The sequence below is a fragment of the Fulvivirga ulvae genome (assembly GCF_021389975.1).
Taxonomy (GTDB): domain Bacteria; phylum Bacteroidota; class Bacteroidia; order Cytophagales; family Cyclobacteriaceae; genus Fulvivirga; species Fulvivirga ulvae.
This window is the reverse complement of the sequence record NZ_CP089981.1, coordinates 230685-288355: the sequence shown is the minus strand read 5'-3', so window position 1 is coordinate 288355 and position 57671 is coordinate 230685. Positions and strand designations below refer to the sequence as shown.

Here is a 57671-nt window from a genome sequence, read left to right as displayed (position 1 = left end):
TAAAAATGTTGATTTCAGCCTTATTGATAACTTTGTTAAAGTAACAGATAAGGATGGAGCCATTATGACACGAAGACTTGCAAGAGAGGAAGGCCTTTTTGTCGGGTGGTCATGCGGGTCTGCCGTGCATGGGGCACTGGAATATGCCAGAGAAAACCTGAAAGAGGATGATATGATGGTGATCATTCTGCCTGATCATGGTACGAGGTATCTGGCTAAAGTTTATAACGATAACTGGATGAAAGATCATGGCTTCCTTGAATCGAGAGATTTTGCCACAGCCAAGGACATCATTACCAGGAAAAATGGCTCGGATAAGCTTTATACCGTAAGCAAATCAGACAAAATAGGGCAGGTAATCAAAATGTTAAACAAAGAAGGGATCGATCAGGTACCTGTCGTGGAAAATAATCACTTTGTAGGAAGTATTTCCACAGCCAAACTGTTGGAGAAGCTTATCGAAGACCCTGAGATCAGAGAAAAAGAGGTAGGGGAAGTGATGGATAACCCTATGCCTTTTGTGGCTATGGACAATACTCTGGATGTGCTCTCATCAATGATAAACAAAGATAATAAGGCTGTTCTGGTTAGAGATCAGGCACATGAAGTACACATTATTACACAACATGATCTGCTGATGGCCATGAGTAACTAACTTTTGGCATAGTACTTGTCTTAGATTTGACAAGGTTGATAACATGTTAATGTAAGTAAGTTTTGGGATAAGGCTCCGCTGAGAAGCGGAGCCTTTCTTTTTTGTTTCTGAATATGCTTTTTGAGGATACTTCCCGAAAATTCCACCTGCACCGTAGAGACCATTTTATATGCTGACTGTCAGCGGACAGACGGGAGAGGGAGAGAGTGGAATTGGTCTGTAGGTTCCGAAGTTGAGCTTTACGAAACCTTAGAGGCTTAGTAAAGCAAGGTATTAAAATTCTGTTTGATTTTGGAATGTTGATAACCTCCGCTCCTGATCACAAATATCATTATCCTCTTCGGCAGTCTTCCTTACGATAGGATCTGCCTAAGTAGATTATGCTTAATGTTCAGCCCGTCGAGAAATTGAGCCGGATATTTCGCAGGCTGCTTATGACGCATGCAATTTAGGTCTCATTCGTATTTTGAGTTTTCAGAATAGATATTTTGATTACAAGAAAGTGAGGGTGAGCAGGTCTGAGGCTATTATTAACCTATTTAAGTAGCAAAAATAATAAAAAGGCTGCTCTCAGTTCCCGGTGCAAAAATTGAGAAGGTATATTTCGACACTGAGAACCGGCTACAGCCTTTTATCTATGGATTACTCTGATCTATGACCACGTCAGCGCCTGACGGCACCGGCCAATAACGAGATAACAAACAATACCAGGAATATGAAAAATAAAATTTTAGCTATCCCTGCTGCTCCTGCTGCTATTCCTCCAAATCCAAAGAGAGCAGCAATCAAAGCAATTATTAAGAATATTACTGTCCATCTAAGCATAATTGAAATTTTGGTTGGTTATGTGGTATATATGGAAAATATTAAGCCAATTCATTGCTTTTTTATTTAAGTATCTGATTGTCAAAACTTTAATAAATTTCTTTTGTTGATTAAAGAAGTCTTGTTGGTTGCCGGTTGAGGATAAGTAAGAATAAATTGGGTAATCAAATACTCAAAAAATTACATTCTCATAAATAGACCGGTTGTTTTAATATTTTTGTATTTTGACTTTAATCATGGTAAAGACTATAAAACACTGCTTATTAGTAAGCTTTCTGTTATCACTTTGCTCTCTTGTTTATTCTCAGAGGGTGAAAATCGATAGTCTTTCCCAGGTGTTGAGTAGTGTTGCAACGGATACTGCCAGGATCGATGTTCTGAATGAGTTGGCATTTGCTTACCTTCATGTTAACCCTGTTGCCTCACGTGACGATGTAGATATTGCATACGAAACAGCTCAAAGACTTACCTATGAAGAAGGGCAGGCGAAATCTCTCAATGTATACGGAGGCCTCGAATGGGCTCTGGGAAATTATAATAAGTCGCTTGAGTATTATCTTCAGGCCCTTCAGATTTATCAGGCTTTAAACGAGGAGTTACTCGCAGCTCAGGTCACTAATAACATAGGTGAGATATATAAAAAGCTTGGAGAAGTTGATAGATCCCTTACTTACTTGCTAAGAGCTATTAAATTGCTGGAAAAATACGGACACCCTGCGTTGGGCTATGTTAACCTGGGCGAGGCGTATCTGATGCTTGACGATTCTGATTCGGCATTATATTATTTTCAAAGGGCCTTGGAAAGCAATAAGGTCGAAAAAAATGTACAATATGAGGCATATGCTTATCACGGTTTGGCTGAGGCTGAATTTGCGCGCAATCATTACGATGCTTCCCTAAACTATGCGAATAAAGCACTCGGGCTTAGAGTTAGTAACAGGGATCATCGTGGGGCCAGCTATACCTATCTGCTTTTGGGTAGAATTTATAATAAACTTAACCAATATGACAGCTCGCTGTACTTTCACAACAGGGCTCTGGCTGAAGCTGGCTCAATTGGAGCGCTGGACATCGAAATGAATGTACTTGAAAGTAAGGCCAGGGCTTTTGCTGCCGGCAATCGGTTCGATAGTGCATATTTAAGCCATATCAAGCATACAAGGATTAAGGATGAGTTATTTACAGAAGAGAAGTCTAATCAGATAGCCCGGATGCAGACCGCCTTTGAAACGGAGTTGTTAAAAAAAGAAAAGGAAGCTGCCGAAATCATGCTTAAACAGCGTAATACAGTTATCATAGCTGTAGTTATGATGTTTATACTGGCCATTGCTGTTGCCTCGGCTTTTTATAAACAACGGAAAATCCAGCAAAACGTAAATCGCCTGCTGGAGTCTAAAAATGAGCAGATTCAGGCTCAGTCCGAGGAAATACAAACCCAGTCGGAGGAGGTCAGGAAGCTCAATCAAAACCTTGAAAAATTAAACCAGGATCTTGAAAATAAGATCAGAGCAAGAACCCAGATACTAAAGGACCAGAACAAACTCCTGGCGGCCTACGCTCATAGCAACGCACACGAGCTAAGGGCGCCCGTAGCCAGTGTTATGGGCCTCGTTAACCTGCTTGAGAAGTCAAACCTCAAAGAAGGTGAACGGGAAATTGTAGATCACCTGATGAAATCAACAGAAGAACTTGATGCAGTGATCAGGGAAATCCGTGAGCGGCTGGAAAGCAATAATGATAGCCTTCTGGACGACTAAGCCTCTCGCTGTTTTCAGATCAAAACCAGTCGTTTTTTAGGTATAGGCTCCATTAGTTCCGGAGGAGGTCCGAAGTGGCGGTTAACAAAGCCATCAAGTTCGTCCAATGTCTTTTCTGACAGCAGGTTGGCAATTTCATCCAGAGCCTGGCCACTGATGAGATAAGGCATCTGTACCATTTGCAAATGTTTGCCATTGCAGTGGGCGTAGATCTGAAATTCGCTGAGTTCAGTTTTGGCAGACCCCTTCACCATACATTCACTTATCCATGCACCGGGATCATCAGGGTTTGCCTGCATCGTATCCATCCGCTGGCCAACGTCTACATTTTCTGCGAAATACTTTTCAATACTTTTCATCGATTCTTTTGAGATACGCTTGCGCATTTTTTCAGCACAGGCAGAGCATATAGCATATTCAAATATTACATCAAACGCCTTGTAGCCAGGGTATTTCTTTATGGCTTTTTCTATGAAATACTCGGTGCCTTCATCCAAAAGAAATTTATCACATTCTATGCACCTTTCAAAAAGCCCCTGCTTCGAAAAGGAGTGAAAATCTTTTGGTATTTCAATTTTAGGTGGGGTGGTGTTTTCCTCTTTCACGATGCTTTTACTTTCAACTAACTATGTAAAATTAAAGTATTTAAAAGTTTATCAACAAACATTGGTAACCTTATTTAGCAGATGCTGTCTTTAATTCTGAAAATATACCGGATTATCTCATAACACGGTTTAAATCTGACCACTAAAAATTAAAAACATGAATTTAAGTCTGAAGTTAGTAACTGCTATAATGTCTGGGATAATAACACTCGGCATGTCCGGATGTTATGTTGATTTTAACGATGATGGCTTTTGCGAAAGGGGACGCGGAAGTATAAGAACGACCACCCGGGATTTACCCTCATTCACTGGTATTAGCAATTCGATGAACGCTGATATTTATATCAGGAAGGGCAATAATTTTGAAGTTTCCGTACAGTCAAACCATAATATTGTTAATGATATTTTAACAGATGTAAGTGGTGAGCAACTTTATATAGAAACAAGAAAGTGCCTTAAGGATCATAATACCACCATTACAGTTACCACTCCCAGTTTACGATCCATTGCCAACTTTGGCTCGGGTAGCATACACAGTGCTGATATTTGGGTGACCAACAACATGAAGTTGTCAATTTCAGGTTCCGGTGAGGTTGAAATGCCTGTTGATTGCGACGATCTGGACGTTACATTAACCGGATCAGGAAGGTTTGAGCTTTCCGGGTATACAGAGCACCTCCGGTCGGTGATTTCAGGATCGGGAAATGTCAATGCTTTTGCGCTCCATACAAGCACCTGCAATGTGACAATCTCAGGGTCAGGGGATAGTTTTCTCCATGTAGACGAAACCCTCACGGGCACCATCTCAGGAAGTGGCAATGTATATTATCGCGGGTTTCCTGCTATCGATGTGGCAGTTTCAGGAAGTGGCCGGGTCATAAATCGAAATTAACCTTTCTAAGCCAGTTTATCAGTGCCGTCTTTTCTTCGGCTGTTAAGCTGGCTTTCCAATGTGCCAGTGTATAACTGGGCAGTGGCATTTCACCTTCTTCTACTTCTTCTATCATATCCTCCAGTTTATGCTTCTTGCGTTTCAGTGGCTGTTCACCCCAGGTTGAATAGTTAAGGTGCTCACGACCTCTCTCAATATGGCCTGCCACCCACCAGGAAACCGGTGCTATTTCCGAATACCAAGGATAAACCGTTTGGTTGGAATGACAGTCATAGCATGCCTTTACAAGAATATGAGCCACAGCTTCCGGGGGTTCCTCAATCGCAATAAAGTCGTTGGCTTTTTTGTATTCGGGTACAGACCTATCTATCCTGAAAAATTGGATAATAATAAAAATTGCCAAAAGAATCAGGAAAAAATACTTCATGTCTCAATTTTTTTTCTTAGGTCTGATTTGGCGAAATGCCTCGGAATATGATTTAAAAATAGCAATAATTTGCACATACTTTACTGATAGTGCTTTAGATTTATTTTTTGTGAATATAATAACCTCAATCGTTGGTTTTTTATAGCTCTGATTAGATTTTATAGAGTTGGCTCTACAAAATCTACAAGAAATTTTAGGCCGGAAACGTAAATATCTGCCGTATTGCTGTATTCGTGCTGGCAATTATTCGGCCGTCAAAAAAATGTTAACCAGAATTGATTCTCTTTGTTAAGACATTGTAATGTTTTAATTTTCCCTGAGTATTTAAATTTATTAAAGTATTTCAATGAGTATCCAATTAAAGGAGATTAAAAAATTAATGGTGGCCAATCGAGGAGAGATTGCCATCAGAATTTTAAGAGCAACTACAGAACTTAAGATCAGGACAGTTACAGTTTATACCTACGAAGACAGGTATTCCCTGCACAGGTACAAGGCTGATGAGGCCTACCAGATAGGAGCCGATAACGATCCTTTAAAACCTTATTTGGACATTGAAGAACTTATTGCTGTTGCCAAGCGCAACGGAGTAGATGCCATACATCCCGGTTATGGATTCCTTTCGGAGAATGTACGATTTGCCAGCAGGTGCAGAGAGGAGGGTATAATATTCATAGGGCCGGAGCCGGAAGTGATGAACCAGCTCGGGGATAAGGTAGAAGCTAAGAAAATTGCCATCAAGGCCAAAGTACCTGTTATTGAAGATAGCCAGGAGGATCTGACTTCTACTGAGCTTGCTTTAAAAGAAGCCAACAGGATAGGCTTCCCCGTTATGGTAAAGGCCGCAGCCGGAGGTGGAGGCAGAGGTATGCGTGTCGTTAGAAGTGCTGACGAGCTAAGTAAAGCATTTGAAGAGGCAAAAAAAGAGGCCGAAAAAGCATTTGGTGATGATACCATATTCCTTGAAAAATATATAGATAATCCCAAACATATAGAAGTGCAGATCATGGGTGATAACTATGGAAACATAGTTCATCTTTATGAGAGGGATTGCTCCGTACAACGAAGATTCCAGAAAGTGGTTGAGATTGCACCGAGTGTTACGCTTAGCCAGGAAACGAGGACCAAGTTATATGACTATGCTCTTTCCATAGCCCACCATGTTAACTATAATAACGTGGGTACGGTTGAATTTCTGGTTGACGCCCAGGAAAATATTTATTTTATAGAAGTAAACCCGAGGATCCAGGTAGAGCATACCATTACTGAAGAGATAACCGGTATTGACATAGTACGTTCGCAAATATTGATTGCAAAGGGCTATGATCTGGCTGACCCTCGTATTTTTATAAAGAGCCAGGAAGATGTGAAATGTAACGGTTTTGCTATTCAATGTCGGGTTACAACAGAAGACCCGACCAACAATTTCAAGCCTGACTATGGCACTATAATCGCCTATAGAAGTGCTAATGGTTTCGGTATCAGGCTTGATGCCGGTAACTGTTATGCCGGTGTTACCATATCTCCGTTTTTCGATTCGTTACTGGTAAAAGTATCTTCGTGGGGCCGTACCCTTAAAGGAGCTTCCGAGCGTCTGGAGCGGGCTTTGAGTGAGTTTAGGGTCAGGGGTGTTAAAACTAACATCGGTTTTCTTCAAAATGTAATTTCAAATTCAACCTTTTACTCAGGCGAGGCTACTGTTAACTTTATTGCCGATCATCCTGAGCTTTTTGATGTTCCCAGAAGGTTAAACAGAGGTACCAAATTGCTTAACTATCTTGGCAACCTGGCGGTTAATGGCAATCCTGATGTTAAGAGTATGGATACATCAAAGGTGTTCCGTGAACCAAAAATACCTCAGTTTGATCGTCTTGGAGGTTATCCTGAAGGCACAAAAGATAAGCTGACGGCGCTGGGAAGGGAAGGTTTTGCCGAATGGCTTCGCAATGAAAAGAAAATCCACTTTACGGATACTACCTTTCGGGATGCACATCAGTCCCTGTTGGCCACAAGGGTGAGGACCCTGGACATGCTGCGCGTAGCAGAAGGGTTTGCCAAGAATCATCCTGACATTTTCTCTATGGAAGTGTGGGGAGGGGCTACCTTTGACGTTTGTATGAGGTTTCTTCATGAAAACCCATGGGACAGGCTAAAACTTTTACGAAAAGCGATGCCTAATATCCTTTTGCAAATGTTGCTGAGAGGTTCAAACGGGGTAGGATACAAGGCATATCCTGATAATCTCATCGAGAAATTTATAGAAAAATCTGCCGAAACGGGTATAGATATATTCAGAATATTTGATTCGTTGAACTGGGTGGAGGCCATGAAGGTGAGTATAAGAACAGTTCGTGAGCGTACTAACTCGTTGGCAGAAGCTTGCATCTGCTATACAGGAGACCTTTATAACGAAAATACCAAGTATAACTTACAGTACTATCTCGACCTTGCCAGGCAACTGGAAGATGAAGGTGCCCACATTTTGGCTATCAAAGATATGGCAGGCCTGCTGAAGCCGAGAAGTGCACGATTGCTGATTACAGAACTTAAGAAAGCCACAGACCTTCCTATACACCTGCATACCCATGATACCTCAAGTATTCAGTGTGCTACATACTTCGAGGCTATCAATGCCGGGGTTGATGTGGTTGATGTGGCTATCAGCTCTATGTCAGGACTTACCTCGCAGCCTAACTTTAACTCTATTGTGGCCGGACTGGAAGGGCACGAGCGCGAACCTGGGTTTGACCTGAAGTCACTGAATAAGTACGCAAACTATTGGGAGGATGTAAGAGAATTTTATTATCCGTTTGAATCCGAGCTTAAAGCCGGTACGGCAGAAGTTTACGAGCATGAGATCCCCGGAGGTCAGTATTCCAACCTTAGACCACAGGCCAGAGGCTTGGGGTTGGAGGATAAGTTTTCAAAAATAAAGGAAAATTATGCTGCGGTAAATGATCTTTTTGGCGATCTTGTAAAGGTTACACCATCCTCAAAAGTAGTGGGGGATATGGCCATGTTTATGACATCCAATAACCTTACTCCCGAGGATATTATGACTAAAGGGCATACGCTATCGTTTCCTGAGTCGGTGGTAAGCTTGTTTAAGGGTGAGTTGGGGCAGCCTCCGGGCGGGTTCCCGAAAGAGTTGTCGGATATTATTTTAAGAGGGGAAAAGCCCTTTACCGACAGGCCTAATGCTCACCTGGAACCGGTAGATTTTGATAAGGAGTTTAAAGAATTTCAAAAGGAATTTGACCCTTACTGTGATGAACTGGACTTCCTATCGTATAAGCTATACCCCAAAGTATTTAAAGGCTTATACGATCATTGGCAGAGCTATGGAGAGGTATGGAGATTACCTACGTTGTCATTCTTCTACGGACTTAAGAATGATGAAGAGATTTTTGTGGAAATAGGCAAAGGTAAGGCTATCATCATCAAAAAGCTTTATAAATCTGTTCCTGATGAGAATGGTATTTGCAAAGTTTATTTTGAAATGAACGGTCAGACCCGAGTATTGGAAGTTAAGGATAAAGGCTTTAAGTCCGACAAGGTGGCCTACGCTAAAGCTTCAGGTGAAAAGCAGATTGGTGCGCCATTAATGGGCAAAATAGCTGAGGTGAAAGTTAAGGAAGGTGAAGAGGTAAAGGAAAATGCCCCGCTTTTTGTTATCGAGGCCATGAAAATGGAGACTTCAATAAGCGCACCGTTTGAAGGTAAGATTAAGAAAATCCATATCCCTGCCGGTGAAATGGTCGAGCAGGATGATATGATAATAGAGATGGAGTAACGGAATTTTTTGTTTCTGTTACTCATAAACAATATTAGTAACATGGAAACAATAATACATAAAGCCGAAACCAGGGGAAAAGCCAATCACGGTTGGCTGGATACCCGCCACACCTTCAGTTTTGGAAGTTACAACGACCCTGCCAGAACAAGATTTGGGGCACTTCGTGTGTTAAATGATGATGTAGTATCGGCAGGCGCTGGTTTTGGGATACATCCTCACAATAACATGGAGATTGTTTCCATACTTCTTTCAGGAAGCCTGGAGCACCGCGACAGCATGGGTAATACTACACGGGTAATCCGTGCCAATGAAGTACAGCTTATGTCAGCGGGCAACGGAGTACTTCACTCCGAATACAACCATAGTCAGGAGGAAACCGTTGATTTTCTGCAAATATGGGTATTGCCTAAAGTGAAAGATGTAAAGCCCCGATATCAGCAGAAGCTTTTTGATCCGGCCGAACGTGTTAATAGAATCCAGACAATTATCAGCCCTGATAAGGGGAGTACACTCCAGATAAATCAGGATGCTTACTTTTCCCTTGGAAATTTAGAAACCGGTTATGAAGCAAAGTATAAATTGCATTCCAATAAAAATGGCGTATATATATTTGTAATTGAAGGTGAAGTGGATGTGGCAGGAGAACCGCTACAGCGCAGGGATGGCATAGGCATTTGGGAAATAAATGAGGTGTCCATAAGGGCAATGGACAATGCGGAGCTACTTCTGATTGAGGTGCCTATGGTGATTGAAGCCCACTTGTGAGGGCTATCGGTTTTCTGATTCTCTTTCCACAATGGCTTTCATTTCATTGAAAACCTTCTCCTTTAAAAAAGGGAGTTCTGATAAGGAATATTCGCTGGTATCTACTTCTTCCCCAAAGATCACCTTTATTTTTCCAGGTTTAATATTCAAAGTATTCGGAGGCATAAGCCTGCCCGCGTTGGTGATTACAATGGGCATGATCGGAGCACCCGCTTCAACGGCTATTCTAAAAGCGCCATCATAAAAAGGTTGTAAAGGCTGGTCTGTCCTGTTTTGTGTTCCCTCCGGAAATATTAGAATGGATATGCCCTCTCCCAAAACCTGTTTTAATTTCTTTACACTTTTCTTCCGGCTTTCTGTATTGGATCTGTCCACTATAACGGCAGCTACACGTACGATGAGTCCAAAAACTGGTATTTTAAGCAGTTCTCTTTTAGCCAGAGGGCGAAACTGCGTAGGTACTCCCAGGCAAAGGCCGGGTACATCCAAAAAGGAAGTGTGATTTGAGGTATAAATGTAAGACTTCTTTCGGTCAACATTTTTTGAGTTCACTACTTCATATTTAATAAAGTTGAGTTTACTGAAAATCCATGACCATGCCCTCAAACCAAAATAAGTTATGTTTCCATACTTTTCACCTAAAAGAATAGGAAAAATAATAATTGGCAGGAGTATGAGCATAAAAGAGGTGAAAACCAGTAATACCCAACCTACGTATATTTTTGATGCTATTTGCTTAAGTACCTTCATAAGGGGCGCCAAATTACAAAAAGCTTTTTAATTATAATTAATGAATATCTTTTTCTATCTTTTAATATAATTTTTCTGAAATGAGAAACGTCTACATTGTAGTTTTATGTATAACCTTCATGACCGGTACCTCTGAAGGTTTCGCGCAAATAGGTAAGCTTTTAAAAGACAAGGCCAGGAACTTAACCTCGGGAGATGGATTTGATAAATTAAAGGATGTGGCCTCGCAGAAGCTGGATGAAGCCCGGAGTAATTTTGATTCTACCAGTTTTAGCTATGCTATTTCACTCAATGATAATTCAGGTCTGTACGATGTGAAGGAAAAAGGAGAGGTCTTTTTAAAAGCCTATACGAATCTGGGCAAAAATGAAACTGAAAAAGATGAGCACGAAAAAGCACGTGATTTATTAGACAAAGGGGAGGGGCTCTATGCCAGTGGCTATTATGCTATGGCAGAAAAAGTTTTGCTGGCTTCCAAAGTCAAATATGAAGCCAATGAGCTTAAAAGTGATATCAATTATCCCAAGGTACTCTCTACCCTGGGACTCTTATATAGTACAATGGGGCGCTATACAACAGCCGAAGAGTATATTTTAGAAGCCCTGGAATTAAGAAAAGGAAGTAAAAGTGGCCACGGAGCATCGTTAAACAACCTGGCCGTCCTTTATAAGGAAACAGGAAAATATAACGAATCGGAAAAACTCATTAAAGATGCCTCAGAGGAGTTGAAAATAGCTCACGGCAGGGAAAGCATGCCATATGCCATTACGCTGAATAACGAAGCCATGCTCTACCAGGCCATCGGCAGGTACGATCAGGCTGATGTAATACTCCAGCAAGCAATAGATATATCAGCGAATTTGCAAAATGAAAAATCGGGTAACCATCAAAAATTCCTAACAAATCAGGCCCTGCTTTATCAGGAAATGGGTAAGTATGAAGATGCTGAGAGTTCTTTCAAGGCGCTTATTAAGTTAAAAGAAAGGCGGTTTGGTAAAAAGCACCCCGATTACGCACATATGTTGAATAACCTTGCAGCCCTCTATATGCAGATGGGCAAATATGATGAGGTGGAGCCCCTGCTGAAGGAAGCTATTGAAATATACGAAAGAAAATTTGGTAAGGAGCACAGGCTTTATGCCGGTGCGATCAGTGACCTGGGAAATTTTTATCGTTTCAAGAAAGACTACGAAGCTTCAAAACCCTTACTGACCGAAACTCTATTCATACGTGAGAAAATACTGGGGGATAAACATCCGCAATATGTACAGTCGAAGGAAAATCTTGCTATTCTTTATTGGAAAATGGGTGACCGGGGAGAAGCGGAGAAGTTGTACGTTGCTTCGCTGGATCAGTCACTGACTTTTATCAACCAGTACTTTCCGCCCATGAGTGAGGCGGAGAAGACAAAGTACTGGGATAAACTCCGTCCCAGGTTTGAGAGGTTCTATTCTTTTGTAGCTGAGGCCCCTGATGACGAGGGTGTATTGCTTCTGCGTGCATACAATTATAACGTAGCTACAAAAGGTTTGCTGCTTAAATCAACCAATAAAATAAAGCAGAAAATACTCAGTGGCAGTGATGAGGAACTAAAGAAGTTGTACCTGGATTGGCTGGATCAGAAGGAAACACTGGCCAGGTTATATTCTTATTCGCGGGAAGAACTGCAAGAGCAGAATATCAACAGGGATTCGATTGAGAAAGTGGTAAATAACAATGAAAAGCTGCTGTCGCAGAAGTCAGAAGTGTTTTCAGGAGAGTATGCTGCAAACTCCGTGGAGTTTAAGGATGTACAGCAAAAATTGAAACCGGGAGAAGCAGCGCTTGAGTTTATCAGGTTCAGGGGGTTTGATAACACCTTTACTGATGAAGTCAAGTACCTTGTTTTTGCAGTTACCAAAGAAGATGCAGTACCCCAAAAAGTGCTGTTGGAAAATGGAGGCCAGCTTGAAGGGCGCTACTTTAAATATTATAATAATGCCATTCACCAAAAGCTGGTAGATGAATATTCCTATAACCAGTATTGGACTCCGGTTGAGCCTTTGGTGAAAGGAGTTAAGCAAGTTTACCTGTCGCCTGATGGTATTTACAATCAGTTAAGTCTCAATACGCTGCGAAAACCTTCCGGAGACTATTTAATGAACGACCACGATTTTCACCTCATTGGCAGCACCAGGATGCTTGTTGAGCGTAAACCAAATAACTCTACGGCCAGATCGGCCTGCCTTGTAGGAAATCCGCAGTATGGAGGTGATATAACACCATTGCCGGGAACCAAAGCAGAGGTAGCCAGTATCAGTAAAATGCTGGCGGGCAAAAGCTATAAAGTAACAACCTTAAGTGATACGAAAGCCACGGAAACTAACTTCAAGGCCATAAAAGATGCCAAAATACTTCATGTCGCTACACACGGTTATTTTTTGGAAGACCACCAGCTTAAGGGAAGCAAGGTTTTCGGAATTAGTACAGAAAGTGCCAGGGACAATCCTTTACTCCGGGCAGGTCTGCTTCTGACCAATGCCGGAAATGTGGTGAGCGGAGAAGCAAATGAAAGCCTTGAAAGCAAGGATAACGGAATACTTACTGCATATGAGGCGATGAATATGTCTTTGGATAAAACAGACCTTGTGGTACTGAGTGCCTGCGAAACAGCCGTAGGTGACGTTAAGGCCGGTGAAGGTGTATACGGCTTGCAAAGGGCATTCCTTGTTGCAGGTGCTAACGCTATCATTATGAGTCTTTGGAAAGTAGATGATAATGCTACTCAGGAGCTAATGACAAAATTCTACAACATCTGGCTTAAAACTGGCAACAAGCAGCAGGCCTTTAAAACTGCCCAGATTGAGTTGAAGAACAAATACAAAGAACCTTATTACTGGGGAGGATTTATTTTAATTGGAAGCTGATTATTTGGCTAAGTGGATATGGGTGAGTAAATTTAAGGTAATCAAATAAAAAATGTATAACCTCTTTGCTTGCATGAGGCTGCTCTGAAAGGCAGCCTCATTTTATTATCACCTGTTGAAGTCTCGGTTTTTAACCCACCACAGTTTCATAATTATTCAAAAGTTCACCTTCCTGCACATCAGGGTAAATTTCATTGTACTTCATTACGTTATTCATGGCCACCCGCCTGTTGATGTGTTCACGTTTTAAGCCGGATGGCGAATTTACTCCTGTGGCAGCCATTAATTCAGTAAAACTTTTTACAGTCTCATGGTGAAAATTGGCCACCCGTTGTGCTTTATCCTTTACTACCAACCCCTTCATTAAGGTTTTACTCTGTGTTGCTACCCCGGCGGGACATGTGTTGGTGTTACATTGCAATGCCTGTATACAGCCTGTGGCCATCATCATGGCCCGTGCACTGTTGACCATATCAGCTCCTATGGCAATTAACCTGGCGATGTGAAATCCACTGAATACTTTTCCTGATGCTATAACCTTGATATCCTTTTTCAGGTCATAGCCATTCAGCGTATCAATGACAAAAATTAGAGCATCTCTTAACGGCATTCCAAGGGAATTTGAAAATTCTATAGGAGCGGCTCCTGTTCCTCCTTCACCGCCATCTATAGTAATAAAGTCGGGCTTAATGTCTGTAGTGATCATGGCTTTACAGATATTGTCGAATTCTGATTTTTTACCAATACACAATTTGAATCCAACCGGCTTGCCTCCTGATAACTCTCTCAGTTGTTTTATAAAATACAATAGCCCATAAGCATCTTTAAAGGCAGTATGCCCGGGAGGGGAGTGGACATCGGTATGCGGCTCTACCAGGCGGATGGCGGCAATCTCCGGGGTATTTTTAACAGCCGGTAATATTCCACCGTGCCCGGGCTTGGCACCTTGTGAGATTTTTATTTCTATCATTTTTACATTATCAAGTGTTGCAGTAAGCTTGAACTTGTCCGGGCAAAATGTGCCTTCTTTGGTTCGGCATCCAAAGTAACCCGTCCCGATCTGCCATATCAGATCACCACCTGGCTGGGAGTGATAGGGGCTAACCCCTCCTTCGCCTGTATTGTGTGCAAAATTTCCTATTCTGGCTCCGGTATTCATCGCCAATACGGCATTTTGGCTTAGCGCTCCGAAGCTCATAGCAGAAATGTTTAATATACTGGCAGAATATGGCTTCGTACAGTCCTTTCCCCCGACCAAAACCCGGGGCTCATGATCCAGATCGGCATGATTGATGGCGTATATCGAATGATCCATCCATTCGTAACCCACCCTGTATACGTCCATTTGAGTGCCGAACGGCGTGGTGTCAGTTACTTTCTTTGCACGCGTATAAACCAGAGAGCGAAATAACCTGTTCACCGGGCGGCCTTCGGTATCCGTTTCAACAAAATACTGCATTATTTCCGGCCGGAACCTTTCAAGGATATACCTAAAGTTCCCTACAACCGGGAAGTTTCTTTTTATAGCATGCTTTTTTTGGAAGATGTCGCTTATCCCTATTAAAACAATGGGACAGACTGGAAGTAGAAACCACAAAACCGGAGGCCAAATAAAGTAGATTGCCGCTATCCACCCCAATATTAAAATAGTTGATGTTATGAAAATCTGTCTGGCTTTCATTGAAATTTAAATTATATGTGTTTTATATGTTTATTGTTTAGGACCGTAGCTCAAAAATTGAAATGAAGCAGATAGATAGAAGTTATAGTGCTATAGTAATGCACTAAGACTTAATAATGATACCCGGCAATTCGAGACAGAACGTAGCAATTGTACGGACTGACCGTTTCAACGCTTTTCTGGCAATCCGGCATTTAAAATCAGCATAGAAACTAACAGATAGTCATATTCTGCCGATACATCATTAAATTCATAAATTGAGTTCCTAGGGGCGTCAGGAAGTGATTAGAAAACACAAAAGTCATTCATCCTCTTCAACAGCCTCAAAGTCTTTAAGGCATTGATTCACAGCAACAGCAATTTCATACTCTGAAGCACGTCCTATAAATGAATCTTCCAATTTACAGAAGTTCATGAATTCATCTACCTTGTCTTCAGGCAGGCCGGTAAGTTCTATCACCACACCCTCGTTATATTTTGCCTTGATCAGGTTCTGGAAACTTTCCTGTTGCTGATATTCGGCAAGTTTTTTCTGCTCTTTAACCTCCCTGCTGAGCTTACCGTGCAGCAAAGATATCGGATTCAACAGGTTGGGTTTTACTTCTTTAGTCGGGCCATAATAAAAACCTGGCAGTTGTATTCCTTTTCTTTCAGATTCTATTGGCACATCCATAGCGATCATAGCTCTTTTGAGCGCCTCTTCATCTTTGTAGGCAAAAACCTTAACAGGCTGAAGTTCCATAGTAGAAGTATTTAACTCAATCGTGACATTGATTCTGTCCGAAGAAACCTGATCTTTTAAAGTAAACATATAAGGTTCGAAACCTATTGCAGAAAACTGAACTGTATCGGTCTTAGACATTTTGATCCAAAACCTGCCTTCAGTATTACTTACGGTACCTTTGCCAAGGCCCCGGTTAACAATGTGTACATACGGGACAGGCTCCTTAGTATCTGCCTCTATGATTGTTCCTGTTATTTCTATGTTTTTTTCCTGCCCAAATACGACAACCGATGAGCATAAAATAATAAGAGCAGTAAAAAATAATTTATTGGCCATAATTGAAAATACGCAAAGTTAACGTAAAGGATTCCAATAATATTACATCTTTTACCCGAATCTCGGGCAGATGGGTTTATATGAAATTGTAAATTTCTATATTTACCTCATAAAATCCATCCATAATGAAGAAAATACAATTACTAATTTTTTTATTGGTCTATAGTTTAATTGGTTTTAGCCAGGAGTATAATGAACGCTACGAACTGGTGAATTTGGGAAGGAAAGTGAATACAGGCTATCATGAGGGTGCACCCGTGATCTCAGCAGATGGAAAGACACTGTACTTTTTCGTGCACAACCACCCTGATAACACGTATGGGAAAGAAGGTAGCCAGGATATATGGTACTCTGAGTTGGGGCCAGATGGTGAGTGGGGAGAAGCAAAGCATATGGATAAGCCGCTTAATCAGCACCATTCAAATCAGGTGTTTACAGTAATGCCTGATGGCAATACACTTTTTATCAGGGGAGGCTCGTCTCGTAATTCCAAGGGCTTTTCTTTTACCCGTATGAGTGGCGGGGAGTGGGGTAAGCCGGAAGAGATCAAAGTAGAGGACTTTAAAAATATGAATAAAGGAAAGTTTTACGGTGCCACTATGTCTTCTGACGGAAAATACATGGTCCTGTATTTGAGTGAAAAAGAAAACAGCACTTTTAGTGACCTTTATTTCAGTAAATCCCTCGGCAACGGCGATTGGTCGCGACCCGTAATGCTACCTAAAAATATCAATACCTCCAGGGATGAGTTTGCTCCTTACCTGGCGCCTGATAATAAGACTATGTACTACTCCAGCACCCGGAAAGATATGGGGATAGGTAATGCCGATATCTACAAAACAGTGCGGCTTGACGATACCTGGCTGAAGTGGTCTGACCCCGTTAATGTAGGCCGGCCATTGAATACCCGTGCCTTTGATTCTTATATGTCAATTGACAACTCAGGAAATGTATTTACAGCTCAGTCCGGTAACACTATCGATGGTGGTAACCTTGATATTTTCGGGCTTAAAGAGAAAGACATAAAAATTCGCTTGAGAGGAATTATACTTGATGAAAAAAGCAGGTCAGGAGTTATAGCCTCCCTTGCCATTGGACGTGGCAGTGAAACGGATACACTCATCTCAAGCTCGGGAGATGGAAGCTACCAGACCCAGTTGACAGGCGAAGGCAACTACCACATCAGAGTAAGTGCTGATGGCTACTATCCCGATGAGGCTCAACTGTCAATAAAAGATGTTTTTAGGGACACTACTGTAATACAGGATTTCATGCTCAAACCTGTAAAACGTAATGCTCTGCTGACCGGTACAGTGTACAATGCAAAAACAGAGGAACCACTGGCTGCCAGGGTAGTTGTGTCACACAAGAGAGATAAAAAAGCCGGCTTTAAAGTGGATACACCTAAAGGCTACTTTGAAAAAGAACTGGAGAAAAAAGGCTGGTATATTATTACAGCCTCTTCTGAGGGTTTTCTCAATGCCACGGATAGCGTTAACAACATTGATGATGGCAGCCTCCTGAATAAAGACCTTTACCTGACGCCAATAGAGGTAGGCACTACAGTAAGGTTAAATAACATATTTTTTGATTTTGATAAAACCACACTGAAATCAGAATCGTATGTGGAACTGGATAAAGTTGTGGATTTCCTGAATAACAATTCATCAGTAGAAATTGAGATTGCCGGGCATACAGATAGTAAAGGATCCGACGACTATAACCTGAATCTGTCTCAGGGCCGGGCGCAGGCAGTGGTTGACTACCTGATTGGTCAGGGCATCGACGAATACCGCCTTGTGGCGAAAGGCTACGGAGAAACCGTACCACTCGAAACCAATGATACAGATGAAGGCCGTGCAATTAACCGTCGGGTGGAGTTCACTGTATTGAAAAAATAACCAACTGAATGGAGCAAAGACTTTCTATTATTACCCTGGGGGTAAAAGAACTTGACAAATCAGAACAATTCTATACTAAGAAATTTGGATGGAGCAAAACCGAAGAAAGTAACGAGAGCATAATTTTTATGCAGCTCAACGGGATAAAGCTTGCTTTATATGCCAATGCAGCACTGGCTGAAGATGCCAATGTCGAACACCAGGAAACCGGCAACGCATCATATAAAGGCTTTACACTGGCTTTCTGCACCCGCTCTGAGCAAGAGGTGGATGAGCTGTTCGAAGACTTTAAGAAACAAAATGTCAAAATAGTTAAAGAACCGGAAAAGGTCTTCTGGGGTGGCTACAGCGGATACATCGCAGACCCCGACGGCAATTTGTGGGAGATCGCTTTTAACCCTTATCTGCAGATGGATGAGGTAGGGAATATTAAGTAATTTTTTGAATGTCTAATCTAATACAGATCCGGTAATTCGAAATTGTCGGATCTGTATTTATACGATGGTTATGAAGACAGAAGCCATATCAAAGAATAACCTCGAGCCCCTCACCCAACTGGTTTTGAAACTATGGACGGAGTGCAACTATCAGGAGGAATTTGACAACTGTCAACAGATACTGTACTCCGATGACCAGACGGCTTTTCTGGTAAAGGATGGAGAGGCCGATTATGTGGCCTTTATAATGCTTTCGGTAAGGAAGGACTATGTGGAAGGTACCGAATCATCCCCAGTCGGCTATGTTGAGGGTATCTATGTAAGGCCTGAATACCGGAGATCAGGTATAGCAAAGGGATTGATGGAAACAGGGAAAACATGGTGTAAAAACAAAGACTGCAAGGAAATGGCCTCAGATGCCGAGTTGCATAATATTACCAGCCAGAAATTTCACGAATATTGCGGGTATAGCGAAACCAATCGTATTGTTTGCTACGTCACAAAGATAAATTAGCCATCACTGGTCCACATACTCCTGCTTTTTTACCAAAGCAAAAAAATCATTGTCAATAGGCAGGTAGCCATACTCATAGCAGAAGTAGTAAATGGCGCCTGCTTTTGTAGTATAGGTATTGGTAAAATAATTGAAGTCAAACCCTTTTTCAAAAAGCTTGCTGCGGTGGGTTTTTGATTTACCGTTAGGGTTCAGATCCATCATGATCCGACGGTTCTTACGAAGGATGTTATTGACATTGCGGATATAGTTGGTGCCGTCGCTGTTCAGTTTGTTATTGTAGGAGTTTCTGCATTGGTCAGAGCAGAATTTTTTATCCATCCGGCCGAATATTTTTGTCCCGCATTCGAGACAGGTTTTTTCTTGCATTTTGTAAAATGTTGATATTTAGTTGTTTATCCGTTTATAAACGCTTACAAACGTAAGTTAAATGAATACAAGCGTTTATCATACGATTCCTGGTTTTTTCTTGCCTTTCCTTTGCGTCATCGAACTTGATGAACGATATGCTATCACACCATCAAGTCAGTAAAATCAAATACTAAATATTAATTTTTACCATTATGAAAAACTTAAGAAACAGTGTGAGCCTAATTGGCAGACTTGGTCAGGATCCTGAACTGAAAGACCTAAGCAGCGGGAAAACTGTTGCAACATTTTCTATTGCAACATCAGAAAGTTATTATAACTCCCGAGGAGAGAGAATTGAGGATACACAATGGCATAACATAGTAGCCTGGGGAAAACCCGGTGAGATTGCTGCTCAATATTTAAAGAAAGGACAGGAAGTGGCCATTGAAGGCAAACTCATCCATCGCTCATACGAAACAGGCAAAGGTGAGAAAAAGCAAATTACTGAAATCAATATAAATAGCATTTTAATGCTGGGAGGGAAGAAGTCAGCTTAATTCAGGAGCCGGGTCGCGGTTCTGTAATGACTTTTCCATGTCGGATCAAACTGATCTCGAACCGCGGCTTTACTAAACTTTTTATAATTTGACAAAGCTTAACTTTTCTTCTGTCCTGACAAAGAAACTGTTACGGCAGATAAAAGTCAAAAATAATATTATTCATGCATTTAAAATGTCCCTTAGGACACTTGGAATACCCGATTTTTGAGCAAGGGCGACAGTTAATTTTATTGTTTTCCAACACGGTGAATTTAGTTCTGTACGGGTACATACCAAACAAAGGTATGGTATTGCCCCAGATGCTGAAGATCTCCTTCTTGAAGGCTGCGGCAATGTGCATCAAGCCGGTGTCATGTGTAAATACATATTTGGCCTGCTTGACCAGCGATGCAGATTGGTTGAGGTTGTATTTGCCGCATGCATTATAAATAAGAGCTTTCTTGTTCATTCTTGTCAGCCCTTCTTCCATCGGTGCTGATTTTTCGGTCTTCTCAAAAAACTTCACTATGGCTTCCGCGGTTTCAGCATCGTCAGGGCCACCAAGCAATACTATGGGCTTATTGATCTTGTCACAAAGCTCGATCATCCGCCTAAGCGGAAGTTTTTTTGTATTATGCTGCGCACCAATGGCATAGGCTACATATCCTTTTTGGTGAGTTTCAGGAAGCCATTCCAGAGGCACAATATCCTTCTCAGGAATAAAGTAGTCCAGTCCGAGACTGTCCATTTTAATGTTGAGAGGAGCCACCGTTTGCATATATCGATCCACAATGTGCCTGTTGGGAAGCTTGTTGATCTTTAGATTAACCATAAGCCACTTTTCCCAATTGAGTTTGTCAAACGAGTAACTTTTGACTCCAAGCCGTGCTTTGATGATCCTCGTACGTAAGTTGCTATGCAGGTCTATCACATAGTCAAACTTCTCAGCTTTAAGCTCTCTGATCAGGTCTTTTAAACTGTTTTGCAGATAATGCACTTTATCTACATAGACATTCGGATCTATGATAGAACGGAACTGATATTTTGTGCAATAGTGAATTTGACTATCATCGAGCTGAACCTTTAGATTGCGGACTACCGGAGTAGTAAGCACAATGTCGCCAATTGATGAAAAACGTATGATCAGAATTTTTAATCCCATAAAACCTTAAGTTCTGCCTTAAAGATAGGCCGATTACAAAGATCCGCTCCAATGTTGCCCGGAAAAATAGAAAAGGTTCCGTTAATAACTATTTTACTAACCTGCCTTAACGTTGTTTTACTTATAATTTAATGAGTCATAAAATGACAAAAAACATACATATGTTCATTTATATAAAAATATTTTAATAAATTTTATATAAACAAATCGCTATAACTATGAAACCATGTATTCTGCTCCTGATCTTAGCAGCGATTACCCTAAGCAGCTGCAACCCTAGCTTGTACGAATATAAGCTTAGTGGTGATATAACGGTTAATAATGAATGTGAGGGAGAGGTCCCGGAATCTGTACAGATGACCATAAAACTTCATTATAAAGATGCAAATGCCACACCGGACAGTTGGATTGAAGATATTGCTCTAAACCCCAATGGTACCTATAGTGTACAGACGGTAAAGACCAATCTGGAAGCAAAGGAATGGGAGATTGACATCGCAGTACCATGTGATTATATTACATGTCCTGTAGGGAAGGAATGTGTCGATACAAGAACAAGGGAACGCAATTGGAATAAAATACCTGTTACTCAGGAAAATCAAACTAAAGATATCACTTTTTCATGCGCCTGCCAATAAGCACCTGACCTTTACATTCCGTATCTGGCGGTAAAAGATAATCAACAAATATCAAAACGTTTCGTTTATTACCTCTTATAAGCGATATTTAAAACATGAACTGGATAGAAATAGCCGGACATACCGGCGCCCTGCTCAGCAGCATTACGTTTGTGCCGCAGGTCTACAAAGTATGGAAGACAAAAAGTGTTGGTGATTTAAGCCTGTACATGATGCTCATTGTCTTTGCAAGTACACTTGTTTGGCTTGCTTATGGTATTGCCCTTAATCTTTTGCCGGTGATTCTTGCCAATGGCTTCATATGTTTCTTAAGTGCCTTGCTACTCTATTTTAAATATGCCTTTAGCAGAAAGATTGTAGTGGTAACCAAATTGGAAAAGCCTCAATAACCTTAATTGATGCAAAGATACATAGCCATCCTGCGCGGAATCAATGTCAGTGGAGCCAAAAAGATAAAGATGGAAGACCTCAGAGCGAGGTTAACAAACTTTGGTTTTGAAAATGTGAAAACATATATACAAAGCGGGAATATTGTATTTGATTGTAAAAAGGAGGACCCACTTGTATTGGCAGGGCAGCTGCAACAGAAAATACTCGAAGACTATGGCTATGAGGTACCTGTTGTGATTACCGGTGCGAACGAACTTAAACACATCATTGATAGTAATCCTTTTCTGAAAGGAAGGGATGAAGATCAGGGAAAACTGTACGTAACATTTTTGGCGGAGTCTGCTGCAAGTGAAAACATTGCTAAAATTGATGCCCGCGACTTTCAACCTGATGAGTTTAAAATCAATGGTAAGGCTATATACCTCTTTTGCCCTGAAGTTTATGGCAGAACAAAACTCACCAACAATTTTTTTGAAAGAAAACTTAAAGTGACGGCTACCACAAGAAACTGGAAAACAGTAAATGCTTTACTGAGTATGGCCGATGAAAAATGATGACTCCTACTGAAAATGTACTTGAAACTGATCGTCTTTTACTGTCAAAGCTTAAAGTAGATGACGCCCCCTTTATCCTCAGACTGGTAAATGAGCCTTCATGGCTTCGTTATATTGGTGACCGGGGAGTAAAGAACCTTGAGGATGCTGAAAATTATATCGTTAACGGACCAATGAAAAGTTATGAAACCAATGGGTTTGGGTTATACCTGGTAAGATTGAGGAATGGAACCCCAATAGGGCTATGTGGGATATTGAAAAGAGACACATTGAATGACCCTGATATCGGCTTTGCATTTCTGCCGGAACACACGGGTATGGGGTATGCCTTTGAATCAGCCCAGGCAGTGTTGACTTATGGAAAAACAGTACTGGGATTAAACCGGATTGTAGCGATTACCTCTCCTGACAATTCCCGTTCAGGCAAACTTCTTGAAAAGCTCGGTATGAAATTCAGTAAAATGGTGCGGTTGGCCGGAGATAAGGAGGATACCAGATTTTATGAAGATTAGGTAATTATTGCTATATTGAATTCAGTACAAAACTATTAAGGTTATGAATGATAGTCTCGGTCTGGTCAACTCTTCTATTACGGCTGCTAGTAAAAACACCGGAAGTTATTCAAAGCCGGGCAAGGCAACACTTCCCGCCCAGGTCAGAAATCCTTTCGGAAGCGGAAGTTATAAACTACCTGAAACTGAACTCGAAAAAAGCGCCAGGTCTTTGGGCGAAAACCCACCACAACCCACAATTAATAATACCATTCAAATGTTAAAGGATATCAAAACCTTTAACCCATCACGAAATAATGCTGCGGATGCCAGACCGGTCACGGGAATAGTTGATCCTGTACAAATGGTGACAGCCACACCATCTTCCGGGCGGCCGATTCAAATGAAGCGGGGAAAGCTGGTGGAGGCTCGTGGTTTTTCGCCATGGTTCTGGACTGATACGCTGGAGGCGAACTGGAAAAGGAATAAAATTCCTATACACCCCTGCCATAGCCGAAGGCTTTCGGTCAACCAATTATATGGTGGCTATACCTTAATTGACGAAGTGGGAGAAACGATTGTTTCACAAGTATACGGCCCTTACACGCCAAGACTGGGAAGTAAAAAATCAGGTCATGTTGAAAGGCAATTTATTGCTGAAATGGAGAATCACCTTTACGCTTCAATGCAGGACGATTCGAGGCTAGGTGACGACGTACTGGCATTAATTGAAATAAAGCAATGGTTTACACCATGTAGCGGTTCAGTGGGTTGTGCCACTACTCTGAACGACAAAATAAACGAATATCACAAATGGTTTGAGGAAATCTCTGCCGGAGGACGATTCAGTGCCGGGGAACTATACGAATCAGGGGTAGCAGAAACTCACCCAAAAAGACCCGGAAAGGCCAGAAAAACAAGTATCGATGATGAAGAGATGTATGACTTTGAAGGCAATGTGCCCAGCGTTATTCATATAAATCCGGGAGATAAGTATTAAGCCAGTGACTATAGTCCGTTAAACCAGTCCTTAAAAGCAGAAACCTTTTCACGGCTAACGATTATTTCCTTGTTCAAATCAAGTCTTGGGGTTACTTTGAGCCTGCTGCTGGAGTAAACCACCACATCTTCAATAGCATTGATATTAAGTATGAATGACCTGTTGGCCCGGAAAAACTGCACAGGGTCAAGGAGTTCTTCCAGTTCCTCAAGCTTATAATCAATGATAAATTTCCTGTTGTTTACAGTATAGAGATAAACCGTCCTTCCTTCCGCATAAAAAAGCTCTACGTCATTTGTGGTAACGGATTTTATATGTTCACCAAGTTTGACCATGAATCTGGTCTTGTAATTTTTTTTACTAAGGTTCTGTAATACCATGTTGAGTTCGCCTGTATTTTGGGGTGCGTTGCCCAGATTTTCTCTCAAAGAAGTCAGCTTTTGCATCGACTGGCTCAGATCGTCAAATGTAATTGGCTTGAGAAGATAAGCTATACTATTAACCTTAAAGGCATCAATGGCGTAATCATCATAAGCAGTGATAAAAATAATTGGCTTGGACAGAGTCACCTCCTTAAAAATATCGAAGCTTTTGCCATCAGTCAGCTGAATGTCCATAAAGATCAAGTCTACCTGCTCCTGGTTTTGTTTTAGCCACGCCACTGAATCCTGAACGGAAGTGAGCTTTTTCAGAACATTAATATTACTATCGTATCGGCTCAGGTATCTTTCCAGCTTTTCCGCTGCGGGTACTTCGTCTTCTATGATTAATACATTCATATAATTATGATCTCACACGGATGAGTCACCCGTATGAATAGGGGTCAATTAACAATTTCAAGTATAGGTAATTTTATATAATTAATGTTGTAAGCTTTTACCTGAACCACAGGTTTCTCGCTGTAGAAGCTGTATGCCTGTTGTACACTGTCAAAAATATTCTTTTTATCGGCGTCCGCAATTAGTTTTTCATTGAGTTTGTTTTGCAATACGAGGTAGCCGTCCTGTTCTTCAATACTAAGCTCAAGTAGCAGAGGATTGTACTTATTGATGATGGTGCTCCGGATTACAGCTTCTACCAGCCCCGGTAAAGTGCCCGGCACTACCGGTATTTCATCACGTCCGGGCGGTATAGCTGTCTTTAAAGTGATCTTATTATCGTAAAGGTAGTTAAGGAGGTATATGATGTTGTTTGCTGCCTTTATTTCCTGCTGCAGGTTTGAAAGTTCCACTTTTCGGTGGCTCAGTATATACCTGTAGACCATGGACAGATGATCAATATAATCCTCAGCCTCTTCTGCATTTTTATGTATGAGCGTAATAAGTGTTTCGAGACTGTCATATAAAAGCCTTGGATTCACTTCATTTTTAAACTGGCCCAATTCGGTTTTTAGCGTTTCAGTCAATATTTGCTCAGTTTCGAGCCTGTTCAAATTCTGTTTAAACAAGTAGTAGTTGCTAAAGTAGAGCAGGTTATAAAGCAAGCTGGATATACCATAAATCGAGTTGAAAATAATTAGCTGCGTGTTCGTAATGCTAAAGGACAGCACATAATTGAAATACGCTGAAATGGCTAAGGATATCACCGCCAGTGATATCATAAGTCCGCTAATACTTTGAATGAGGATCTTACTGATACCGTCACTTTGGGAAGCAAGAAAGGAACTAGTCAGTTTAATATTGAGCCGGAGTGTTTCAAATAGCAGATAACTAAGCCCGATGCACACATAAACTTCCTGACCTGTAAATATCTCTGTAATCTGGGACACATTGTTATTGATAAGCAGGATCAGCAAATAGACCGATATGCCGTAAAACGGAGGTGTCAGAATACGAAATAAAGTGTTATGTATCAAAAGTGTTTTCATGGTCAGCCGGTTTTGGATAACTCATCTTTAATCACAGGCAATTTCACCGTGAATTTACTACCATCTTCTATTCTGATGTCTTTATGGGTAAAGTACCTGTACCGTTTTTTGATATTATCCAGCCCGACATGAAACGAATTGATATGTGCAGGCACACGGGTTTTGGTATTTGTGACCTTAATATCTGTGTTATCAATAGCACTGATATAGATGTTCATGGGCTGATCTCTGGTGATTACATTATGTTTGATGGCATTTTCTACCAGCATTTGTAAAGTTAATGGTGGCATTTTGGTTCCCATGATGTTTGGGGGAAGATTAATATCAAGGTGAAGACTGTTCTCAAACCGTACTTTGAGCAAATAGTTATACGATTTCACAAAATCAATCTCTTCCTGTAGTGTAACATATTGTCGCTGGTTGTTATCCAGTATATATTGATACGTGGCGGCAAGTCTGCGTATGAAATCCTCCGCCAGATACGGGTCCCTGAAAACCAATGAGGAAATGGTATTAAGGCTGTTGAATAGATAATGAGGGCTAAGCTGGCTTTTAAGTGCATCAAACTGGAGCTTGAGCTGCTTGCGCTGATTTTTAACAGCATTTATATGTACCACCGCGTACTGGTTGTATGAAAACAGGGCAAAGTAAATCAGGGAATATACAACAATCGCTATCAGCGTAATGATAATCAGCTTAATGGAAGTATCAGAGTACAACACCCATAAAAAATCAAAGTCGAATCCGTCAAATTCAATGACTGCTAATATGCTTCCCGATAGAAATATGGCGCCGATGGAGATCAAAAGGTTTTTAAGAAGCCCTATCATCAGCCTGGCCGAAAGATGCTCCTGCCAGGGCAGCCTTCTGTTAAGAAATACATCAGTTTTGTAAATGAATACAGCTATAATGTTGGCCGTGATAATGCTGGCCAGTAAATAAGGATAATTTTTAGCGACCGTAGGCAAATAACCTTCTTCACTGTAAAATAAATAAAGAAAGTAGATGAAGCCTACGATTGTGGAGATGACAAACCCCAACCAGAATTTACGCATATAATCTGAGACTAACCCGTTGAGAATTTTTGCCATAATAGCCTCAAAATAATCAATTAACTGATTATTCTGAAGCTATTACAGACGTTTGTTGTTACTGAACATACCTGATCTTATTGTTAAAGCTCAGGCTTAATCTATGGCACGCATAGCCTGCCCATAGTAGGTATCCGAACTAATGTTTTTTGCAGCAGCCCTGTAGGCATCCTTTACTTCCTTGTCGCTGGCTTTGACATGAGGGGCCAATGACTGCAGTGCACTTGAAGCATAGTAGTCTGAGCTTATGGAGCCAGCAGCCTTTATCAGAGGTAGAAGGGTGGTTTTTGATACATTTCTTGAATCCGCTGCCTTTTTAATAACCTCAGCCGCATAGTTTGATGAACCAAGCTTAGAGATGGCCGATGCCAGCCGTTCGAGTGTCTGATCATTCAGGTCCTGTTCTTTTGCTATCTTACTGAGTACAGCCGAAGCATAATAGTCAGACGACATTTTTTCATCTACCAGTATGATAAGTTTTGTATTCACATTTTCATGAAGCTTATTGTCGAGCAACTTGGTGAATACAGTAGCCATATAGTAGTCGGAATTTACATCTGAAATGGCATCCAGCACTGTGATAAACGATTCATCAGATAATTCACGCTTTTCGAGAGCTTTGCTCAGTATTTGAGTTTGATAATAATCCGATCCAATATTTCTTGTAGAATAAATGATTTCGGCCAGTACAGGTCCGTCAATGTTTTCCTGCTCCAGTACATTGCTCAGTACAGTAGTCTGGTAATAGTCCGAGCCAATACTTTTACTGGCCTTCATAATTTTAGAAATAGAAGTAGACGAAGCCTTATGCTCCCTTAGTGCATCTTTTAAAACTTCAGCCGAATAATAGTCACTTCCAATATTTGAAACAGCATCGAAATAAGCCTCGGCAGTTTTGTCATTTTTCAGGAAACCGGCGGAGTTGTCTTTGAGCATCTCCGACAGATAATAATCAGAGCTAATCACCTTTGATAAACTCCTGACCGCGGTTATCCGGTCATTGTCAGAGAGCTCATTCTTTTTCAAAAGTAACTTGCCATATATTGACCGTACATAGTCACTTTCCAGCAATGAGATTTCATTCATTACTGCATTTACCCCTCCCTGCCTGTAAAACCGGTTAACCCTGCTTTCTGCCGCTATACCTGTAGACCTTAGCACCTCGGGAAGTATTTCAGCCAGCCACTTTTTGCCACCGGGCTCATAGTTAGTCTTTGTCCGTCCCTCGTAGTACTCCCTGCGCAGTCCGGTTGGTGTAGCCTCTATTAAAATTGACCTTCGGCTGCCAAAAGTAGTTTTGCTTATTTCCAGATATCCACCCGGAGATATGGATTTAATGTCCTTATCATCATCCGTTACTTCGATTTCTCCCTTGTACTCGATGTTGAAGCTTTGCAGGCCATTGGAAGTAGAGATTTTCCTGATGTGTTTATTATCAGTGATTACTACTTTGTCCTCTGACTTGATGACGACCTTTTGACTAAAAGCATGGAATGAAAAGGACAGGATGACCGCTATAAGTCCTGTCCTTTTCAGGAACCCTTTCAGGTTCATCGTGTTTTTGAGTTTTTGACCTTTGCTCATGTTTTTGACTTTGTTTTACCTTCTCTTGCTATACAATGATCATCATTAATCATGTCTTTACACAGGCCAGGGTACTCAACCGTATGATGAACGTACTGAATTGTAGAAAGCGCGTATTGTTTTTTAATGTTTTACAACCGTTCGTATATTAATCACTTTATATGTGCACCTAATTTTCCTATCCTTATTTCTATTATAATTTTTAAAAAAATTGAGTAAATGACAGGATCAAAGTTAGTGTTTATGCGCAGGGCATTGTTATTGCTTTTTCCGGCGCTGTCCTACTTAACGTCCCTGGGGCAGAGCAGTGAATTGGCTCCGGTCACACGTACGTACGCCATTAAAAATGCACGCATTGTCCAGGCGCCGGGCAGGATAATAGATAACGGGGTGCTGGTTATCAAAAATGGTATTATTACAGCCGTTGGTAAAAATATTGAAATTCCTGCCGAGGCAAGAATAATTAAGGCTGATACCATGTATGTATACGCCGGATTTATAGATGGATTGTCTCATACCGGCGTGCCAAAGCCCAAAGAAGAAGAGAATAAAGTTAAGGATCCCGGCAACCCGCCTAATGATATTGCCGGAATAGAGCCACAGCGCGATGTTCGCAATATGCTCGACCCGAATGATAAATCAGTAGATGAAATGCGCAGGTTAGGGTTTGCCGTGTCCCATGTAGTGCCTCATGGCAGAATGTTGCCCGGTCAGGGCGCCATCATCCTGCATGCCGGAGAAAGCCCCGATGCCATGGTTTACAAACAACAGGCTTCCCTGTTTAGCCAATTGACAGGAGCTCCGGGTATATACCCCAATACGGTGATCGGAGTTATGGCCAAATATCGTGAGCTATACAGGCAGGCAGAACAGGCCAAGGCTTATAAGGCAAGGTACATTCAAGATGCTACAGGAATGGAAAGGCCATCTTCTGACAGAGTTCTTGAGGCATTTTACCCGGTTATTGATAAACAAATTCCGGTGGTTTTTAAAGCAGAAGATGTACTGTCAATACAACGCGTAATTGACCTGAAGAGCCAGTTGGGCTTCAATCTGATGCTGGCTGAAATAAAGCAAGGATGGGACATATCAGAAAAACTTAAAAATTCCGGTGCCAAATTGTTTTTATCACTCGATCTGCCCGAAATGAAAGAGGAAAAAAGCATGCCGGATACAACCAAAACTACGGATAAGAATGTAGAGCTGAAAGCCGATAAAGATCCTGAAAAACAACGATTACAAGCTCGGAAAGATGAGACGATCAAAAAACACTATCAACAACCCGCATTACTCCAAAGTCAGGGGGTAGAGTTTGGTTTCTCAACATTCGAAGCTAAACCCCGGGATATTAAAGGTAACCTTTCAAAACTTATTGAAAATGGCCTGAGCGAAGATGCCGCTCTTTCGGCACTTACCACCACACCTGCCCGGCTTCTAGGGCTTTCGTCCACCATGGGCACGCTGGACATTGGTAAAATAGCGAACCTTGTGATCACGGATAAATCGTATTTTGATAAGGAATCAAAAGTGAAATATGTTTTTGTGGATGGTAAGATATTTGAATACAAGGATGAGCCCGTTCCAAAAAAGAATGGAGAGACCGTTAGAGTGACTGGAAAATGGACATATAATACTGAAACTCCACAGGGGGTACACACCGGAGATATCGTCATTAATGGAGAAGAGGGCGATTATTCCGGCACCATAAGCAGCACCATAAGCGGTGATACCAATGACCTGTCCAACATCTCGGTGGACGGCGATCAACTGTCTTTTTCTTTTACTGTGGTCATTGAAGGTAACGCAGTTTTGGTTGAGGTAATCGTAACAGTAGAAGAGGGCTCATTTGAGGGAACAATGACCGCCGGAGACTACGGTAGCTATCCAATAGAAGGAGAAAGATCTCCTGAGAAATAACCTAAAAGTATTTTAGCAATGAAAGAATATATAGCAATAGTTTTACTACTCCTTTTTTCCCAGGCAGTGCAGTCCCAGCAAAAAGGAACGGTATTGATCAAGAACGGTACGGTGCTGACTATCACCAAGGGCACAATGGAAGCTACTGACGTGCTGATTAAAGATGGTGTCATTAGCAAGATAGGAAAAGGGTTAAGTACCCCAAAGGGTGCGCAAACCATAGATGCCACCGGCATGTACGTTATGCCGGGGATTATTGATGCTCATTCGCATATTGCACTGGATGCCGTTAATGAAGCGACCAGCCCTGTTACCGCAGAGGTTTGGACCGGTGACGCCATCAACCCGCTGGATGTTTCTATCTACAGGGCACTCGCCGGGGGGGTGACCATATCCCATGCACTGCACGGCTCTGCAAATGCTATCGGCGGCCAAAGCGAAACCATTAAGCACAGGTATGGCACTGTTGATCCTGATGCGCTAAGAATGAAAGAAGCCCCGAGAACGATAAAGTTTGCCCTGGGAGAGAATCCTACCAGAGTGCATGGGGGAGGTAATGGTATCGTACCGCGCACCAGAATGGGTGTTGAGGCCGTTTTCAGGAGTTCATTTTCAGAAGCGAGACAGTACATGAAGGCGTGGGATGAATACAACGCAGGCAAAAGCAAGAAAGGCTATAAAGGTACAGCTCCCCAATATGACCTCAGGCTTGAAACGCTGGCTGATATTCTGAAAGGTGACATCATCGTACACTGCCACTCATACCGTGCTGATGAGATCTATATGCTCATGCAGGTGTGTAAAGACTTTGGTATAAAAAAACTTGTTTTTCAGCACGTTAACGAGGGTTTTAAAGTAGCGCCTGAACTGGCGGAGTTTGGAGCTATGGCATCTGTATTTTCTGACTGGTGGGCTTATAAGTTCGAAGTGTATTACTCTACGGCCTACAATGCTACTATTCTACACAAAAATGGTGTAGTAACATCCATCAACTCCGATAGCGGAGAGCTGATCCGACACCTTTACCATGAAGCTGCCAAAACCCAGAAATACGGCGGCTTGTCAGACAATGACGCGCTCTCCATGATTACCATCAATCCTGCAAAACAATTGGGTATAGAAAGCAGGGTAGGCTCTATAGAAGAGGGCAAGGATGGTGATATTGCCATCTTTAAAAACCATCCGTTATCGATCTATACCATCCCGATGATGACCATTGTAGATGGCGTGGTAGAGTTTGACAGAGAGAATGATCCGGATGATATGCGTATCTATGTAGATCCTAAAGAAACTATTGATGTTACACTACATGGCACAGGGCATGCCGGAGACAGGTGCATGCAAGACGCTGAATTTTTATTTCACGAATAATGCAGAGAGACATGAAGAATTTTAAATATATATTTCTTGGTCTGATCTTACTGGCAGCCCAACTGGCTGAGGCTCAAAATGCAAAGGGGAAAACCGGAACATTTGCCCTTACGAATGCCAATCTGGTTACCATTACCAATGGCACAATTTCCAACGCCACATTGATCATTGCGGATGGCAAAATCTCTGCTTTGGGCAAAGATGTTACGGTCCCCGAAGGCGCTGAGGTGATTGACTGTACAGGCCTTTCCGTTTACCCGGGTATGATCGAAGGAGGCTCCAGGCTGGGGCTTTCCGAAGTAGGCTCCGATGCCCGTACCCGTGATTATAATGAAGTAGGAGATGTTATCCCTCAGATGAGGGCGCTGACTGCTGTTAACCCTAATTCCGTACTGATACCCGTAACCAGAATAAGTGGAGTTACTACTGCATTGGCTGTTCCTGACGGGAGCTTGTTTCCTGGTACTGCTGCATTGGTAAACCTGCATGGCTACACCCCGGATCAGATGTATGCTGGTTTCGAAGCCGTAGTTTTGAATTTCCCATCGACTGGTAAGCGTGGCCGGTGGGATAGCAGGTCAGAAGAAGATATAAAAAAGGATGCAGAAAAAGCATTGAAACAGCTCAACGACGCCTGGGACAAAGCCGTAGCCTATTACCGCATAGATTCTGCCATCCGTGTGAAAGACAGCAAAAAAGAAATGCAGTATTATCCTGAGATGGAAAACTTACTGCCGGTGGTAAGAGGAGAGAAAACCTTGCTTGTGGAAGTAAATGCCGCTGATGACATAAAAGCAGCAATTGATTGGGTGGCAGATAAAAATATCAAGGTGGTTTTTAGTGGGGTTTCCGAAGGCTGGAGAGTAGCTGAAAAGCTGGCTGAGGCTAAGATACCTGTTATAGCAGGGCCTGTACTGAGTATTCCTAACAGAGAGTACGATCGGTACGACAGGTCGTATGCTAACCCTGGTATAATGCAGAAAGCAGGAGTAAAGGTAGCCATAAAAACTGCTGATACTGAGAATGTCAGAAACCTGCCATACAATGCAGGCTTTGCAGCAACCTACGGTATGGGCAAAGAGGAGGCCCTGAAAGCTATTACCATTGTACCCGCCGAGATATTTGAAGTGGCGGACCAACTGGGTTCTTTGGAAAAAGGAAAAATAGCCAATGTGTTTGTTGCTGATGGAGATCCTTTTGAAACCGAAACACAGGTCAGGCATTTGTTCATACAAGGCTGGAAAATCCCGCTGGAAAGTAGACAAACGAAATTGTATGATGAGTTTTTAGAAAGGGAACCCGGCTTAAAGAAGTAACGGGCTAACTGCTGTGAAAAGCCGGTTAAGATTTCGAAATCCTAACCGGCTTTTTATTATAATAAACTTTATAGCAATGCTTTAAATGCGTCATAATCAGTGTCTGTTGCCAGAGTGGTGTCACATCCTGCCTCATCAGCAGTAGTGTTAATATCGGCAACCCTGTTTTCGGGGCTGGGGTGAGTACTCAAAAACTCCGGAGGAGAAGCCTGGTTTTCGTCCAGCAGGCTTTCAAAGAAAAAGGCTGCTCCATTGCACGCATATTTGGTGTCAGCTAAGTATAGTACCGATTCATCATCAGCTTCAGCTTCAAATTCACGGCTGAACTTTAGTCCTGCAACCGTGCCAGCTATTTGCCCGGCAATTTCCTGCAGTGCTGAAGGATCTTCGCCCAGAGCAATGCTCAGAAGAAGAGAAACACCATATTGTTTCTGCAAATTCCTGCTGGTGTGCCTTAAATCGGCATGTGCTATTTCGTGACCAAGTACTCCCGCCAGGGCATCTGCAGTTTCCAGATACTTTATGAGTCCGGTATAAACGTAGATATAGCCCCCGGGAGTGGCAAAAGCGTTTAATACGTCGTCATCATTTACCAGAGTCACCTCCCAAACAAACTCATCGCGGTAAGCTACCTCATTACTGCTAAGTATTTCATTTACCATACCATTGATGTATGCATAAGCCTCCTGGTTTTCACTTTGAGCAATCAGGTCAAATGAAGGGTCGTTTGCAATTTCCTGGCTTACCTGCGCTCCCAGTGCTTTGTCATCTTCTACTGAAAAGAAAGGTGTGAAATTGTCATTCTTATCGCATGAAGAGAATATCACGAGAACTGCTAAAAGCAATGTGCTGCTGCTGAGATGTATAAATTTTCGCATCATAAACTTTGGTTATTTTTCTTATTAAGAAGTAAAAATTGTGCCAACAATGTTAACAAGGTTTAAATTAATATTAACACTTATAAATGTGTAACCAGCTCCACAATTTTTGTGTCAAGCATCTTTTTATAAATTAATAGTATTTCCACATCGGGCATACTATTTTTGCAGCATGGCAGAACAGATATTGATCCTGGACTTTGGCTCCCAGTATACTCAGCTCATAGCGAGGCGAGTAAGAGAACTCAACGTTTATTGTGAGATCCACCCATTCAACAATCCTCCACAGCTTACCGACGACATAAAAGGTGTTATTTTTTCAGGTAGCCCGTGCTCAGTAAGGCAGGAAGATGCTCCCGATGTAGACATTGATATGTACTGTGGCAAGGTGCCCGTACTGGGTGTATGCTATGGAGCTCAATTGATGGCCCAGAAAAGCGGAGGTAATGTGTTGCCTTCCGAAATAAGGGAGTATGGTCGTGCAAAACTCTCTAAAGTCGATCAACACAATGAGCTGATGAAGGAGATCTCCATAGACTCACAGGTGTGGATGTCACATGGTGATACTATATCTGAGCTGACAGATGCTTATGATATCATTGCCAGTACCTCATCGGTCAGGGTTGCTGCTTTTAAGAAGAAGGATGAACAGACCTATGGTATTCAGTTCCATCCGGAAGTTACCCACAGTCTTGAAGGTAAAAGGGTGTTGAGAAACTTTGTAGTGCACATCTGCGGGTGCTCTCAGGACTGGACTCCCGATATTTTTGTGGAAACCACTGTGGCTTCGCTGAAAGAGCAGCTCGGAGGCGACAAAGTAGTAATGGGCCTTTCCGGAGGTGTTGACTCATCCGTTGCAGCTACATTGATACACCATGCCATAGGTGAAAACCTGCACTGTATTTTCGTTGACAATGGCCTGTTGCGGAAAAATGAATTTGAAGATGTTCTTCACTCATACAAGGACATGGGTCTGAATGTGAAAGGTGTTGACGCTAAAGATAAATTCTATAATGCGCTTAAAGGGTTAACAGATCCTGAAGACAAAAGAAAGGCCATAGGAAGAGTGTTTATCGAGGTATTCGACGATGAAGCCCATAAAATCCAGAATGTCAAATGGCTTGGGCAGGGCACCATATACCCTGATGTGATTGAATCGGTTTCTGTTAAAGGGCCGTCTGCAACCATCAAGTCGCACCACAATGTGGGCGGGTTGCCCGATTTTATGAAGTTAAAGGTTGTGGAACCGCTGAACACACTATTTAAAGATGAGGTGCGTTTGGTAGGTAAAACATTAGAAATAGATCAGAATATTCTGGGAAGGCACCCATTTCCGGGGCCTGGGTTAGGCATCAGGATTTTGGGCGATATCACGCCACAGAAAGTGCATATACTGCAGCAGGTAGACCATATCTTTATCAATGGCCTTAAAAAAGCCGGGCTTTATGATGAGGTATGGCAGGCAGGAGCAATACTGCTGCCCATCCAGTCCGTGGGAGTTATGGGTGACGAGCGTACCTACGAGCAGGTAGTAAGTCTGAGGGCTGTGACCAGTGTCGACGGGATGACTGCAGATTGGTGCCACCTGCCGTATGATTTTCTGGCCGATGTCTCTAACGAAATAATCAATACGGTAAAAGGGGTTAACAGGGTTGTTTACGATATCAGCTCCAAGCCACCGGCCACCATAGAGTGGGAATAATACACCCTTAAATCATTGGCTAAGTATTGTCAACTCATAATGGATTGGCAAAGTCCGATACTGGTTTATACGAATTTTAACATGAGAATGAAACTGTCAAAAATACTAGTAGTTGTCTGTCTGTTGTTTATTACGATTGAAGCTTACACTCAGGTAAACTATCAGCAACAGTACCTTCACGCCAAGGAGCTGTTTAATGATGGGAAATACAGCCTGGCCATGGAAGCTTTTAAACCACTTCTTGAGCGGGTGGAGAGCAATCCGTTCCCTGCCTATTCGTCATTCTATTATGCTGTAGCGGCTTACAAAGATGGCTATCCGCCATTGGCGAAAAATATGTTTTTGCAGATCAAATCATATTTCCCGAAATGGTCTAAAATGCCAGAGGTTAACTTTTGGTTGGGAAAGATATATTTCGAAGCGGCTGAGTACAATCAGGGTCTAAACGTGCTGACTGAAATAAAGGACAAAACCTTTCAGGAAAACATCTATAACCTGAAATACCACACTTTTTCGGCAATAAAAGATGTGGAAGCCCTGAAAGTGATGTATGAAAACCATCCGAAAGAAAAATCCATAGGAGAGGTTCTGGCTATGAAAATAGCTAAACAGCCCCTTGTAAACCAGGACCAGGAATTGCTTGACGAGCTGATTACTAAATTTAATCTCGATAAAAAAGGATTGGATTTGGTAAAGGTTGATGAGTCGGTTTTTAAAGACAGGTATAAGGTTGCAGTGTTGTTCCCGTTCCTGATGAACCGCCTGGAGCCTACTGAAAGGAAGAAGATAAACCAGTTGATCCTGGATATATATCAGGGGATGCAACTGGCTATGGACACCTTAAAGGCGCAGGGTATTAAAGTGGAGCTGTTTGCTTACGACACCAAGCGAGACAGCGCAGCAACGGCAAGAATACTCGCCAGGGAGGAAATGAAAGGTATGGACTTGATAGTGGGCCCCTTCTTTTCCGAACCGAGAGAGCTCGTGCAGGATTTTTCGTTCAAGAACAAAATTAATATGATCAACCCGCTATCAACCGATTCTGATGTGATCGGGGTAAATCCTTATTCGTTTCTTCTACACCCTACCAATGAAACCATGGGGCGAAAAATGGCTGAATACGTGGCTAAAAACGCGAGGCGGAAAACGGGTATCATATTTTATGGAGAGGATAGCAGGGATTCTACACTTGCACATGCTTTCAAGCAAAGGATAGAAAAAGAAGGCTTTAAAATTATCATCAATAGGGAAATTCGCAAGCACGAAACCCGTCAGGTCCTGGATATCCTGGTTGCCAGCGGAAAAATCAAGGACATGGCATCGGATGACGCCAAAGACAGGCTAAGACTGGCACCGGATAGTATCGGTTATATCTTTGTGGCATCAAATAATGACCTGATCTCTACCAAAGTGATTAGTGCCGTAGAGACCCGGGGAGATTCGATTATGGTCATCGGTTCGGCTGACTGGCTGGACCTGCCGGTAATCAATTATGAGGCTTATTACCGTTTGGGTGCCGTACTATACGCACCCATGTACATGCATAAAGAAACGGATGCTTATGAGATTTTCAGAGATCAGTATGTAAAGAAACATAAGGTGCCCCCAACTCCACATGCCGAGGTGGGTTATGACCTGATGCATCTTGTAGGGTATAGCCTCGACAAGTATGGGAAATATTTCCAGATAGGTTGGGATAAAGAAAAGCTTTTAAAAGGACATTTAACAATAGGATATAGCTTCCAAAATTCTCAGGACAACAAACTTGTTCCTATCCTGGAATTTGGGGACGAGGGCCTTGAAGTAAAATACGAATTAGAAGAAGATAAAAATGAAGATCGAAAGAAGTAGAGAATTATTTTCAAAAGCACAGCAATTCATTCCGGGAGGGGTCAACTCACCTGTAAGAGCTTTTAAAGCCGTAGGAGGGGACCCTTTATTTATTAAGTCCTCCAAAGGAGCCTACATGTATGATGAAGATGGTAACAAATACGTTGACCTGATCAATTCATGGGGGCCAATGGTATTGGGGCATGGAAATGAAGCTATTGAAAAAGCGGTTACGGAAGCGGTAAAATCTTCATTGTCATTTGGAGCACCCACGGCTAAGGAAGTTGAAATAGCTGAATTGATAACCTCGATGGTGCCTTCCATAGAAAAAGTGCGGATGGTAAACTCCGGTACGGAAGCTACCATGTCGGCAGTGAGGCTGGCGCGAGGCTTTACCGGCCGCGATAAAATGATAAAATTTGAAGGCTGCTACCACGGGCACGGAGATTCGTTCCTGATAGCCGCAGGTAGCGGGGTAGCCACTATGGGTACGCCTGACAGTCCCGGCGTTACCAAAGGAACGGCAGAAGATACTTTAACAGCCCCATTCAATGATTTACAGGCAGTAAAAGACCTGGCAGCCAAGAATAATGGCAATATTGCTGCCATCATCCTTGAACCTGTAGCAGGTAACATGGGCTGCGTGCTGCCGGAAGAAGGATACTTGCAAGGCTTGCGTGACCTTTGTGATCAGGAGGGTATCCTGCTTATCTTTGATGAAGTCATGACAGGGTTTCGTCTGGCTAAAGGTGGTGCACAGGAGCTATTCGGTGTAAGGCCTGATCTTACTACTATGGGCAAAATTATTGGAGGAGGAATGCCTGTCGGAGCTTATGGAGGCCGCGCCGAAATTATGGATTATGTTTCCCCTTCAGGACCTGTTTATCAGGCGGGCACACTTTCAGGAAACCCCATTGCCATGTCTGCTGGACTGGCGATGCTAAACCACCTCAATGATCATCCGGAGGTTTACCGGCAGCTGGAAGACACTACCTCATACATTGCTGCCGGTTTTCAGGAAAACCTTGACAAACTGGGCTTGAACTATACCATCAATCAGTTGGGCTCTATGGTTAGCCTGTTCTTTACGGACCAGAAAGTAACCGATTTTGCTTCTGCCAAAACCTCCGATACGACACTGTTTGGAAAGTATTTCAGAGGCATGCTTGAACATGGCGTTTATTTGCCTCCTTCGCAGTTTGAGACCCTATTTGTATCAACAGCTGTAGATAAATCCGTAGCTGACGACATCATTAAAGCTAACTACGAAGTGTTGGCTTCGCTTAAGTAGTACCATCATGCACCGGGCTTCACCGGCCCGGTGTAAAACTTCCTTTCATTATTTATTATTAATTTATCCCGTACCTTGCAGCCATGAGTGTAAATACCTCAGAAACTTTGGCGTTTGACTCTATAGAGGAGTTGAAATCTAAACTCGCAAAAATTAATGACCAGGAAAAGAAAGCCAGGCTCACGCGGTTTATTGTTTCCGCGCTCAGTAACATACCCTGGATAGGAGGGTTTATTGGCGCTGGCTCTGCATTCCATGCGGAAAGGGAGCAGGGGAGGATCAATGACCTGCAAAGGCTATGGATGGAAGAGCACCAAAGGAAGATAGAGGAACTTGCTCATGTTATTTTCAGGATACTCGATAAAATTGAAAGTGCCGGAGCAGATGCTCAGGAAAGGATAGCCAGCGATGAGTACCAGAGCCTTGTGCGAAAGGGGTTCAAAGAATGGAACGACGCCGAGACTATTGAGAAGAAAGAGTGCATCCGCAGACTGCTGACCAATGCTTCTACATCTACCATGTCCACCGACGACATGGTTCGCTTGTTCATTGACTGGATCAAGACCTATCATGAAACCCATTTTATGGTGATCAGAGAAGTCTACAAACACCAAAGTATAACCCGCAGGCAAATCTGGGGTAACATTAGTAGTATAGTACCTGCCGAAGATTCCATCGAAGCGGATCTTTACAAGCTACTCATCCGCGACCTGAGTACTGGTGGCATCATCCGTCAGGTTAAAAAGCGTACATACCTTGAAGGTGAGAAACCAGCCACCAAACCACCCAAAAACGGCAAATATAAATCAGCCTTCGATGACGCGGAGCAGTATGAGCTTACAGAGCTGGGCAGGTGCTTTGTTCACTATACCATGGAGGAGGTTGAGCAGATCGGGTAATGGGTTTATAGCATGTGCTTCATTATTTTCGTGCAGTAAAACTACCCTATAGTTAGATTTTCTTCAACAACCCAATTACGCACTGATTGATGCAATTCCAAATATGCTATACCCGTTAAAATATGACCGGGTAGAACCCTGACAAACATCACCTTATAAAATGACCTGCAGCGGTAAGGACATACCACTGATATGCAGAAATTAGGACTGTGATACAAGGCAACCCTAAATTTCACCAATCACCGTTAATACAAGCCGGCTAGTAAAACAACATTGAAAGCAGCATTTCACATGTCAGGAATATACTAATACAGGACATATAGATAAATCCGGCAATGTTGAATTTTATCAGCGTTTTGAACCAATGCTGTTGGTATACTCTCAAAAATGAGAAGTACGCATAGGCAGATACGATCAGGAAACCGATGAACCCGACCGTAGTCTGCATGCCTTCGTTTTCAATAGCATAGATCATGATCATAAGACACAATCCATAAGCCAGGTAGGCAAAAGAATGTAAATGAAGCCCATGTATGAGGTGATGAATGTAGAAGTTCTTTTTCCGGCGGATATACAGAAGTTTGAGAGTTAAAGCAAAAATAGGGATAAGGATAAGCATCATCAATGGCAGATTTTTAAGGATATAGTCCACAATCTGCTCATTACCGGCCCTCATTACCCTTATCGATTGCATGGCAATGTGTTCCTCAAAAGGAGAGGGGTTTTTAAGATTCATTGAGTCCAGTATTTGCTGGTCACTGATTTTACGATTGTCTTTAAGCTTTGAGATCAGCTTCCAGTCTATCTGTACAAATATTGAAGCATCCTTTTCCTTATCAGTAAGTGTGGCCTTGGCCTGTTCGGTGGCAGTGGTATCTGCTATGGTCAAAGAATCCTGAACCTGTACAGTAGCGAGCAGACTGTCAGGTACGAAAATTCCCAGCATCACAAGCTGGCCTGGTGTCAATTCCGACTTTAACGACTCTATATCTTCCCGGGAGAGATTGTCATGAACTACTTTTTGAAGGTTTTTCAGGTCTTCGCCTTCAAGCTCTTCTTTCATTTTGTTTAAAGTTGAGTCAGGCACCAGCTTCTTAAGCTTTTTCCGGGTTTCCCGGTCAAGTTCGTCAATGTCATTGATGCTGTAACTGTCTCCAATGATTGACTGATTGTCACTTTGATCAGCAACTATTTTGTTACCTACCATGGCAAACACAAAGAAGTAGAACAAGCTTATAATAAGGTATAGCCTGAGAGGGTGTGCATAACTGACCCTTTGACCGGCAATATATCTGTTAGTAAGAAAGCCCGGTTTAAAAAAGAAAGGCATTACGCTTCTTCCGAAAGTGCCGTCCACTGCGAAGTATGTACTGAAAAAATCACCGGCAAGGGTTCCGAAAGAGACGTTGTTATCATTGTTTTCCTGTCCGCAGTTTGGGCAATAGTTGTAAACCTGATCAAGCGTATAGCCGCAATTGAAGCATTGACTGGTCTTTCTTCTTATTTTCATTGCACGAATTATATGGGGCTGCAAATTATCAAAAAAATGGAATTGCCACGAAGCGGAACCGTGCAAATCCTTAAATATTAGTTACCTTCCCGCTTCAAAATGCATATATTGCAGGATGAAGCGATAACACGGGCCATTGGTATAGATGAAAAAAATCGCTTTTGTATCGCAAATTTTATTATTTTTATATCTTTGATTAACTTGTGTCCGGTTGGTAAACCTATTTTTTAATTTGATCACAGTGAAAAAGTCTCTCATTTTTTCTACAATTTTTCTTGTTGCAGCTATAGCCACGCATGCGCAAAAAAGAAATGACCAGCAGCCTGTAACGTACGAAGAACTGTATGATGAGCCGTATGCCATTAATACACTTTTTGTGCAGTTTCAGCCTATTTACGGTGAGTTATGGAAAGCCAACGTCAACGCAGGTTTTGGATTGGAAGCAACTTACTTTCATAAAGATAAAATGCAATTCAGGGCACATGCAAGAAAAACTTATTCGAGGAAGTTTGACCTTACCAGGGATATTGCTCATAAGAACAGTGAAGTGACCAATGAGATTGCTATCCTTAATTATTATGAGTTTGGAGGTACTTATCATGTCAAGGATTTTGATGAGAGCTCAAAAACAAAGATGTTCCTGTACCGAAAAAGCTATAAAGGAGACAAGTGGGCTTCACGTGTACCTTTAAGTGCTGAAATACCTTGCAAAGTAAGGAAAATATATGGTGCCAGACTAGGAGGCCTATTCTTTGATTCCGCTATTGATGTGAACAGATTGCTGGACGCTCAGGATAAAACAATGGAAGTTTTTAAGGATGACCTGGGAGGGCCTATCCCAATAGGTCAGGATGCTAATGGAGAGCCCGAAGATCTGGAAGTTTTTACCAGCATGAATGTGGCAGGTTTGTACCTGGGAGGATCAATGAGCTGGATCCGTAATGTAGCTGTTGATTTTGACAACAAATACCAGGAAGGTGTGGATGATCTTATCCTCACGGCTTTCTTCGATATTATTATTGCACCTTCAGTAGGTCTTGACGACATTCGTGTGGATGGCAGGACATTCTCATCTGATGTGCTTGATACCAGTATATTTGGTTTTAGAGCCGGCCTTGATGGTAAATTTAACAGAACACTGAGCTGGAGTTATGGCGGAGAGGTTGGCATCAGGCCCGGTGTTAAGGGGCAGGGCTTTTATGCACTGATCAAGATCAGCTTCCCTGTATACAGTACTAATCTTGATTATTCTGTAGAGGCATTCGGTAAATAATATAAAATATTGAAATAAATGCGAAGGCTGGTACCATGAAGTATCAGCCTTTTTTATTTTTGTGGTATGGAAATACTTATTCAGAATATAAAAGGTCTTGTGCAGGTTAGAAACACCAGCCTGAAATGGGTGGCTGGAGAGAGTATGGCCGATTTGCCGGTAATCGAAAATGCTTTCTTATACTTGAAGGATGGTAAAATAGCAGATTTTGGATACATGGACAATATGCCGGCTGTGGATGCCGATGAAGTGATCAATGCTTCCGGAAGGTTTGTATTTCCATCGTTTGTTGATTCACATACTCACCTGGTTTTTGCCGCGAGCCGGGAGGAAGAGTTTGTCTACAAGATAAAGGGTATGTCTTATGCTGAGATTGCCGCTAAGGGTGGGGGCATTCTTAATTCTGCCAAGAGACTTCAGCAAACTACTGAAGACGAGCTTTTTGAAAGCGCCATGATCCGTGCCCAGGAGATCATCAGATTTGGTACAGGGGTAGTTGAAATAAAAAGTGGTTATGGGCTTACGACAAGAGATGAAATTAAGATGTTGCGTGTGGCTAAAAGAGTAGGAGAGAGCAGTCCGCTTAGGGTAAAAACTACTTTTCTGGGAGCACATGCCATACCTAAGGATTATACTGACCGCAATGATTATATCAAACTCATTAAGGAGGAGATGATCCCGGCTATTGCTGAGGAAGGGCTTGCTGACTATATCGACGCTTTTTGTGAAAAGGGATTTTTTACGCCAGAAGAGACTGAAGATATTATGGAACACGGCAAGAAGTATGGGATGAAGCCTAAAATCCATGCCAACCAGTTGCATATATCTGGTGGCGTACAGGTAGGTGTGAAGACGGGAGCAGTGAGTGTAGATCACCTGGAAGCCATGGGTGAAGAGGAGATCAAGGCACTTCAGCAAACGGATGTTATGCCTACCTTGCTCCCTGGTGCTGCATTTTTTCTTGGTACATCTTATCCACCGGCAAGGGACATGCTCAATGCAGGCCTGCCGCTAGCGCTGGCTACGGACTATAACCCGGGAAGTGCCCCTTGCGGAAATATGCCATTGATGCTGTCCCTGGCATGTATAAAAATGAAAATGACTCCTGAGGAAGCTATTAATGCAGCTACTATCAATACAGCGTATGCCCTCGAGCTTCAGAATGAGTATGGTAGCATTACCAAAGGTAAGGTGGCTAATGTTTTTATCACCAATGAAATACCATCGTATGCTTATATGCCGTATGCCTTTGGTTCAAACCTTATTCATACCACCATACTCAATGGAGAAATAATCAACAAAGGATTGTTTGATGCAGTTTAACTTCTGACCACTTCAGTACTAAAAGTAATATTGGCTTTTAGCGAAGAGGCTACAGAACAGTACTTTTCAAGTGAAAGTTTTGTTACCTTTTTCAATTCTTCCTCGTTTGCATCAGGAGAGGTGAGGATAAATTTAAGGTGTATATCTGTGTAATATTTGGGAGTTTCATCTCTTCTGGTTCCTTCCGCTTCAATGACGAAATCTACCAGGGTCTTTCTTCTTTTTTTAATCATGAGGGCCACTTCAACAGCCACGCAGCCTGAAAGAGCCGACAAAACCAACTCCATGGGAGACTGGTCAGCCTTGCCCTGGTCCTTCATATCAATCTTTACTTTGAGACCCTGTGAGTTAGTAGCCTCATATTCATAATCTGATACGTATCTTGTTTTAGTAACGGTTTTCATGTTTTAGTATTGAGATATTAGTATTGAGTAATGAGATATCTGGTTAAAATTAAGCTGAAATTCCCGGATGTTAAAGGGTTTCCATAAGCAATGGTTAAACAATGTTAAGATCAGCTAAAGTGTTTTTGGATCAGGTTACTCATTATCTGGCTGGTAAGCGGTTTTGAGATATATTCTTTTACATCAGCATATGTATAGGCTTTGGTGATATCTTCCTGATATACAGATGAGCTGAGCATACACAGGATGGGTCTTTTTGTAAGGTTGGACCGGAAGCTGGTTTGATATTTTTCCAGAAACTGCCATCCATTCATAACAGGCATATTAATATCCAGAAAAATAATATCAGGAAATTCATCCGGAGAGGATTGGGCGGTTTCTTCAAGGTATTCCAGCGCTTCACGCGCCCTGATAAACGTAGTGATCTTATCTGCAGCTTTTGTCGTTTCTATAACCCTTTTATAGATGAAATTAGAAACGTCATCATCATCTATAATTACAATGCTATTCACTTTAGCCATCATCCTCGTCAATTCTTGTCTTTATGTACTTTAAAGTAAACGTTAAAAACGGATCCTACGTTGGGCTCACTTTCAGCCTCTATTTCTCCTCCCATAGATTCAATTTGAGATTTGATAATATAAAGGCCTAAACCTTTACCTTCAGTATCTTCATGAAATCTCTGATACATGCCAAACAGGCGGTCTTTATAGAGCGTAAGATCAATTCCTTTACCGTTGTCTTTTACGGACATGCAAATGTATTCACCTTTATTGTAAGTTCTAACATCTATATGTAAAGGTTTGTCACTTTTATATTTTACAGCATTGGAAACCAGGTTTTGTACAATGCTTTCAAGGAGAGGTTTTTTGAACATAATGTACTTTTCCTGGAAATCAAAATTTAATTCAGCTCCGGAGCTTGCAATTTGTGATGCAAGGTTGGTTGTAACAATGTCAAAAACTTCTTCAAAATAAATCTTTTCATCGGGTTCATAGCGGTTGTCCTTTACCGCTACAAGTTGAATAATATCATTGAGTGTAGACTTTAACTGATCTACTGAGATTTCTATTTTATCCAGAACCTCCGCATTCCCAGAGGCATTGAGGTTTTCCTTATCTATAAACTGGAGTAGAGTATCTATATTAACAACCGGAGCACGCAGATTGTGAGATGTGATATACGCAAACTGTCTCAATTCGTGGTTGGAGGCAGTTAGTTCTTCAGTAAGACTGATAAGCGCATTCTCAGCCTGTTTTCGCTCAGAGATATCGAAGATCATCAATAGTATACAGTTTTTGTTGTCGATGCTGATTAACTCTGCGGAAAGGATTACATCCCTGATGCCATTGTCCCGCGTTCGCAGGCGGCCATCAAAACCGTTTACCCTCCCTTCTCTTTTAAGCTCACTTATAAAGGCATTGCGGTCGCCGTCATCGGCCCAAAAGCCAAGGTCAATGGCCGATGAGCCGATTACTTCTTCCCTGGGCATATTGACTAACTGCAGAAACCTGTCATTGACTTCAAGCAGCTCACCATTTTCGATATGAGATATTGTAATGGGAATCGGGCTGATATGAAAAGCTTTATAGAACCTTTTTTCTGACTCCCTGGCCTCCAGTTCGCTTTTTTTGGTCTTGGTTATGTCACGAATGACAGCAAAGACCTGTCTGGCCTTATATTTTACAATTCTTGCCTCGAAATACATTTCTTCCCCGTCGATACTGATCGAGTACTCAAGGGTTTGAATGGTATTATCATCATGAGCGGCCCTGAACTTCGCAAGGAACTGAGCAGCCAGTTCCGGAGCAAACAACTCCTTGACGTTCCTGCCTACAAGCTCGTGTGGAGGAAGCAGAAGTGTGGACCGGTCCGATACCTGGCAGTGTAGATAAGTCCCGTCAATGTTTAATATAAAAATGATATCGGGCAAGGCGCTAAGCAGTGCTCTGTTGCGATTTTCACTTTCCTTCAGGTTTACTTCAGCCTTCTTTTTATCAGTAATATCCTGTATTGATCCAACCATTTTCACTGCCTTGCCATCCTTGTCAGTAGTAAGCTCTGCCCTGTAGGTTACATACCGTACTTCATTATCTTTTCTGATGATCCGGGCGTCTAGCTGGCAGGGTTCTTTTTTTTTGCAATACATAATTAAATGCTTCCTTTGCTTTTTTTCTATCTTCCGGGTGCAGTACCTCTATGCAATATTCAAATGACGGAGTGACTTTACCGGGTTCTAACCCACATATTCTGTAGTATTCGTCGGACCATAGCAGCTCATGGCTATCCACATGCCACTCCCAACTACCCAGACTTGCCACCCGCTGGGCTTCAATAAGATTGGCTTCGCTTTTCCTAAGCCGGTCTTCTATGGCTTTTTGCTTTGAAACATCCAGTATTATACCTTCGAGGGACAGCATTTTGCCATTTTTGTCGAATATCCCCTGTCCCCGTTCAAACATAAACTTGATATCACCGCTTTTGGTTAATATTCTGTATTGAATTTCGAAGATCTCCCGGTGCTCAAGGGCCTCTCTTATTTTTCTCCAGACATAGTCTACATCATCAGGATGGGTAATTTTTTTTAATGAGATAGGATCATTTTCCCTCAAAAACTCATCAGGCGAATAGCCGGTCAGCTCAGTAGAGCCGTTACTGGCGAAATTCATGGTCCAGTCGGGATCATTTTTGCAGCCATAAACCATACCCGGTAGGTTTTCCAGTATGGTGCTGAGCTTAGCCTGACTTTCCTTAATCAGTTCTTCGCCTTCCTTACGCTCTGTTATAAACTCTGAAAACATGATGATGCCTTTAATGGTGCCGTCAAAATCCCTCCAGGGCGTGTTTTGCCAACGGATCCACTCACGTTTCCCATCTGCTTTGATGAAAAAATCATCTTCTTTCAGAATTGTAGCCCCTTCCAGGCATTTTTTATGTAAATGCTTCCAGTCTTCCCTTACATCTTCAAATATCTCGTAGTGGTTTAATCCTACAATCTTTTCAATGTTCATCTCCTCGTCTTTTACCCACCAGTCTTCAAGGTACTTGGCGCTACATGCCACATAATTCATGTCCTTATCCAGCATGGCAAGGGATAACGGTGTATTTTTGATCAGTTCCTTCAGGTTCTCTTCGGAAGATTTTAAAGAATTAAAGTATTTCTTTTGTTCAGTAACATCTCTTACCACCGATAAAATAACCGTTTGGCCCTCCCATTCAAATGGAACAATTATGGATTCGCCGGTAAGGACGGATCCATCAAAACAAACAAACTCCTGCTCAAATTTTGGGGCGGCACTACCCGTCTCTAATATTGATTGTATTCGCTGCCTGGTAATGTCATAATTTTCTTTTTTTGCGAATTTTTGAATCGAACGGCCGATGATATCCTCTCGTGATGCCGCCTTCAGGAGGTCAGCCGCTGTTTTATTGACATATAAAATAATGCCTTGAGGGGTGTGTATGAGCAGGGCATTAGGGGAATACTTTAAAAGTTTTGAAGTAAATTCTTCATTTTGAGATAAGGCCTTATCAACTGATCTTGTTTTGTCTTTAGGAGAATCAATACATATCCCTGAGATACCCGCTACTTTTTCTTCTTCATCAAAAATACAATCTCCGGAGAAGGTTAATAGTTTTAAGGTCCCTGATGGGGTTTTGATCCGTGCTTCGTAAGTGAAGCTGATATTGGCATTCAATGCATCATTTATGGTTTGTTTAAAACCTGGTCTGTCCTCCTCATGAACAATATTGAGTAAGTCATCTAAGCTTTTAAGGAGAGAGTGAGGGGTCTCAAACATATCACGGCATATTGCTGACAACATAATCCTGTCTTGCTCAGCATTCCAGTTCCATAGGCCGGGATTGCTACTTTCCCTCGCGATTAGCAATGGAAAATAGGATTTTTCAAGATGTTCATAATACTCTTTCTTGACGGGCATCTTTAGAAATATAGAAAAAAGCGGACAAAAATACCATTATCAAAGAGTATTCTTGTTATTGACTCGTAACATTTAGTTGAATGGGGATGTTAGTTAATTAATGGAGCATTTAGTCGAAATACCCGTCTTCCCCTTATCAATCCTACCCCTCCCCAACGAGCTGATTCCATTACATATATTTGAATTCAGATACCGCGAGCTTTTAAAAGATGTTGAAGAAAAAGATGTCAAATTTGGTATATATTATACCCATGGACTTAATACTGATCGGGTGGGGGCTTTGATGCGCCTTGAAGGTATATTGAAACGCTACGATACAGGGGAGTCAGATATTGTAACTAAGTGTGTGGATACTTTTTTGCTAACGAAATATTACAATCAGTGGCTCCCTTATCCATACCCGGGGGGGAAGGTTTATATGCTAAATGCCAATGAGCAGCTGCAAGTCAGTTCCAGGTTTTCTGATGAGTTTAAAAGTTTTATGGCACTTAAAAATATAACCGACGTTGGTGCTGATTTTAATATTCATGATATAGCCAACGAGTTGAATCTTGATATTGGAGACAGGCTTAAATATTTGAAATTGCTTACTCGGGAAAAAAGAGAGAATTTCTTAAGAGAACGCTTGAAGTATCAAAAATTTATACTTGAGCAGGAAAGACAACATAAAAATAATTTCTATCTCAACTAGCTGCCCGGGAAAGACATCAGGTCAATGAAGGTAGGGGTTGCATCAAAAGTCTCACCGGTAGCAACCCCTACCAGCCGGACTTTGGATACAACCTCTTTTTTTGTGGGATTACATATTTCTTCTATACTGTCCGCCTACTTCAAACAAAGCGTCTGTAATTTGACCCAGTGAACATACTTTGCAGGCCTCCATGAGAGCCTCAAAGAGGTTTTCATTTTGAATAGCACTCTGCTGGATTTTCTTCAGTTCTTCTGTTGCCGTCTGATCATAATGCTTGTGCAGCCTGCCCAGCATTTCTATCTGGTATTCTTTCTCCTCAGTGGTAGCCCGGATCACCTCCTGTGGTGTTACGGTAGGAGAACCTTTGGAGCTAAGGAAAGTATTAACACCTATGATCGGGTATTCGCCCGAGTGTTTCAACGTTTCGTAATGCAGACTTTCTTCCTGGATTTTGCTTCGCTGGTACATGGTTTCCATGGCCCCCAGTACACCACCCCTTTCCGTAATCCTGTCAAATTCGGATAATACTGCTTCTTCAACCAGATCGGTCAGCTCTTCTATAATAAATGACCCTTGTAACGGGTTTTCATTTTTGGCAAGCCCCAGCTCCTTATTGATGATCAGCTGGATGGCCATGGCACGACGGACAGAATCCTCCGTAGGCGTGGTAATGGCCTCGTCATAAGCATTGGTATGCAGTGAATTACAGTTGTCATAAATTGCATACAATGCCTGCAGTGTGGTACGTATATCATTAAAATCTATCTCCTGGGCATGCAAAGACCTTCCTGATGTCTGGATATGGTACTTTAGCATTTGAGATCTTGCATCCGCACCATACTTTTCTCTCATAGCCTTTGCCCAGATTCTTCTGGCTACACGGCCAATGACTGCATATTCGGGGTCTATACCATTGGAGAAGAAGAATGAAAGATTAGGGGCAAACTTATTGATGTCCATTCCGCGGCTCAGATAGTATTCCACATAGGTGAAGCCGTTGGCCAGCGTAAATGCCAGCTGAGTAATTGGATTAGCTCCTGCCTCGGCAATATGGTACCCCGAGATGGATACGGAATAGAAGTTTCTTACATTACGGTTGATGAAGTACTCCTGAACATCACCCATTAGCCTAAGGGCAAATTCTGTTGAGAATATACAAGTATTCTGAGCCTGATCTTCCTTAAGGATATCGGCCTGTACGGTGCCTCTTACCGCACTCAATGTTTCTTTTTTGATTTTTTCGTAGACATCCTTTGGTAATACCTGATCCCCCGTTACGCCAAGTAGCATAAGGCCAAGACCATCATTGCCGGAGGGCAGTTTACCCTGATACTCAGGACGCTGATCATTTTTATAGATGCTGCTTATTTTCTTCTCCACTTCTTTTTCCAGACCGTTTTCTTTAATGTAGATCTCGCATTGCTGGTCAATGGCGGCATTCATAAAGAAGCCTAGCAGCATAGGCGCAGGGCCATTAATGGTCATGGAGACCGAGGTTTTAGGATCAGCCAGATTGAACCCCGAATAAAGTTTTTTGGCATCATCAAGGCAGCATATAGAAACACCTGAGTTACCTATTTTTCCATAAATATCTGGACGATGATCAGGGTCGTTACCATAGAGGGTTACCGAATCGAATGCAGTGGAAAGCCTCTTTGCCGGCATATCCAGACTTACATAATGGAATCTGCGGTTTGTTCTTTCAGGCCCGCCTTCCCCTGCAAACATTCTGGTCGGGTCTTCGCCCTCACGTTTGAAGGGGTAGATACCAGATGTATAAGGGAACTCTCCCGGGAAGTTCTCCTGAAGGCCCCATTTAAGCAGGTCACCCCAGGCTTCATACCTGGGCACGGCCACTTTAGGGATCTGGCTATGTGATAAAGATTCTGTATGCGTTTTAATGGAGATGTCCTTACCACGGACACTGAATGTATAAACAGGTTCCTTGTACTTGCTTATTTTTTCAGGCCACTCGTCCAGTATCTTTTTGTTGCGGGGATCAAAATCAAGAGCCACCTTTTCATAGGATGCTTCCAGTCCTTTGATCAGGCGGTCTTTATCTTCAATATCTGATTCTTTGAGTGTATCTATAGACTTTCTGATGCTATAGAGCTTTTGCGCCACCTCTCCCTGATCTTCAACCCACTTGTCATAATTGCGGTTGTTTTCTGCAATCTCAGAAAGATAGCGGGTCCTTTTAGGGGGAATAACGAAAATCTTTTCTGACATCTCGTTGCTGATCTCAAAAGTAGAGTTCAGATCGGCTCCTGTCTCTTTCACAATCACATCCATGATCTCCTTATAAAGCCTGTTCATGCCCGGATCGTTGAATTGAGATGCGATGGTGCCAAATACAGGTATGTCTTCGTCACTGACTTCCCAAAGGCCGTGGTTTCTTTTGTACTGTTTTTTTACATCTCTTAGGGCATCAAGAGCGCCTCTTTTATCAAATTTATTGATGGCGATGACGTCGGCGAAATCGAGCATATCGATCTTTTCAAGCTGAGTAGCTGCTCCATATTCGGGAGTCATTACATAAAGGCTTACGTCGGAGTGGTCAGTGATTTCGGTATCTGACTGGCCGATACCTGATGTTTCCAGGATGATCAGATCGTATTCGGCAGCTTTTAATACCTGGATAGCTTCAGCCACGTGTTTGGATAGTGCAAGGTTTGACTGTCTTGTAGCCAGAGAGCGCATATAAACCCGGTTGTTGCGGATGGCGTTCATCCTTATCCTGTCTCCCAAAAGGGCTCCGCCAGTTTTTCTTTTCGACGGATCAACAGAGACTATGGCTATATTTTTATCTTCAAAATCGATAAGGAATCGGCGTACCAACTCATCTACAAGCGATGATTTACCTGCTCCACCGGTTCCGGTAATACCAAGCACTGGTATTTTCACCGCTTCCGCCTTTTTGTGCACTTCTGCAAATTCGGGAGCGGACTGCTCGGGGTAGTTTTCTGCGGCGGATATCAGGCGTGCAATGGCTTTAGGATCTTTGATCGGAAGGTGCTTTACTTCTCCGTTAAGGTTATTACCTGTAGGGAAGTCACATTTTTCTACCATATCGTTGATCATCCCCTGCAGCCCCATTGATCTGCCATCATCTGGGGAATAAATGCGGGTGATGCCGTATTGGTGCAACTCCTCGATCTCCTCAGGAAGGATGACACCGCCACCACCTCCAAAGATCTTAATATGTCCGGCCCCTTTTTCATTTAGCAGGTCATGCATATACTTGAAGTATTCAGTATGTCCACCCTGGTACGACGTCATGGCTATAGCCTGGGCATCTTCCTGAATAGCTGTGTTTACTACCTCTTCTACACTTCTGTCGTGGCCGAGGTGTATTACTTCGCATCCGGTGGCCTGGATGATCCTTCTCATAATGTTAATGGCGGCATCGTGGCCATCAAAGAGGCTGGCGGCAGTAACAATACGTACTTTGTTTTTGGGCTTGTAAGGGGCTATTTGCTTCATTATATTTTAGGATATTCCGATTCACAAAATCAGATTCAAAATTATCGAATAATTCGTGATTTTGCTAACAATCATTAGTTAGGATGTGCGCCGCTTACTGTTCCAGCAAGGATTTCAATTTCAATATGGCCGTTTCATTATTATGCGTGTGGATATTTTCTATCAGGCTTTCTTTTTCTCTGCGTGTCAGGCGCCAGCTTAGAGATGCCCTTCGCACATTTTCCATGCGCAGGCTGTCGGCAGTGGACAGGTTTTCCTTGGCGTACTCCCGTGGTATATACTCAATATCAATGCGCTCAATATTGCCATCGAACCATTCGCGGGCATACTCCATTTTGCTGTCGTTGGTGATGTCCTGGAGGCTTTCAAAGTTTTGATATATACTGCTGATCGGCATGGAAAACCTCTCAAATAATGAGAGATTGGTTTCTTTACTTATGGAACCATTCTTTTCAGAATCGCGGATGGATACGAAGATCACACCACTGGTATTTTCGCTGATCCATTCATTAAAGGCAAAAAGGAACTTGATAGCGTCTGAAATTCCAAAATTATCTGTAATGCCGGCATCCATTATTTCGATAGGCGGCTGGCTTGGCAAGGTAATGTTCGGCGTTATGTACGGAAAAGTCGCACTCATTCGCAGGCCGGAAAGGAATCTGAGGTTTTCGGCACTCTGCTCTTCAAACAGCCTTAAGAACTCAACGCCACTGAGCTTTTCACCGCTGTAAGTTGAATCGGAGCGATCCATCATATAGGAAACATACTGAGGTGAAATATAAAGTTTTCTTCCATCGTTGATCACCGTCGGGGCCATGATCATCATAGGGATCTCGCTCTTCCTTTCGGGCTCCCGGTATGCCATCAAGGGCTTGTCAATAACAAATTCGGTATTTTTATTGAGTTGGTTTTCAAAGGCATATCCGCGATCTTTATCATACTTCAGGCCGTTATATTCAAAATCCTGGAAACCAACAAATGCATCATTCATCAGAAGGCTGAAAATAATTGCGTTGAGGTTGTCACTGGCAATTTTATCCTGGTATTCCTTGGCATGCCGGTCAATGTTTTTGTCACTCAAACCTCTCAAATAAAGCTCGCGATAGTAGCTGGCCCCTATTAACCCACCGGATGCCCCTGTTATAAGCATGGTGTTCTTCATGAGTTGCCCGTTCGTCAGGCTGTCAGTGTATTGGAGTACGTTCAGTGTCCATAATGCGGCCCGCTGGCCACCGCCACTCACACAAAGGAATATCATCTTAGGCTTTTTGTCAGCAGGAAATTTATTTCGCCAGTTATTAAGTATCTCAAGGGTTTTCTGCTTATCCTTTTCCCTGTTTTCGCTGCTGTTAAGTTCCTCAATACGGCCTATGGTATATGGGGCCGGAGCGGTGGTATAGTCGAGTCCGAAGGCTTTATAGGTTTTATTAAAAAAACCTTCTTTGACCAAGGAGTTAACAATGATAATAACCACTAACGCAAACGTAGATGACCAGCTGCCAAACCAGTAGGAAAATGCACCCACAAACATGACAAAGATGGTTAGTAGCAAAGTGAAACTCGCAGCTGCCGGCAGCTGAAAAGCTTCGTAGTCCCTGAAAATGCCCATAACTAACAGCAATAACAGGATGAACAGCTCAATGATGACCAGGTTAAAGTGATTTTGATCAAATACCTGGAGTATGGTGTTGCGGTCATAAAAACCCTTGTCGTCCTCAACTTTCTGGAAGGCAAAATTAAGATTGAGAAAGTGATCTACACGGCTTTGTTTTTTCTTCGCTATGTTAAGTTTTTTCATAGCGCTTGCCCTGGTTACTTTTATATTCTGCTTTAATTTTTCATCTACTTTGCAAACCACATACTTAAAGATGTCCTTATTGGTAAACCAGAAGTAACCAAATAGCAGAATCGTCATACCTACATAGCCAAGAAGCAAACCCAAAAGATTCCGAAGAAGCATGTCATGCTCCACAAATTCATTGGAAACCTGGTATTGTATGATGAAGATCACATAGCAGAAAAGAAACACAAACGGAATGATGCTGTTATTGAGGCTGAATATAGTGAATGGTTTGGATTGAATACCTATAAACGAAAACCTATGGCCGTCATTAATGTAGGTGGTGATATGAAAGGCAATGCTGAAGCCGGCAATAACGATCCCCATGATGAAGAAACTGAAGAAATTCACCTTATTCATATAAACGGGATCAAGAAACAAATAAGGGATACCCAGATAGTTACCGAAGTTACCCGACACAATAGCAAAGAGTATGACCCAACAGATCAGCAGGACATGATTTCTCTTAAAATGATTCAACAACAACCTAACCGGGAAAGAATAATAGACAGTGTCTACAACCCTACGCAACTTCTTAATCATTTACTTAAGTTAACACTTTTTTTGCTCCCTGCATAGAGTTCGTATTCTAAAAGTCTGCAATCTATTTTGCCATTAAAAAATTCTATTCGGCGCTTGGTTCTGAGCCCTATTTTCTTGGCCAGGTTCATGTTTCCCGTAAATATATAGCCGGTGTAGCCCTGAGCTTTGTTTTTGAAAAAATCACCAATTTCCTGATATATGTCAGCTAGTTTTTCTTCCTCTCCCAAACGCTGACCATACTCAGGATTGATAAATATTACACCTTTGTTAGGTTCGGGAACGGGAATATCCCTGAAATCGCCCGTATGAAACTCGATCAGATGTTCAACTCCGGCTTCACGGGCGTTGCGTTGAGCAGCGGTTACAGCTTCCGGGTTAAGGTCTGAAGCAATGATCTTAAAATCAATATCATTCCTGATATTGCTCTTGGCTTCTGTTTTTAATTGCTCCCAAACGGCTGGATTGTAGAGTTTTACATGCATGAAGCCGAAGTTGTCACGCATAAGACCGGGAGCCCGGTGAGTGGCTGTCATGGCGGCTTCTATGGCCAGCGTTCCGCTACCACACATGGGGTTTAAAAAGTGGCTTTTATAATCCCATTGCGAGGTCAGTATAGTAGCAGATGCCAGAGATTCCATCATAGGTGCCTTCATTGGGATTTTTCTGTAGCCATGTTTGGCAATGGTTTCGCCCGATGTATCTATGTAAATGCTGGCATGTTCATCAGTCCAGTGAAGGAAAAGCACTGTTTTAGACAGGTCTTTGCCAGAATCAGGCCTTTTGCCAAATCTATCTACAAAGCGGTCAGCAATGGCATCTTTGGCGCGGAGGCTGGCAAACCGTACATCTTGTATGAACCTGTTGCTGACAAAGCTTTTGATACTGATATAACCGTCGGCATCAAAATAGTTTTCCCATGGGATGTTCCTGAGGCGTTTATACAATTGGTCAGGGTGATCGGCCCTGAATGATTTGATATGAAACAGTACCCTGTTGGCAGTTCTCAAGTGCAGGTTCAGCTTCAAAGTATCGTCGAAGGTACCGGAAAGCTCCACGCTCTGGTGATCGGTTTTTACGGTTTGATAACCCAGTTGGCGGACTTCTTTTTCCAGATGTGGTGCTACACGAGGTGAGCAGGTAATTACGATTTTCGAAGTTGTCATAAAGTTTGGAGTTCCTTGAAAATGCTCTTGATAAACATTCTGTAAAGATGATTGTATTTATAGTGTCAAAACAAGTTTGTAAAACTAATAAATACCGTCATGAAAAAGTTTACCGTCAAACAATTATTACCGGGTTGCGCTTTGCTTCTGGTATTTTATGCATGCGCCCCTGAATACGGAGCTCATTTTTCAAAAACCGACAATTTTTACAAACCAGATAAGGAACTGACAAACACTGGATACGCTGACCCTGCAAATGAGGTGAATGATGAAGTAGCTGAGTCAGTTCTTCCGATTAGCACTAAAACAGATTATAAAGAGCCTGAGACGCCTCAAATGGATCAATATATTGTTAGCAGCGAAGAGGCTATCCCGGTGGCTCCAAGCCCATCCATGAATAAACTGGTAGAGAAGCACAGGGAGAGAATTGATGGGATCAAAGCCATGGACCTTGAGTCAAAAGAAATGAAAAAAGAGCTTAAAAAGGCTAAGAAAAAAGCAAAAAAGGAGATAAAGAAGGAAATAAAAAAAGAGATCAGGGAGATCAGAGACCATAATGCCAGTGATCAGTATGTACTTATGATGATACTTGCAGTGATCATACCTCCGCTGGCAGTAGGACTGACCTATGGAGTAATCGATAAATTCTGGATTAGCCTGCTGCTGACGATCCTGTTCTTCATCCCAGGTATGATCTATTCCCTAATAGTCGTTCATGACCACTTCAGATAGTTTTTGATGTTTCATAACCAATTTAAAACCAGTCATTTCTGACTGGTTTTTTTGTGAATTTCACAGCACTACAACCCAGCTTTACTAAGCCTTCCAGGGTTAGTAAAGCTTACCGCTCAAGACCCGCAGGCCTAAGTCAGCCAACGCCATCTCAGGGAGTGCCCTGTTCAGTCATCCAATGAGGTTACTTAGGTTTGATCTAAACAGGGAAAGGCCATCCAGTGTTAAGCTTAGACACTCATCGGGTGACAATTAAAACCCTCTCAAGGTTCTTCAAATTTTCCTGCCTTTACCCCGGTCATTTGGCCAAAGCCCCATCCGTTACATTACACCAGTGAAAATATGATTACCTGCTACCTAAAGTATGTTATTGATCCTTACAAGCTTAAAGAATTTGAGCATTATACTAAAACATGGATTCCACTGGTCAATAAATTTGGAGGTGTTCACCATGGGTATTTTTTACCTGGTAATCCTGCTGTCGTTTGTGGGGATAGGAATTTATGGGCTGGTGGACAATCCTAACGTGGAGCAGCTTGGCCCTGCAATTTGGGAGACACCCATTTGCTGCTGACTGGGGGGATGGTAATCTTTGTAGCTTACGAGGGCTTTGAGCTTATCGCCAATGCAGCCTCTGATATGGAGAGCCCTGAGAAAAATCTGCCTAAGGCCTATTACTATTCAGTAATTTTTGTCATCCTGCTGTACTTTATCATTGCAGTGGTCACGGTTGGCTCATTGCCCTTCAAGGGAATTGCCACTGCCCAGGACTATGTGCTTGCCGAAGCGGCCAGCCCCATGTTGGGAAAAATTGGTTTCTTGATTATTACAGTTTAAACGGTGAATAAATTACTGGTACCAAAGAACAGACTTTACTATCTTACCTAAGCAAAGAGTCCTGAGTTGTGATCAACTAGTACTCACTT

General features: G+C 42.2%; 48 protein-coding genes (1 of these 48 only partly in view). 27 read left to right on the top strand and 21 right to left on the bottom strand.

From position 1 onward, the window contains the following. Window positions 1-655, top strand: partial view of a cystathionine beta-synthase gene (locus LVD17_RS01215; RefSeq protein WP_233764181.1) — the 3' end only. It extends 716 nt beyond the left edge of the window; only the last 655 of its 1371 coding nucleotides appear in the window; its start codon lies off the left edge, out of view; the stop codon is at window positions 653-655. 663 nt (window positions 656-1318) lie between these two features. Here the strand turns inward: LVD17_RS01215 and LVD17_RS01210 are convergent. Further along, the gene (locus LVD17_RS01210; protein WP_233764180.1) at window positions 1319-1480 is read right to left on the bottom strand and encodes a DUF1328 domain-containing protein; all 162 of its coding nucleotides are present in this window, start codon (window positions 1478-1480) and stop codon (window positions 1319-1321) included. A gap of 311 nt (window positions 1481-1791) precedes the next feature. Here LVD17_RS01210 and LVD17_RS01205 point away from each other — a divergent pair, with 311 nt between their 5' ends. Continuing rightward, a complete protein-coding gene (locus LVD17_RS01205) occupies window positions 1792-3237 on the top strand; it encodes a tetratricopeptide repeat protein (protein ID WP_233764179.1) in 1446 nt (481 codons plus the stop codon). Between the two features lie 14 nt (window positions 3238-3251). On the opposite strand, the gene LVD17_RS01200 is transcribed toward LVD17_RS01205, so the two are convergent. Beyond that, window positions 3252-3842, bottom strand: a complete 591-nt coding sequence (locus tag LVD17_RS01200) for a hypothetical protein (RefSeq protein WP_233764178.1) — start codon at window positions 3840-3842, stop codon at window positions 3252-3254. Window positions 3843-3999: 157 nt separating this feature from the next. Between LVD17_RS01200 and LVD17_RS01195 the strand changes: the two genes are divergently transcribed. After that, window positions 4000-4734: a head GIN domain-containing protein gene (locus LVD17_RS01195; RefSeq protein WP_233764177.1), complete on the top strand. Its 735-nt coding sequence runs from the start codon at window positions 4000-4002 to the stop codon at window positions 4732-4734. Here the strand turns inward: LVD17_RS01195 and LVD17_RS01190 are convergent. Then, the gene (locus LVD17_RS01190; protein ID WP_233764176.1) at window positions 4718-5161 is read right to left on the bottom strand and encodes a heme-binding domain-containing protein; all 444 of its coding nucleotides are present in this window, start codon (window positions 5159-5161) and stop codon (window positions 4718-4720) included. The genes LVD17_RS01195 and LVD17_RS01190 overlap by 17 nt on opposite strands. A gap of 346 nt (window positions 5162-5507) precedes the next feature. Here LVD17_RS01190 and LVD17_RS01185 point away from each other — a divergent pair, with 346 nt between their 5' ends. Both LVD17_RS01185 and LVD17_RS01180 read left to right on the top strand, forming a co-directional pair. Continuing rightward, complete coding sequence (locus LVD17_RS01185; RefSeq protein WP_233764175.1) at window positions 5508-8954, top strand: pyruvate carboxylase; 3447 nt, start codon at window positions 5508-5510, stop codon at window positions 8952-8954. Window positions 8955-8996: 42 nt separating this feature from the next. Further along, a complete protein-coding gene (locus tag LVD17_RS01180) occupies window positions 8997-9722 on the top strand; it encodes a pirin family protein (RefSeq protein ID WP_233764174.1) in 726 nt (241 codons plus the stop codon). A 3-nt stretch (window positions 9723-9725) separates the two neighbouring features. Here LVD17_RS01180 and LVD17_RS01175 read toward each other — a convergent pair whose 3' ends face one another. Continuing rightward, window positions 9726-10472: a lysophospholipid acyltransferase family protein gene (locus LVD17_RS01175; protein ID WP_233764172.1), complete on the bottom strand. Its 747-nt coding sequence runs from the start codon at window positions 10470-10472 to the stop codon at window positions 9726-9728. Window positions 10473-10552: 80 nt separating this feature from the next. Here LVD17_RS01175 and LVD17_RS01170 point away from each other — a divergent pair, with 80 nt between their 5' ends. Next, window positions 10553-13378 carry a CHAT domain-containing protein gene (locus LVD17_RS01170; protein ID WP_233764165.1) on the top strand — a complete coding sequence of 942 codons (2826 nt, stop codon included), beginning with the start codon at window positions 10553-10555 and terminating at the stop codon, window positions 13376-13378. A gap of 130 nt (window positions 13379-13508) precedes the next feature. Here the strand turns inward: LVD17_RS01170 and LVD17_RS01165 are convergent, their stop codons facing one another. Further along, on the bottom strand, window positions 13509-14837 hold the full coding sequence (locus tag LVD17_RS01165; RefSeq protein WP_233764164.1) for an FMN-binding glutamate synthase family protein: 1329 nt from the start codon (window positions 14835-14837) through the stop codon (window positions 13509-13511). Between the two features lie 523 nt (window positions 14838-15360). Then, complete coding sequence (locus LVD17_RS01160; protein WP_233764163.1) at window positions 15361-16119, bottom strand: carboxypeptidase-like regulatory domain-containing protein; 759 nt, start codon at window positions 16117-16119, stop codon at window positions 15361-15363. Between the two features lie 125 nt (window positions 16120-16244). On the opposite strand from LVD17_RS01160, the gene LVD17_RS01155 reads away from it, so the two are divergent. The 3 genes from LVD17_RS01155 (at window position 16245) to aac(6') (ending at window position 18971) form a co-directional block, all read left to right on the top strand. Beyond that, window positions 16245-18020 carry an OmpA family protein gene (locus LVD17_RS01155; protein WP_233764162.1) on the top strand — a complete coding sequence of 592 codons (1776 nt, stop codon included), beginning with the start codon at window positions 16245-16247 and terminating at the stop codon, window positions 18018-18020. An 8-nt stretch (window positions 18021-18028) separates the two neighbouring features. Further along, the gene (locus LVD17_RS01150) at window positions 18029-18457 is read left to right on the top strand and encodes a VOC family protein (protein ID WP_233764161.1); all 429 of its coding nucleotides are present in this window, start codon (window positions 18029-18031) and stop codon (window positions 18455-18457) included. A 70-nt stretch (window positions 18458-18527) separates the two neighbouring features. Beyond that, the gene (gene aac(6'), locus LVD17_RS01145; RefSeq protein ID WP_233764159.1) at window positions 18528-18971 is read left to right on the top strand and encodes an aminoglycoside 6'-N-acetyltransferase; all 444 of its coding nucleotides are present in this window, start codon (window positions 18528-18530) and stop codon (window positions 18969-18971) included. A 3-nt stretch (window positions 18972-18974) separates the two neighbouring features. On the opposite strand, the gene LVD17_RS01140 is transcribed toward aac(6'), so the two are convergent. Beyond that, complete coding sequence (locus LVD17_RS01140; RefSeq protein ID WP_233764158.1) at window positions 18975-19340, bottom strand: DUF2116 family Zn-ribbon domain-containing protein; 366 nt, start codon at window positions 19338-19340, stop codon at window positions 18975-18977. Window positions 19341-19534: 194 nt separating this feature from the next. Here LVD17_RS01140 and LVD17_RS01135 point away from each other — a divergent pair, with 194 nt between their 5' ends. Continuing rightward, complete coding sequence (locus tag LVD17_RS01135; protein ID WP_233764157.1) at window positions 19535-19879, top strand: single-stranded DNA-binding protein; 345 nt, start codon at window positions 19535-19537, stop codon at window positions 19877-19879. 130 nt (window positions 19880-20009) lie between these two features. Here the strand turns inward: LVD17_RS01135 and LVD17_RS01130 are convergent, their stop codons facing one another. Continuing rightward, complete coding sequence (locus LVD17_RS01130) at window positions 20010-21023, bottom strand: glycosyltransferase family 9 protein (RefSeq protein WP_233764155.1); 1014 nt, start codon at window positions 21021-21023, stop codon at window positions 20010-20012. A gap of 218 nt (window positions 21024-21241) precedes the next feature. Between LVD17_RS01130 and LVD17_RS01125 the strand changes: the two genes are divergently transcribed. The 5 genes from LVD17_RS01125 to LVD17_RS01105 all read left to right on the top strand — a co-directional run bounded on the left by LVD17_RS01125 (window position 21242) and on the right by LVD17_RS01105 (window position 24096). After that, window positions 21242-21661 carry a hypothetical protein gene (locus LVD17_RS01125; RefSeq protein WP_233764153.1) on the top strand — a complete coding sequence of 140 codons (420 nt, stop codon included), beginning with the start codon at window positions 21242-21244 and terminating at the stop codon, window positions 21659-21661. A 95-nt stretch (window positions 21662-21756) separates the two neighbouring features. Next, on the top strand, window positions 21757-22050 hold the full coding sequence (locus LVD17_RS01120) for a SemiSWEET family sugar transporter (protein ID WP_233764151.1): 294 nt from the start codon (window positions 21757-21759) through the stop codon (window positions 22048-22050). A gap of 9 nt (window positions 22051-22059) precedes the next feature. Continuing rightward, a complete protein-coding gene (locus tag LVD17_RS01115) occupies window positions 22060-22605 on the top strand; it encodes a DUF1697 domain-containing protein (RefSeq protein WP_233764149.1) in 546 nt (181 codons plus the stop codon). After that, on the top strand, window positions 22602-23117 hold the full coding sequence (locus tag LVD17_RS01110; protein WP_306415976.1) for a GNAT family N-acetyltransferase: 516 nt from the start codon (window positions 22602-22604) through the stop codon (window positions 23115-23117). The genes LVD17_RS01115 and LVD17_RS01110 overlap by 4 nt, the downstream gene beginning before the upstream one ends. Window positions 23118-23160: 43 nt before the next feature. After that, a complete protein-coding gene (locus LVD17_RS01105; protein ID WP_233764147.1) occupies window positions 23161-24096 on the top strand; it encodes a hypothetical protein in 936 nt (311 codons plus the stop codon). An 8-nt stretch (window positions 24097-24104) separates the two neighbouring features. On the opposite strand, the gene LVD17_RS01100 is transcribed toward LVD17_RS01105, so the two are convergent. From LVD17_RS01100 to LVD17_RS01085, 4 genes are all read right to left on the bottom strand, one after another. Then, window positions 24105-24875: a LytR/AlgR family response regulator transcription factor gene (locus LVD17_RS01100; protein ID WP_233764144.1), complete on the bottom strand. Its 771-nt coding sequence runs from the start codon at window positions 24873-24875 to the stop codon at window positions 24105-24107. A gap of 44 nt (window positions 24876-24919) precedes the next feature. Beyond that, a complete protein-coding gene (locus LVD17_RS01095) occupies window positions 24920-25963 on the bottom strand; it encodes a histidine kinase (protein WP_233764143.1) in 1044 nt (347 codons plus the stop codon). A 2-nt stretch (window positions 25964-25965) separates the two neighbouring features. Beyond that, window positions 25966-27054, bottom strand: coding sequence for a sensor histidine kinase (locus LVD17_RS01090; RefSeq protein WP_233764141.1), 1089 nt, complete (start codon window positions 27052-27054; stop codon window positions 25966-25968). Window positions 27055-27150: 96 nt separating this feature from the next. Next, a complete protein-coding gene (locus tag LVD17_RS01085; RefSeq protein WP_233764139.1) occupies window positions 27151-28638 on the bottom strand; it encodes a hypothetical protein in 1488 nt (495 codons plus the stop codon). Between the two features lie 219 nt (window positions 28639-28857). Here LVD17_RS01085 and LVD17_RS01080 point away from each other — a divergent pair, with 219 nt between their 5' ends. Genes LVD17_RS01080 through LVD17_RS01070 form a run of 3 tightly spaced genes read left to right on the top strand, consistent with a single transcriptional unit; the run spans window position 28858 to window position 33242 of the window. Beyond that, a complete protein-coding gene (locus LVD17_RS01080) occupies window positions 28858-30555 on the top strand; it encodes an amidohydrolase family protein (RefSeq protein WP_233764138.1) in 1698 nt (565 codons plus the stop codon). A gap of 18 nt (window positions 30556-30573) precedes the next feature. After that, the gene (locus LVD17_RS01075) at window positions 30574-31926 is read left to right on the top strand and encodes an amidohydrolase (RefSeq protein WP_233764128.1); all 1353 of its coding nucleotides are present in this window, start codon (window positions 30574-30576) and stop codon (window positions 31924-31926) included. An 11-nt stretch (window positions 31927-31937) separates the two neighbouring features. Next, a complete protein-coding gene (locus LVD17_RS01070; protein ID WP_233764126.1) occupies window positions 31938-33242 on the top strand; it encodes an amidohydrolase family protein in 1305 nt (434 codons plus the stop codon). A 68-nt stretch (window positions 33243-33310) separates the two neighbouring features. On the opposite strand, the gene LVD17_RS01065 is transcribed toward LVD17_RS01070, so the two are convergent. Further along, the gene (locus LVD17_RS01065) at window positions 33311-34120 is read right to left on the bottom strand and encodes a M48 family metalloprotease (protein WP_233767999.1); all 810 of its coding nucleotides are present in this window, start codon (window positions 34118-34120) and stop codon (window positions 33311-33313) included. Between the two features lie 172 nt (window positions 34121-34292). On the opposite strand from LVD17_RS01065, the gene guaA reads away from it, so the two are divergent. From guaA to LVD17_RS01045, 4 genes are all read left to right on the top strand, one after another. Further along, the gene (gene guaA / locus LVD17_RS01060; protein WP_233764125.1) at window positions 34293-35822 is read left to right on the top strand and encodes a glutamine-hydrolyzing GMP synthase; all 1530 of its coding nucleotides are present in this window, start codon (window positions 34293-34295) and stop codon (window positions 35820-35822) included. Window positions 35823-35903: 81 nt separating this feature from the next. Next, the gene (locus LVD17_RS01055) at window positions 35904-37673 is read left to right on the top strand and encodes an ABC transporter substrate-binding protein (protein WP_233764121.1); all 1770 of its coding nucleotides are present in this window, start codon (window positions 35904-35906) and stop codon (window positions 37671-37673) included. Beyond that, a complete protein-coding gene (gene hemL / locus LVD17_RS01050) occupies window positions 37654-38943 on the top strand; it encodes a glutamate-1-semialdehyde 2,1-aminomutase (RefSeq protein ID WP_233764120.1) in 1290 nt (429 codons plus the stop codon). The genes LVD17_RS01055 and hemL overlap by 20 nt, the downstream gene beginning before the upstream one ends. A gap of 83 nt (window positions 38944-39026) precedes the next feature. Then, a complete protein-coding gene (locus tag LVD17_RS01045; protein ID WP_233764118.1) occupies window positions 39027-39842 on the top strand; it encodes a hypothetical protein in 816 nt (271 codons plus the stop codon). 259 nt (window positions 39843-40101) lie between these two features. Here LVD17_RS01045 and LVD17_RS01040 read toward each other — a convergent pair whose 3' ends face one another. Further along, window positions 40102-41352, bottom strand: a complete 1251-nt coding sequence (locus LVD17_RS01040) for a DUF3667 domain-containing protein (protein ID WP_233764117.1) — start codon at window positions 41350-41352, stop codon at window positions 40102-40104. 241 nt (window positions 41353-41593) lie between these two features. On the opposite strand from LVD17_RS01040, the gene LVD17_RS01035 reads away from it, so the two are divergent. Together LVD17_RS01035 and hutI are read left to right on the top strand one after the other, a co-directional pair. Further along, window positions 41594-42625, top strand: coding sequence for a hypothetical protein (locus LVD17_RS01035; protein ID WP_233764116.1), 1032 nt, complete (start codon window positions 41594-41596; stop codon window positions 42623-42625). Between the two features lie 66 nt (window positions 42626-42691). After that, a complete protein-coding gene (gene hutI / locus LVD17_RS01030; protein WP_233764115.1) occupies window positions 42692-43948 on the top strand; it encodes an imidazolonepropionase in 1257 nt (418 codons plus the stop codon). Here the strand turns inward: hutI and LVD17_RS01025 are convergent. The 4 genes from LVD17_RS01025 to LVD17_RS01010 form a co-directional block, all read right to left on the bottom strand. Then, window positions 43945-44352, bottom strand: coding sequence for an OsmC family protein (locus tag LVD17_RS01025; RefSeq protein ID WP_233764113.1), 408 nt, complete (start codon window positions 44350-44352; stop codon window positions 43945-43947). The genes hutI and LVD17_RS01025 overlap by 4 nt on opposite strands. Window positions 44353-44462: 110 nt before the next feature. After that, window positions 44463-44876, bottom strand: coding sequence for a response regulator (locus LVD17_RS01020; protein WP_233764111.1), 414 nt, complete (start codon window positions 44874-44876; stop codon window positions 44463-44465). Window positions 44877-44881: 5 nt separating this feature from the next. Further along, window positions 44882-46501: a PAS domain-containing sensor histidine kinase gene (locus tag LVD17_RS01015; protein ID WP_233764109.1), complete on the bottom strand. Its 1620-nt coding sequence runs from the start codon at window positions 46499-46501 to the stop codon at window positions 44882-44884. Continuing rightward, the gene (locus LVD17_RS01010) at window positions 46443-48293 is read right to left on the bottom strand and encodes a PAS domain-containing protein (RefSeq protein ID WP_233764107.1); all 1851 of its coding nucleotides are present in this window, start codon (window positions 48291-48293) and stop codon (window positions 46443-46445) included. Before LVD17_RS01010 ends, LVD17_RS01015 begins: the two co-directional genes overlap by 59 nt. Before the next feature lie 100 nt (window positions 48294-48393). Between LVD17_RS01010 and LVD17_RS01005 the strand changes: the two genes are divergently transcribed. Further along, window positions 48394-48984 (top strand): LON peptidase substrate-binding domain-containing protein, encoded by a 591-nt coding sequence (locus LVD17_RS01005; protein WP_233764105.1) that lies wholly within the window; start codon window positions 48394-48396, stop codon window positions 48982-48984. A 108-nt stretch (window positions 48985-49092) separates the two neighbouring features. Here the strand turns inward: LVD17_RS01005 and LVD17_RS01000 are convergent, their stop codons facing one another. The 3 genes from LVD17_RS01000 to LVD17_RS00990 form a co-directional block, all read right to left on the bottom strand. Beyond that, window positions 49093-52467, bottom strand: a complete 3375-nt coding sequence (locus LVD17_RS01000; RefSeq protein WP_233764103.1) for a methylmalonyl-CoA mutase family protein — start codon at window positions 52465-52467, stop codon at window positions 49093-49095. Window positions 52468-52561: 94 nt separating this feature from the next. Next, the gene (locus LVD17_RS00995) at window positions 52562-54850 is read right to left on the bottom strand and encodes a patatin-like phospholipase family protein (RefSeq protein WP_233764102.1); all 2289 of its coding nucleotides are present in this window, start codon (window positions 54848-54850) and stop codon (window positions 52562-52564) included. After that, entirely contained in the window at window positions 54847-56013 is a 1167-nt protein-coding gene (locus LVD17_RS00990) for a THUMP domain-containing class I SAM-dependent RNA methyltransferase (protein WP_233764101.1), read from the bottom strand. Before LVD17_RS00990 ends, LVD17_RS00995 begins: the two co-directional genes overlap by 4 nt. Before the next feature lie 99 nt (window positions 56014-56112). On the opposite strand from LVD17_RS00990, the gene LVD17_RS00985 reads away from it, so the two are divergent. Both LVD17_RS00985 and LVD17_RS00980 read left to right on the top strand, forming a co-directional pair. Continuing rightward, a complete protein-coding gene (locus tag LVD17_RS00985; protein ID WP_233764100.1) occupies window positions 56113-56745 on the top strand; it encodes a YqaE/Pmp3 family membrane protein in 633 nt (210 codons plus the stop codon). A 582-nt stretch (window positions 56746-57327) separates the two neighbouring features. Continuing rightward, window positions 57328-57582 (top strand): amino acid permease, encoded by a 255-nt coding sequence (locus tag LVD17_RS00980; protein WP_233764099.1) that lies wholly within the window; start codon window positions 57328-57330, stop codon window positions 57580-57582. Window positions 57583-57671 lie beyond the last annotated feature (89 nt).

Bases quoted from the DNA above. Each gene is read 5' to 3' on its own strand.
- LVD17_RS01210 (WP_233764180.1), bottom strand. From the start codon at position 1,480: ATGCTTAGATGGACAGTAATATTCTTAATAATTGCTTTGATTGCTGCT.
- LVD17_RS01195 (WP_233764177.1), top strand. From the start codon at position 4,000: ATGAATTTAAGTCTGAAGTTAGTAACTGCTATAATGTCTGGGATAATA.
- LVD17_RS01190 (WP_233764176.1), bottom strand. From the start codon at position 5,161: ATGAAGTATTTTTTCCTGATTCTTTTGGCAATTTTTATTATTATCCAA.
- LVD17_RS01185 (WP_233764175.1), top strand. From the start codon at position 5,508: ATGAGTATCCAATTAAAGGAGATTAAAAAATTAATGGTGGCCAATCGA.
- LVD17_RS01180 (WP_233764174.1), top strand. From the start codon at position 8,997: ATGGAAACAATAATACATAAAGCCGAAACCAGGGGAAAAGCCAATCAC.
- LVD17_RS01175 (WP_233764172.1), bottom strand. From the start codon at position 10,472: ATGAAGGTACTTAAGCAAATAGCATCAAAAATATACGTAGGTTGGGTA.
- LVD17_RS01170 (WP_233764165.1), top strand. From the start codon at position 10,553: ATGAGAAACGTCTACATTGTAGTTTTATGTATAACCTTCATGACCGGT.
- LVD17_RS01165 (WP_233764164.1), bottom strand. From the start codon at position 14,837: ATGCAGTATTTTGTTGAAACGGATACCGAAGGCCGCCCGGTGAACAGG.
- LVD17_RS01160 (WP_233764163.1), bottom strand. From the start codon at position 16,119: ATGGCCAATAAATTATTTTTTACTGCTCTTATTATTTTATGCTCATCG.
- LVD17_RS01155 (WP_233764162.1), top strand. From the start codon at position 16,245: ATGAAGAAAATACAATTACTAATTTTTTTATTGGTCTATAGTTTAATT.
- LVD17_RS01150 (WP_233764161.1), top strand. From the start codon at position 18,029: ATGGAGCAAAGACTTTCTATTATTACCCTGGGGGTAAAAGAACTTGAC.
- LVD17_RS01140 (WP_233764158.1), bottom strand. From the start codon at position 19,340: ATGCAAGAAAAAACCTGTCTCGAATGCGGGACAAAAATATTCGGCCGG.
- LVD17_RS01135 (WP_233764157.1), top strand. From the start codon at position 19,535: ATGAAAAACTTAAGAAACAGTGTGAGCCTAATTGGCAGACTTGGTCAG.
- LVD17_RS01130 (WP_233764155.1), bottom strand. From the start codon at position 21,023: ATGGGATTAAAAATTCTGATCATACGTTTTTCATCAATTGGCGACATT.
- LVD17_RS01125 (WP_233764153.1), top strand. From the start codon at position 21,242: ATGAAACCATGTATTCTGCTCCTGATCTTAGCAGCGATTACCCTAAGC.
- LVD17_RS01120 (WP_233764151.1), top strand. From the start codon at position 21,757: ATGAACTGGATAGAAATAGCCGGACATACCGGCGCCCTGCTCAGCAGC.
- LVD17_RS01115 (WP_233764149.1), top strand. From the start codon at position 22,060: ATGCAAAGATACATAGCCATCCTGCGCGGAATCAATGTCAGTGGAGCC.
- LVD17_RS01110 (WP_306415976.1), top strand. From the start codon at position 22,602: ATGATGACTCCTACTGAAAATGTACTTGAAACTGATCGTCTTTTACTG.
- LVD17_RS01105 (WP_233764147.1), top strand. From the start codon at position 23,161: ATGAATGATAGTCTCGGTCTGGTCAACTCTTCTATTACGGCTGCTAGT.
- LVD17_RS01100 (WP_233764144.1), bottom strand. From the start codon at position 24,875: ATGAATGTATTAATCATAGAAGACGAAGTACCCGCAGCGGAAAAGCTG.
- LVD17_RS01095 (WP_233764143.1), bottom strand. From the start codon at position 25,963: ATGAAAACACTTTTGATACATAACACTTTATTTCGTATTCTGACACCT.
- LVD17_RS01090 (WP_233764141.1), bottom strand. From the start codon at position 27,054: ATGGCAAAAATTCTCAACGGGTTAGTCTCAGATTATATGCGTAAATTC.
- LVD17_RS01085 (WP_233764139.1), bottom strand. From the start codon at position 28,638: ATGAGCAAAGGTCAAAAACTCAAAAACACGATGAACCTGAAAGGGTTC.
- LVD17_RS01080 (WP_233764138.1), top strand. From the start codon at position 28,858: ATGACAGGATCAAAGTTAGTGTTTATGCGCAGGGCATTGTTATTGCTT.
- LVD17_RS01075 (WP_233764128.1), top strand. From the start codon at position 30,574: ATGAAAGAATATATAGCAATAGTTTTACTACTCCTTTTTTCCCAGGCA.
- LVD17_RS01070 (WP_233764126.1), top strand. From the start codon at position 31,938: ATGAAGAATTTTAAATATATATTTCTTGGTCTGATCTTACTGGCAGCC.
- LVD17_RS01065 (WP_233767999.1), bottom strand. From the start codon at position 34,120: ATGCGAAAATTTATACATCTCAGCAGCAGCACATTGCTTTTAGCAGTT.
- guaA (WP_233764125.1), top strand. From the start codon at position 34,293: ATGGCAGAACAGATATTGATCCTGGACTTTGGCTCCCAGTATACTCAG.
- LVD17_RS01055 (WP_233764121.1), top strand. From the start codon at position 35,904: ATGAGAATGAAACTGTCAAAAATACTAGTAGTTGTCTGTCTGTTGTTT.
- hemL (WP_233764120.1), top strand. From the start codon at position 37,654: ATGAAGATCGAAAGAAGTAGAGAATTATTTTCAAAAGCACAGCAATTC.
- LVD17_RS01045 (WP_233764118.1), top strand. From the start codon at position 39,027: ATGAGTGTAAATACCTCAGAAACTTTGGCGTTTGACTCTATAGAGGAG.
- LVD17_RS01040 (WP_233764117.1), bottom strand. From the start codon at position 41,352: ATGAAAATAAGAAGAAAGACCAGTCAATGCTTCAATTGCGGCTATACG.
- hutI (WP_233764115.1), top strand. From the start codon at position 42,692: ATGGAAATACTTATTCAGAATATAAAAGGTCTTGTGCAGGTTAGAAAC.
- LVD17_RS01025 (WP_233764113.1), bottom strand. From the start codon at position 44,352: ATGAAAACCGTTACTAAAACAAGATACGTATCAGATTATGAATATGAG.
- LVD17_RS01020 (WP_233764111.1), bottom strand. From the start codon at position 44,876: ATGATGGCTAAAGTGAATAGCATTGTAATTATAGATGATGATGACGTT.
- LVD17_RS01015 (WP_233764109.1), bottom strand. From the start codon at position 46,501: ATGTATTGCAAAAAAAAAGAACCCTGCCAGCTAGACGCCCGGATCATC.
- LVD17_RS01010 (WP_233764107.1), bottom strand. From the start codon at position 48,293: ATGCCCGTCAAGAAAGAGTATTATGAACATCTTGAAAAATCCTATTTT.
- LVD17_RS01005 (WP_233764105.1), top strand. From the start codon at position 48,394: ATGGAGCATTTAGTCGAAATACCCGTCTTCCCCTTATCAATCCTACCC.
- LVD17_RS01000 (WP_233764103.1), bottom strand. From the start codon at position 52,467: ATGAAGCAAATAGCCCCTTACAAGCCCAAAAACAAAGTACGTATTGTT.
- LVD17_RS00995 (WP_233764102.1), bottom strand. From the start codon at position 54,850: ATGATTAAGAAGTTGCGTAGGGTTGTAGACACTGTCTATTATTCTTTC.
- LVD17_RS00990 (WP_233764101.1), bottom strand. From the start codon at position 56,013: ATGACAACTTCGAAAATCGTAATTACCTGCTCACCTCGTGTAGCACCA.
- LVD17_RS00985 (WP_233764100.1), top strand. From the start codon at position 56,113: ATGAAAAAGTTTACCGTCAAACAATTATTACCGGGTTGCGCTTTGCTT.
- LVD17_RS00980 (WP_233764099.1), top strand. From the start codon at position 57,328: ATGGTAATCTTTGTAGCTTACGAGGGCTTTGAGCTTATCGCCAATGCA.